The 57,671-nt window shown below is 54.0% G+C and carries 51 protein-coding genes, 1 tRNA gene, 2 rRNA genes and 1 pseudogene (1 of these 55 running past the window's edge); 26 read left to right on the top strand and 29 right to left on the bottom strand.

Annotated elements, in window-relative coordinates; translation table 11 throughout:
- From gltD to ACOTZP_RS08490, 3 genes are all read left to right on the top strand, one after another.
- On the top strand, window positions 1-901 hold the 3' portion of the coding sequence (gltD, locus tag ACOTZP_RS08500) for a glutamate synthase subunit GltD (protein ID WP_032626441.1). Its footprint begins 518 nt before the window's first position; only the last 901 of its 1,419 coding nucleotides appear in the window; the start codon falls outside the window, past its left edge; its stop codon occupies window positions 899-901.
- A 187-nt stretch (window positions 902-1,088) separates the two neighbouring features.
- The gene (gene codB, locus ACOTZP_RS08495; RefSeq protein WP_199008761.1) at window positions 1,089-2,339 is read left to right on the top strand and encodes a cytosine permease; all 1,251 of its coding nucleotides are present in this window, start codon (window positions 1,089-1,091) and stop codon (window positions 2,337-2,339) included.
- Entirely contained in the window at window positions 2,329-3,609 is a 1,281-nt protein-coding gene (locus ACOTZP_RS08490) for a cytosine deaminase (RefSeq protein ID WP_199160231.1), read from the top strand. The genes codB and ACOTZP_RS08490 overlap by 11 nt, the downstream gene beginning before the upstream one ends.
- A gap of 150 nt (window positions 3,610-3,759) precedes the next feature.
- Here the strand turns inward: ACOTZP_RS08490 and ACOTZP_RS08485 are convergent, their stop codons facing one another.
- From ACOTZP_RS08485 to zapE, 11 genes are all read right to left on the bottom strand, one after another.
- Complete coding sequence (locus tag ACOTZP_RS08485) at window positions 3,760-4,464, bottom strand: DUF1120 domain-containing protein (RefSeq protein ID WP_022649546.1); 705 nt, start codon at window positions 4,462-4,464, stop codon at window positions 3,760-3,762.
- Complete coding sequence (locus tag ACOTZP_RS08480) at window positions 4,461-4,991, bottom strand: hypothetical protein (protein ID WP_271075430.1); 531 nt, start codon at window positions 4,989-4,991, stop codon at window positions 4,461-4,463. Before ACOTZP_RS08480 ends, ACOTZP_RS08485 begins: the two co-directional genes overlap by 4 nt.
- Window positions 4,988-7,375 carry a fimbrial biogenesis usher protein gene (locus ACOTZP_RS08475; RefSeq protein ID WP_271075431.1) on the bottom strand — a complete coding sequence of 796 codons (2,388 nt, stop codon included), beginning with the start codon at window positions 7,373-7,375 and terminating at the stop codon, window positions 4,988-4,990. The genes ACOTZP_RS08480 and ACOTZP_RS08475 overlap by 4 nt, the downstream gene beginning before the upstream one ends.
- A 24-nt stretch (window positions 7,376-7,399) precedes the next feature.
- A complete protein-coding gene (locus ACOTZP_RS08470) occupies window positions 7,400-8,071 on the bottom strand; it encodes a fimbria/pilus chaperone family protein (RefSeq protein WP_022649549.1) in 672 nt (223 codons plus the stop codon).
- A gap of 147 nt (window positions 8,072-8,218) precedes the next feature.
- Window positions 8,219-8,965 carry a DUF1120 domain-containing protein gene (locus tag ACOTZP_RS08465; protein WP_022649550.1) on the bottom strand — a complete coding sequence of 249 codons (747 nt, stop codon included), beginning with the start codon at window positions 8,963-8,965 and terminating at the stop codon, window positions 8,219-8,221.
- Between the two features lie 49 nt (window positions 8,966-9,014).
- Window positions 9,015-9,755 (bottom strand): DUF1120 domain-containing protein, encoded by a 741-nt coding sequence (locus tag ACOTZP_RS08460; protein ID WP_022649551.1) that lies wholly within the window; start codon window positions 9,753-9,755, stop codon window positions 9,015-9,017.
- A gap of 269 nt (window positions 9,756-10,024) precedes the next feature.
- Window positions 10,025-10,522 carry a ClpXP protease specificity-enhancing factor gene (gene sspB / locus ACOTZP_RS08455; protein ID WP_032622090.1) on the bottom strand — a complete coding sequence of 166 codons (498 nt, stop codon included), beginning with the start codon at window positions 10,520-10,522 and terminating at the stop codon, window positions 10,025-10,027.
- Between the two features lie 5 nt (window positions 10,523-10,527).
- Window positions 10,528-11,166, bottom strand: a complete 639-nt coding sequence (sspA, locus tag ACOTZP_RS08450) for a stringent starvation protein SspA (protein ID WP_003860438.1) — start codon at window positions 11,164-11,166, stop codon at window positions 10,528-10,530.
- A gap of 307 nt (window positions 11,167-11,473) precedes the next feature.
- Window positions 11,474-11,866, bottom strand: coding sequence for a 30S ribosomal protein S9 (gene rpsI / locus ACOTZP_RS08445; RefSeq protein ID WP_003860436.1), 393 nt, complete (start codon window positions 11,864-11,866; stop codon window positions 11,474-11,476).
- A 15-nt stretch (window positions 11,867-11,881) separates the two neighbouring features.
- The gene (gene rplM, locus ACOTZP_RS08440; RefSeq protein WP_003860434.1) at window positions 11,882-12,310 is read right to left on the bottom strand and encodes a 50S ribosomal protein L13; all 429 of its coding nucleotides are present in this window, start codon (window positions 12,308-12,310) and stop codon (window positions 11,882-11,884) included.
- A gap of 346 nt (window positions 12,311-12,656) precedes the next feature.
- Entirely contained in the window at window positions 12,657-13,781 is a 1,125-nt protein-coding gene (gene zapE / locus ACOTZP_RS08435) for a cell division protein ZapE (RefSeq protein WP_271075432.1), read from the bottom strand.
- A 189-nt stretch (window positions 13,782-13,970) separates the two neighbouring features.
- Between zapE and zapG the strand changes: the two genes are divergently transcribed.
- From zapG to degS, 3 genes are all read left to right on the top strand, one after another.
- Complete coding sequence (gene zapG, locus ACOTZP_RS08430) at window positions 13,971-14,369, top strand: Z-ring associated protein ZapG (RefSeq protein WP_022649554.1); 399 nt, start codon at window positions 13,971-13,973, stop codon at window positions 14,367-14,369.
- A gap of 171 nt (window positions 14,370-14,540) precedes the next feature.
- Window positions 14,541-15,908 (top strand): serine endoprotease DegQ, encoded by a 1,368-nt coding sequence (gene degQ / locus ACOTZP_RS08425; RefSeq protein ID WP_022649555.1) that lies wholly within the window; start codon window positions 14,541-14,543, stop codon window positions 15,906-15,908.
- A 92-nt stretch (window positions 15,909-16,000) separates the two neighbouring features.
- Window positions 16,001-17,068: an outer membrane-stress sensor serine endopeptidase DegS gene (gene degS, locus ACOTZP_RS08420; RefSeq protein ID WP_003860430.1), complete on the top strand. Its 1,068-nt coding sequence runs from the start codon at window positions 16,001-16,003 to the stop codon at window positions 17,066-17,068.
- Between the two features lie 51 nt (window positions 17,069-17,119).
- Here the strand turns inward: degS and mdh are convergent, their stop codons facing one another.
- Entirely contained in the window at window positions 17,120-18,058 is a 939-nt protein-coding gene (gene mdh, locus ACOTZP_RS08415; protein ID WP_023298737.1) for a malate dehydrogenase, read from the bottom strand.
- Window positions 18,059-18,455: 397 nt separating this feature from the next.
- Between mdh and argR the strand changes: the two genes are divergently transcribed.
- Entirely contained in the window at window positions 18,456-18,926 is a 471-nt protein-coding gene (gene argR, locus ACOTZP_RS08410; protein WP_003860428.1) for a transcriptional regulator ArgR, read from the top strand.
- Between the two features lie 379 nt (window positions 18,927-19,305).
- Window positions 19,306-19,569: a peroxide/acid stress response protein YhcN gene (gene yhcN, locus ACOTZP_RS08405; protein WP_006812160.1), complete on the top strand. Its 264-nt coding sequence runs from the start codon at window positions 19,306-19,308 to the stop codon at window positions 19,567-19,569.
- Window positions 19,570-19,628: 59 nt separating this feature from the next.
- Here the strand turns inward: yhcN and ACOTZP_RS08400 are convergent, their stop codons facing one another.
- The 5 genes from ACOTZP_RS08400 to aaeX form a co-directional block, all read right to left on the bottom strand.
- Complete coding sequence (locus ACOTZP_RS08400; RefSeq protein ID WP_022649557.1) at window positions 19,629-19,901, bottom strand: barstar family protein; 273 nt, start codon at window positions 19,899-19,901, stop codon at window positions 19,629-19,631.
- 45 nt (window positions 19,902-19,946) lie between these two features.
- The gene (locus tag ACOTZP_RS08395) at window positions 19,947-21,401 is read right to left on the bottom strand and encodes an NAD-dependent succinate-semialdehyde dehydrogenase (protein WP_271075434.1); all 1,455 of its coding nucleotides are present in this window, start codon (window positions 21,399-21,401) and stop codon (window positions 19,947-19,949) included.
- An 86-nt stretch (window positions 21,402-21,487) separates the two neighbouring features.
- Complete coding sequence (gene aaeB / locus ACOTZP_RS08390) at window positions 21,488-23,455, bottom strand: p-hydroxybenzoic acid efflux pump subunit AaeB (protein ID WP_063146511.1); 1,968 nt, start codon at window positions 23,453-23,455, stop codon at window positions 21,488-21,490.
- Window positions 23,456-23,460: 5 nt separating this feature from the next.
- Complete coding sequence (aaeA, locus tag ACOTZP_RS08385) at window positions 23,461-24,393, bottom strand: p-hydroxybenzoic acid efflux pump subunit AaeA (protein WP_023298740.1); 933 nt, start codon at window positions 24,391-24,393, stop codon at window positions 23,461-23,463.
- 7 nt (window positions 24,394-24,400) lie between these two features.
- A complete protein-coding gene (gene aaeX / locus ACOTZP_RS08380; protein ID WP_003860416.1) occupies window positions 24,401-24,604 on the bottom strand; it encodes a p-hydroxybenzoic acid efflux pump operon protein AaeX in 204 nt (67 codons plus the stop codon).
- 178 nt (window positions 24,605-24,782) lie between these two features.
- On the opposite strand from aaeX, the gene aaeR reads away from it, so the two are divergent.
- Window positions 24,783-25,709 (top strand): HTH-type transcriptional activator AaeR, encoded by a 927-nt coding sequence (gene aaeR / locus ACOTZP_RS08375; RefSeq protein WP_022649561.1) that lies wholly within the window; start codon window positions 24,783-24,785, stop codon window positions 25,707-25,709.
- A 113-nt stretch (window positions 25,710-25,822) separates the two neighbouring features.
- On the opposite strand, the gene tldD is transcribed toward aaeR, so the two are convergent.
- From tldD to csrD, 8 genes are all read right to left on the bottom strand, one after another.
- Window positions 25,823-27,268 carry a metalloprotease TldD gene (gene tldD, locus ACOTZP_RS08370; RefSeq protein ID WP_063146510.1) on the bottom strand — a complete coding sequence of 482 codons (1,446 nt, stop codon included), beginning with the start codon at window positions 27,266-27,268 and terminating at the stop codon, window positions 25,823-25,825.
- 83 nt (window positions 27,269-27,351) lie between these two features.
- Window positions 27,352-31,158 (bottom strand): AsmA2 domain-containing protein YhdP, encoded by a 3,807-nt coding sequence (gene yhdP, locus ACOTZP_RS08365; RefSeq protein ID WP_271075435.1) that lies wholly within the window; start codon window positions 31,156-31,158, stop codon window positions 27,352-27,354.
- 42 nt (window positions 31,159-31,200) lie between these two features.
- Window positions 31,201-32,670: a ribonuclease G gene (rng, locus tag ACOTZP_RS08360; RefSeq protein WP_003860405.1), complete on the bottom strand. Its 1,470-nt coding sequence runs from the start codon at window positions 32,668-32,670 to the stop codon at window positions 31,201-31,203.
- On the bottom strand, window positions 32,660-33,253 hold the full coding sequence (locus tag ACOTZP_RS08355; protein WP_023307082.1) for a Maf family protein: 594 nt from the start codon (window positions 33,251-33,253) through the stop codon (window positions 32,660-32,662). The genes rng and ACOTZP_RS08355 overlap by 11 nt, the downstream gene beginning before the upstream one ends.
- A 9-nt stretch (window positions 33,254-33,262) precedes the next feature.
- A complete protein-coding gene (gene mreD, locus ACOTZP_RS08350) occupies window positions 33,263-33,751 on the bottom strand; it encodes a rod shape-determining protein MreD (protein WP_003860402.1) in 489 nt (162 codons plus the stop codon).
- Complete coding sequence (gene mreC, locus ACOTZP_RS08345) at window positions 33,751-34,767, bottom strand: rod shape-determining protein MreC (RefSeq protein ID WP_003860400.1); 1,017 nt, start codon at window positions 34,765-34,767, stop codon at window positions 33,751-33,753. Before mreC ends, mreD begins: the two co-directional genes overlap by 1 nt.
- 62 nt (window positions 34,768-34,829) lie before the next feature.
- Window positions 34,830-35,873, bottom strand: a complete 1,044-nt coding sequence (mreB, locus tag ACOTZP_RS08340; protein WP_000913396.1) for a rod shape-determining protein MreB — start codon at window positions 35,871-35,873, stop codon at window positions 34,830-34,832.
- A 282-nt stretch (window positions 35,874-36,155) separates the two neighbouring features.
- Window positions 36,156-38,096, bottom strand: a complete 1,941-nt coding sequence (gene csrD / locus ACOTZP_RS08335; RefSeq protein WP_022649564.1) for an RNase E specificity factor CsrD — start codon at window positions 38,094-38,096, stop codon at window positions 36,156-36,158.
- Window positions 38,097-38,279: 183 nt separating this feature from the next.
- Here csrD and ACOTZP_RS08330 point away from each other — a divergent pair, with 183 nt between their 5' ends.
- The 14 genes from ACOTZP_RS08330 (at window position 38,280) to ACOTZP_RS08265 (ending at window position 51,208) form a co-directional block, all read left to right on the top strand.
- The gene (locus ACOTZP_RS08330; RefSeq protein ID WP_045309167.1) at window positions 38,280-39,254 is read left to right on the top strand and encodes an MDR family oxidoreductase; all 975 of its coding nucleotides are present in this window, start codon (window positions 38,280-38,282) and stop codon (window positions 39,252-39,254) included.
- 77 nt (window positions 39,255-39,331) lie between these two features.
- Window positions 39,332-40,333 (top strand): protein-methionine-sulfoxide reductase catalytic subunit MsrP, encoded by a 1,002-nt coding sequence (gene msrP / locus ACOTZP_RS08325; protein WP_032626457.1) that lies wholly within the window; start codon window positions 39,332-39,334, stop codon window positions 40,331-40,333.
- A complete protein-coding gene (gene msrQ / locus ACOTZP_RS08320; protein ID WP_022649567.1) occupies window positions 40,334-40,933 on the top strand; it encodes a protein-methionine-sulfoxide reductase heme-binding subunit MsrQ in 600 nt (199 codons plus the stop codon). It abuts the gene before it with no gap.
- 234 nt (window positions 40,934-41,167) lie between these two features.
- Window positions 41,168-41,620 (top strand): type II 3-dehydroquinate dehydratase, encoded by a 453-nt coding sequence (gene aroQ / locus ACOTZP_RS08315; RefSeq protein ID WP_022649568.1) that lies wholly within the window; start codon window positions 41,168-41,170, stop codon window positions 41,618-41,620.
- A gap of 21 nt (window positions 41,621-41,641) precedes the next feature.
- Window positions 41,642-42,103 (top strand): acetyl-CoA carboxylase biotin carboxyl carrier protein, encoded by a 462-nt coding sequence (gene accB, locus ACOTZP_RS08310; protein ID WP_010436174.1) that lies wholly within the window; start codon window positions 41,642-41,644, stop codon window positions 42,101-42,103.
- A 10-nt stretch (window positions 42,104-42,113) separates the two neighbouring features.
- Window positions 42,114-43,463 carry an acetyl-CoA carboxylase biotin carboxylase subunit gene (accC, locus tag ACOTZP_RS08305; RefSeq protein WP_003860388.1) on the top strand — a complete coding sequence of 450 codons (1,350 nt, stop codon included), beginning with the start codon at window positions 42,114-42,116 and terminating at the stop codon, window positions 43,461-43,463.
- Window positions 43,464-43,571: 108 nt separating this feature from the next.
- The gene (locus ACOTZP_RS08300; protein WP_022649569.1) at window positions 43,572-43,814 is read left to right on the top strand and encodes a YhdT family protein; all 243 of its coding nucleotides are present in this window, start codon (window positions 43,572-43,574) and stop codon (window positions 43,812-43,814) included.
- Window positions 43,804-45,255, top strand: a complete 1,452-nt coding sequence (panF, locus tag ACOTZP_RS08295) for a sodium/pantothenate symporter (protein WP_022649570.1) — start codon at window positions 43,804-43,806, stop codon at window positions 45,253-45,255. The genes ACOTZP_RS08300 and panF overlap by 11 nt, the downstream gene beginning before the upstream one ends.
- A gap of 11 nt (window positions 45,256-45,266) precedes the next feature.
- Entirely contained in the window at window positions 45,267-46,148 is an 882-nt protein-coding gene (gene prmA / locus ACOTZP_RS08290) for a 50S ribosomal protein L11 methyltransferase (protein WP_022649571.1), read from the top strand.
- 137 nt (window positions 46,149-46,285) lie between these two features.
- Complete coding sequence (locus ACOTZP_RS08285) at window positions 46,286-47,026, top strand: carbonic anhydrase (protein ID WP_421633688.1); 741 nt, start codon at window positions 46,286-46,288, stop codon at window positions 47,024-47,026.
- 329 nt (window positions 47,027-47,355) lie between these two features.
- Window positions 47,356-48,321, top strand: coding sequence for a tRNA dihydrouridine synthase DusB (dusB, locus tag ACOTZP_RS08280; RefSeq protein WP_006812176.1), 966 nt, complete (start codon window positions 47,356-47,358; stop codon window positions 48,319-48,321).
- Between the two features lie 23 nt (window positions 48,322-48,344).
- Window positions 48,345-48,641 (top strand): DNA-binding transcriptional regulator Fis, encoded by a 297-nt coding sequence (gene fis, locus ACOTZP_RS08275; RefSeq protein ID WP_000462905.1) that lies wholly within the window; start codon window positions 48,345-48,347, stop codon window positions 48,639-48,641.
- Window positions 48,642-48,819: 178 nt separating this feature from the next.
- The gene (locus tag ACOTZP_RS08270; protein ID WP_003860373.1) at window positions 48,820-48,984 is read left to right on the top strand and encodes a DUF2556 family protein; all 165 of its coding nucleotides are present in this window, start codon (window positions 48,820-48,822) and stop codon (window positions 48,982-48,984) included.
- Window positions 48,985-49,123: 139 nt separating this feature from the next.
- On the top strand, window positions 49,124-51,208 hold the full coding sequence (locus tag ACOTZP_RS08265) for a putative bifunctional diguanylate cyclase/phosphodiesterase (RefSeq protein ID WP_271075436.1): 2,085 nt from the start codon (window positions 49,124-49,126) through the stop codon (window positions 51,206-51,208).
- Here ACOTZP_RS08265 and envR read toward each other — a convergent pair.
- The gene (gene envR, locus ACOTZP_RS08260) at window positions 51,203-51,850 is read right to left on the bottom strand and encodes an acrEF/envCD operon transcriptional regulator (protein ID WP_271075437.1); all 648 of its coding nucleotides are present in this window, start codon (window positions 51,848-51,850) and stop codon (window positions 51,203-51,205) included. The two genes, ACOTZP_RS08265 and envR, sit on opposite strands and share 6 nt — an antisense overlap.
- A gap of 398 nt (window positions 51,851-52,248) precedes the next feature.
- Here envR and ACOTZP_RS08255 point away from each other — a divergent pair, with 398 nt between their 5' ends.
- The 3 genes and pseudogenes from ACOTZP_RS08255 to ACOTZP_RS08245 all read left to right on the top strand — a co-directional run bounded on the left by ACOTZP_RS08255 (window position 52,249) and on the right by ACOTZP_RS08245 (window position 56,983).
- Window positions 52,249-53,388 carry an efflux RND transporter periplasmic adaptor subunit gene (locus ACOTZP_RS08255; RefSeq protein WP_271075438.1) on the top strand — a complete coding sequence of 380 codons (1,140 nt, stop codon included), beginning with the start codon at window positions 52,249-52,251 and terminating at the stop codon, window positions 53,386-53,388.
- Window positions 53,389-53,399: 11 nt separating this feature from the next.
- Window positions 53,400-56,513, top strand: a pseudogene (locus ACOTZP_RS08250) (efflux RND transporter permease subunit).
- A gap of 248 nt (window positions 56,514-56,761) precedes the next feature.
- Window positions 56,762-56,983 (top strand): lipoprotein, encoded by a 222-nt coding sequence (locus ACOTZP_RS08245; protein WP_003860364.1) that lies wholly within the window; start codon window positions 56,762-56,764, stop codon window positions 56,981-56,983.
- Between the two features lie 340 nt (window positions 56,984-57,323).
- On the opposite strand, the gene rrf (ACOTZP_RS08240) is transcribed toward ACOTZP_RS08245, so the two are convergent.
- The 3 genes from rrf (ACOTZP_RS08240) to rrf (ACOTZP_RS08230) form a co-directional block, all read right to left on the bottom strand.
- Window positions 57,324-57,439 (bottom strand): 5S ribosomal RNA (rrf, locus tag ACOTZP_RS08240).
- 43 nt (window positions 57,440-57,482) lie between these two features.
- Window positions 57,483-57,558 (bottom strand) — tRNA-Thr (locus tag ACOTZP_RS08235).
- 14 nt (window positions 57,559-57,572) lie between these two features.
- Window positions 57,573-57,671: ribosomal RNA gene (gene rrf, locus ACOTZP_RS08230) — 5S ribosomal RNA — on the bottom strand; the annotation flags it as partial.

Genomic DNA, 57,671 nt, shown 5'->3' with positions numbered 1-57,671 from the left:
GGTCTTTGATCGCCACCCGGAGATTGGCGGCCTGCTGACCTTCGGTATCCCGGCCTTCAAGCTGGAGAAAGAGGTGATGACCCGCCGCCGCGAAATCTTCACCGGCATGGGCATTGAGTTCAAACTGAACGTGGAAGTGGGCCGTGACGTGCAGCTCGACGACCTGCTGAAGGATTACGACGCCGTGTTCCTGGGCGTGGGTACTTATCAGTCCATGCGCGGTGGTCTGGAGAACGAAGATGCGCCGGGCGTGTACGACGCGCTGCCGTTCCTGATTGCCAACACCAGGCAGATCATGGGCTACGGTGAGACCGCCGATGAGCCGTTCGTCAGCATGGAAGGCAAACGCGTGGTGGTGCTGGGCGGCGGTGATACCGCGATGGACTGCGTGCGTACCTCCATTCGTCAGAACGCGGCGCACGTCATCTGTGCTTACCGTCGTGACGAAGAGAACATGCCGGGCTCTAAGCGCGAAGTGAAAAACGCGCGTGAAGAGGGCGTGGAGTTCCAGTTCAACATCCAGCCTCTGGGTATTGAGGTGAATGCCAACGGTAGAGTGAGCGGCGTGAAGATGGCGCGCACGGAGATGGGCGCGCCGGATGCGAAAGGCCGTCGTCGCGCGGAGATCGTGGCCGGTTCTGAACACGTGATCCCGGCTGACGCCGTGGTGATGGCGTTTGGTTTCCGTCCTCACAGCATGGAGTGGCTGGCGAAGCACAGCGTAGAGCTGGACTCTCAGGGCCGCATAATTGCGCCGGAAGGCAGCGACAACGCGTTCCAGACCAGCAACCCGAAAATCTTCGCCGGTGGCGACATCGTTCGCGGCTCTGACCTGGTGGTCACGGCGATTGCCGAAGGCCGTAAAGCGGCTGACGGGATCATGAACTTCCTGGAAGTGTAAGCCCCTCTGACTCCCCGGCAGAAGCATAAAGCGGAACGCTGGGGAGCCTGTTTTCAGTAGCCTGCCCTTAAGTTAATGATACCTTTTTAAGCAAAAAAGCAGCGTAAATCCTGACGTAAACGTTTGCTTTCATGAAAAAAATGTATATTATGCGGCGGATTTTTTGGCCAAAATTCAAGGAGGCGTTGTGTCGCAAGATAACAATTATAGCCAGGGCCCCGTCCCTCTGGCGGCGCGGAAAGGCGTGATTCCACTCACTTTTGTGATGTTAGGGTTAACCTTTTTTTCCGCCAGTATGTGGACCGGAGGTACGCTCGGTACCGGTCTTTCCTATAATGATTTCTTCCTCGCAGTTCTCTTCGGCAATCTCCTCCTCGGTATTTACACTGCTTTTCTTGGCTACATTGGCGCAAAAACCGGCCTCTCAACCCATCTTCTTGCGCGTTACTCGTTCGGTATAAAAGGTTCCTGGCTTCCCTCCATGCTTTTAGGCGGTACGCAGGTAGGATGGTTTGGCGTCGGCGTAGCGATGTTTGCCATCCCGGTGAGTAAAGCCACGGGCATCGACGTCAATATCCTGATCGCGGTATCCGGTCTGTTGATGACCATGACCATCTTCTTTGGTATCTCAGCGCTGACGATTCTGTCGATCATCGCCGTTCCCGCGATAGTTATCCTCGGCAGCTACTCCGTCTGGCTGGCGGTGGACGGCGTGGGCGGGCTGGATCATTTAAAAGCGATCGTGCCGCAGACCCCGCTCAGTTTTTCAGGCGCGCTGGCGCTGGTCGTCGGCTCCTTCATCAGCGCCGGAACGCTGACCGCCGACTTCGTCCGCTTTGGGCGTAACGCGAAAGGCGCCGTGGTGGTGGCAATGGTGGCGTTTTTCCTTGGCAACTCGCTGATGTTTATCTTCGGTGCGGCAGGCGCCGCGGCAGTTGGACAGGCGGATATCTCGGACGTGATGATCGCTCAGGGGCTACTGCTGCCCGCCATTATCGTTCTCGGCCTGAACATCTGGACAACCAACGACAACGCGCTCTATGCGTCGGGTCTGGGCTTTGCCAACGTGACCGGCCTTTCCAGCCGCACGCTGTCGGTGGTTAACGGTATTATCGGCACGCTCTGCGCGCTGTGGCTGTACAATAACTTTGTCGGCTGGCTCACCTTTCTGTCGGCGGCGATCCCTCCCGTCGGTGGGGTGATTATCGCCGACTATCTGATCAACCGCCGCCGCTACGCCAGCTTCCATAGCGCTACCTTTGTGCCGGTCAACTGGGTAGCCATTCTTTCGGTCGCGCTCGGCGTGGCTGCCGGGAATATTATTCCCGGTATAGTGCCGGTGAATGCGGTCCTCGGTGGCGTATTCAGCTACCTTCTGTTAACCCCCTTATTCAGACGTACCTTTGCTACCGCCCCGGAGGCTCCCCATGCAGAATAATACCCTCACCATTCGTCAGGCCCGTTTACAGGGGCAAGAGGGGTTATGGCAGATCGCAATTGAAAACGGGCGCTTTAACCGTATTGAACCGCAGGACGCGGCATCGTCACCTGCGGGCCAGGTGCTTGATGCTGAAGGCGGGCTGGTCATTCCCCCTTTCGTTGAGCCGCATATCCATCTGGATACCACTCAAACGGCTGGTGAACCGAGCTGGAACCAGTCTGGTACCTTATTCGAGGGGATTGAGCGCTGGGCTGAACGTAAGGCGCTGCTCACCCACGAAGATGTTAAGACCCGCGCAATGCAGACGCTGAAGTGGCAGATGGCCAACGGCATTCAGCATGTGCGTACTCACGTTGACGTCTCCGATCCCACGCTGACGGCGCTGAAAGCGATGCTGGAAGTGAAGCAGGAGGTCGCCCCGTGGGTCGATCTGCAAATCGTGGCGTTCCCCCAGGAGGGCATTCTTTCTTATCCCAACGGTGAAGCGTTGCTGGAAGAGGCGGTGCGTATGGGGGCGGACGTCATTGGCGCAATTCCGCACTTTGAATTTACCCGCGAGTATGGTGTGGAGTCGTTGCACAAAACCTTCGCACTGGCGCAGAAGTACGACAGGCTGATCGACGTACACTGCGACGAAATCGATGATGAACAGTCGCGCTTCGTGGAAACCGTCGCCGCGCTGGCGCACCGTGACGGGATGGGCGCGCGCGTTACCGCCAGCCATACCACAGCGATGCACTCCTATAATGGCGCCTACGCGTCCCGCCTGTTTCGTTTGCTGAAAATGTCGGGCATCAACTTCGTCGCCAATCCGCTGGTGAACATCCACCTTCAGGGCCGTTTCGACACCTATCCTAAGCGCCGCGGCGTAACGCGCGTGAAAGAGATGCTGGAGGCGGGGATCAACGTCTGCTTTGGGCATGATGACGTTTTCGATCCGTGGTATCCCCTGGGCACCGCCAATATGTTGCAGGTGCTGCATATGGGTTTACACGTCTGCCAGCTGATGGGGTACGGACAGATTAACGACGGGCTGAATCTGATCACCACCCACAGCGCGAAAACGCTCCACCTGCAGGACTACGGCGTGAAGGTGGGTAATTCTGCGAACCTGGTTGTTTTACCGGCCGAAAATGGCTTTGATGCGGTTCGTCGCCAGACGCCAGCGCGTTATTCGGTTCGTCACGGGCGGGTTATCGCCGAGACGGTACCCAGCCAGACAACGCTGCATCTGACGCAGCCGGAAGCGGTGACCTTTAAACGGTAATTATCGCTTCAGGAAATCTCATCCGGAGACGTATCAGCCTGTTTACGCTTTATCAGGTCTACAAATCGCAGCCTCTTTGCAGACCTGGTAAGCGCGGCGCCAGCGGTGAACTGGCGTGTCTATTTTCGATATTCTTTTACAGAAAAGAGATTATAAATAGACCAGCGTAATCACCGCCTCGCCGTCCAACTTGATCTCTTGCCCGCTGCCAAGCCCGTTGGCGACAGCGGCACTCACCTGTAGCGGAACAACCGCCGATGAGATCGGCTGCGGAATATCCGTGCCTTTTTGCACAAACGTATAGAAAAAGTCCTGCTGGGTCGGCAAGGGCAATAGCGTCGTGCGCGTCCATGGACCATTTTTGGTCGCGGCCCCGGCGATCTCCACCTGAACAGCGGCACTTTCGTCGGCTGCCGTCACGCCTGCCGCGTTAATTTGCACCCCATAACTGCCAATCGGCTTCTGCTCGCTGGTCAATCCTAAACCAAACAGGCGGGTCGTATCACGCACATAGGCACCGTTATTTATCTGGAATTTTACCCCTTCTTGCCCGGATTTATCTTTGCCAACGACCACGGAACTGGCGCGGGTATCACGCGCGGTAATCGCAACTCCCGTAGAAGATTCACACGTCACCGATAGTGTAAGATCGCGAGTACCAAGCTGTGTGAATGCGCTGGAGGAGAGCGACCCCGCATAGCGCGTGCCGAAATCTGCCACACCGCCATTGCTCAACGCCGGTGTACAGGCGGCAGCGTCAACGGTGACATCCACATCAATATTGACCGTATCAGTTGCCCATACCGCTGAAGCGGCAGACATTCCGCAGAGTAATAGCGCTATACGCTTTTTCATTGTACATCCATCCTTACGCGTAAATTTCCGCGCCACACTTCTCTGTCCGTAATATGGTTACTTTTGAAGCGCGGTTTGATGGTAAGCGTGACAGACGCCGTTTTTCCCCGCAGCTCCTGACCGTAGATAAACGCAATCCCTTCGTTAAGCGCTGGCGCGATCTCTCTCACGCCGCCATTGGTAACCCACGGGTCGCCGGCATGGATAGCCGCCAGATTGACTGTACGATCGTCCACCGTTGCCTGCGCGGCAGTAACGCGCATGACGCCGTTATCACCAAAACCAAATTCATGCCCTTTCGGTACGTTACTGCCCAGAAAGAGACGAATACGCGACGGTTCATCGCATATCACGTTCAGGACAATCTGTTTCTCCGGCATCTCAATCAACCTGTTCCCTTCCGCCTGGCGCTCTGCGGCACTCATACGGCCATAGCTGAGTTTTTGCTGGCTTGATACTAACTGGCAGTCAGCCATAGCATGCAGAGAAAACGCCATTGCGCACACGGCTAAAATAAGCGCCTTCATTTACACACCTCATTGACAGTTTCATAGAATGTATCGGTATTTGCCTCTTTCGGAAGCTTCAGACCAAATGCACAGGTGCCGTTATCCAGTTTTGCCACCACCTGTTGAGCAGGTTCAACATCGTTAAAAAAGACCACGCCGTCATCCACTGAGGTCGTAAGATAATTTCCGTGCGAATCCTCAAGGGCGATCCCTTTCGGCAGCTTTTTACCGTTTGCCAGGGTAACGTTCACCAGTGCACGTCGCTGGGTTAACGCAGTAAAATCAAGATGCCCTACCGCTCCTTTGCCAAGCGTGACGACACGGGTTCCATTCCCGATATCCATATTTTTCGGCAATGTTTCCGTATCCACTTCTACCCGCGCTGGGCGCCAGGCTCCCACTGACGGTACCACTGCCTGACCACGGAAGTCGGTCCATACCGGCCCCTGGGGCGTGTCAATCCTCACACCGGAGACGGGTTTATCCAGAGCAGCGATCGCGAACGTGTCGCGGATCGCCCATGGAGAGAACGTAACGCCTTGTCCATGAACCGCGATGCCCCCCTGTAGCGATCCTGAATAGCTGCGGCTATTCTCGTTATCCGAACTGGCGCTCAGGCCAAGCTGCGTATAGTGAAGGTTGCTGCTTATCCCACCGTTTACATTATCGCGATTCGTGGCCTGATCGTGTTCAGCTCCCAGCGACCAGGATGTGGTATCACTTACAACGCCAAGCGCAGAGGCGCCATACCGCGTTTTATGGTCATCATGACGGCTGTACAGGCTTACGCTATTGCTGGCACCAAAAGGAATACTGAGGTTGACGTAGAACAGATCGCCATCATCCTCATTCTCCTCATCTGCACTCAACTGATGTTGCCAGTTCATGGAAATAGTGGCGTACTTGAATGACTTGTTCCAACCCGCAGAGATGAAGCGGGAATCATCTGACTTATCATAACCCTGCGTTTGGTAGTAGCTGGTGCTAAGCGTGCCTAAGTAGGGCACACTCCAGGTCAGCCCGGCGGAATACTCATTTTTATTACCGCTGTCGAAATCATCATCCAGTGCTTCAAAAAGTTCGCGATAGTCTTGCGATTTATGCGTAACAGAGGCGTTAGCCCCCATGCCAAATGCGGGGTCAGAACTCCATGTTGCCGATAGCGTGTACCTCTGCCCTTTCAGTGAATCTTTCGAATCGTTGGACTGGTTCGCCTGGAGTGAAACAAGCCAGGCTGGTAGCGGCACTGTATCAAGGCTGGTGGCGACAGCCTGGTAATCTTCGCCTACGATTGAGCCTGCGTTGAAATTCACCCGTTCGCTTAGTTTCCAGCCTCCAGAAAGGCTGGCTACCCATGGCGTTTCACTATAGCTATCGCTCACTCGTCCCAGCGCGAAGTGATATCCTGAAGGCGCCCCTGCGCTCTGGTTATACAGCGCTGCGGGCACCACATAGCTGTGCTGGCTGCCATCGGTTTCCACTACCGTCACGTTCAGATCGCTAACGCCGTTACGTACCGGCACATCGGTGAGATTAAACGGCCCGACCGGCACCAGTGTGCTGTACACCAGAACATTTTGCTGACGCACTTCAATACGGGCCTGAGGCGTATTGGCGATACCGGACACGCTCACTCCGCTACCGCCCTGTTGTAAGGCGCTCTCCGGTGAAAGCTCGATACCATAGATTCCCGTTCCCTGAAGAAGGGAGTTATTGATATTGACCTCGCCCGCCCTCAGGGTACTTTTCAGGGGGACAAAAGTATGCTGCAAATAGGTCGACGAGTTATTACTCTCGAATTCTCCGTCGCTCCGACTCAGCAGTTGCTGAGTACGTAAGATCCAGTCGTCGAAATTGACCCCACCGTCCAGCATGGCCTGTGAATAGTCAGAGTGCCCGTCACCAAACTCATTGCGCGAGGAGAGAAGAGAATAATTCAACAGCGCAGCAGTGCCACCGGAAGTATAAGCTCCGATATCCGATTCGCTGTTTGCTACCCGATCCGCCGGTACAACCAGACTTAGAGATTCTTGCGCAGGCGAAGCCTCCACAATAGCGCTCGGGATATGACCGGTATAATCGTAGCAGCCGGACTCATAGTCAGAGGGAACTTTTAATCCTGCCTGCTCCATAAAAGGTTTGTCGAAACAGAGATCGCCGTTGTTGTCGAAACGAGCAATAACGTTGCCTTTATTATCACCATTCACCTTCAGAGCGACGGAAACGCTACCCGGTAAATACTTCGTCTTGCGGGAGAAATAATTTGATACGTCCGGGTTTATCCCCAGTGAACGAAGCGTTTCCTGATCAAAATTAATGGCAGCAGTCTCCATCTGCTGAGCCATCGCCTGGCCAGAACAGACCAGGCCAATGAGACAGGCGAGTAACGTTTTTTGCTGCATATCCTTTGCTGTCCTTATAGAGGCTTACTTCAAATCTGTAGTAAAGCGATCCCCTTTATAGCCGTAACGACTCGCCGGATAGAATTCAACTTTATTATCAGAGAAATTTGGTAATGTTGTTTTTATCGAGGTGTGAGGAAGGATGTAGGTCTTATCCAGCACACCCGCTTTTCCTGAGGGTAATGTTTTAAAGGATGCCGTTATACGAACAACGTAATCGCTGGGATTGTTGATAACCAGGCCATCACCCTTTTTGTTCCATGTCAAAAATTTCCATGGCTGCGTCTCCTCAGGTAGACCCGCAGGATGAATTACAACAGGAAGATCCTGGCGGATAGTCAACGCAACTTTATCTTCTCCTTTCTCCTTTGGAGGAATGCCTTCGAACGTGACGCGTTTAAGTTCTTCATACTTCATGGGTTTGCTGGTTTGCAGCAGAAAACGCATTCGCTGTGTTTCCCCGGCGTCGACACGGACTACAGGTTGAGAAACGATTAAACGAATAGATTTATCGCTATCAGGTAAATCTACAATGTTTGTATAAAGCAATGCAGGCTGCGAATCCGTATTTTTAACATTCATACTGGCTTCGCCTTTTTGTGCATCGACTAATAAAACCGATGTTTCTGGAACCATACCGGTGGCACAACACTTTGTCGCTACAGCCAACAACGCAAGATATAGAATTTTCTTCATGACTTTCCACTCACATAAATAAATAAAAATCATACCGGCATTATTTTTATTATTCTTGCGGCAGAGAAAGCTATTTTAATGCAAAAAAAGCGTGACAATGGCTTTTAAATACTCTAACCATTGCCACGTTAATTAAGCGTTAAATTATTAGAGATATACCAGACTAATGGTTGCGTTACCGTCCAGCGTAATTACGTCAGTCGTACCTAATACCGAGTTATCCTGCACTGCAGAGGTAACCAGCAACGGCACGCTAAGCTGTTTGAAGGCTTTTGGCTGCGTGGTACCGGCTGTTGCTACGGTATTCGCTTTTTGGTAGCCCGTGCAGCCATTAAGCGAGCAGAGGTAACCCAGGCCTGGCGCAACTTTCTCCCAGGAACGCTGGCCTTCAGTGATGCTCCCTGTTACCAGGGTGTCAACATTCGCGCCATCCGCTGTGACCGCTTCAGTATTGATGGCAACGGTGTAAGCACCAATGCTCACGCCAGCGGTGGTTTTACCCAGACCAAAGGCACCAGCGGTGTTGCTGAAGTCTGATTTATCCGTACCGCTACCTGCGATAAACGCGGTTGAAGACAGGTTAACGCGACTGTCCAGGCGGTTATCGGTGGAGGTAAAAGCAACGCTCATGTTGCTTTCGCAACTGATATTTAGCGTGATGCTTTTCTGCCCCAATTGTACCAGCTTGTTTGTCGCACCGGTCGGTGCAATATTTTGGTTCAGTACCGTTCCATAATCTACAACGCCGCCATCAGGCAGGGTCGGCGTACATGCAGCCGGGTTAATCGTACCGACAACTTTCAGCGTAACATCGTTAGCGGCCTGGGCAGCAAAAGCGGATAAACCGAAGGCTACGGCGACGGTTGCTGCCGAGAGTACTTTTTTAAATTCCATTATTTTCATTTCCCGATTTATTTTCTACAGCATTTAGCAATAACGAATATCAAAGATAAACAAGGCTCAGCGTGGCATTACCGTCAAGCGTGATAGTATCGCCTGTACCCAATACAGTGTTGTCCTGAAGCGCAGTTGTAATGCGTAACGGCATATTCATAACTTTAAAAGCTTTTGGTGTGGTGGTTCCCGATGCAGCAGCCGTAAAGACACGTGTCTGGCCTGTGCCACTGTTAACTGGTGCAAAAGCACCCGTACTGGATTTTACCCAGGTATAATTTGATGTATCGGTACCTGTGGCTGCAATGAGATCAGCGACAACACCATCTGTTGTTGTATTAACGGGATCTGCTGCAATGACATAGGAGCCAATATTCACACCCGCACTCGTTTTACCCAAGCCATAGGCGTTTCCTGAAGCGTTAGCATTTACATTATCGAAAAACCCATTTTCAATATAAGCGGCGCTCCCCAGGCCCACACGAGTATCATGGCGGTTATCCGTAGAAGTCACCCCAACGCTGGTATCGCTGTCACAGGTAATAGTGAGAGTAATACTTTTAGCCCCCAACTGAACCAGTGTATTCGCCGTGCCAGTTGGATTGATGGTAGAAGCTGGCATTGTGCCATAATCTACCACTCCACCGTTTGGCAGTGAGGGTACGCAGGAACCAGGAACGATATTACCAATAACTTTCAACGTCACATCATTAGCAGCGTGTGCATTTGACATGGCGAGGGCTGCACAAATAGCAGCAGATGAAAATAATTTTTTAAAAGTGATATTCATAATTTGTCCTTAAAAGAAAATCCGTTTTTGTTAACGCACATATATATTTTCACAGGGTGATATCGGATACAATCAAATTAAAATAAAACATTATTGAAGATAAATTTAACTGTCCTACAGAAAATAACCCAACAAGATTAATCCCATGCCAATTAATAGACCGATATCTTTTGCAAAGACACAAGTTTTTTAGAGAGTAATTTTATGCAGAAAATAAAAAAACCTGCACAGTTGTGCAGGTTCGGAAAAAATATTGTGCTTTATGAAGTTTATTTGACGACACGGAGTGCCGGACGACCACCGCGCGGAGGCGGATCGTCATCAGGGTCATTGTCGTCGTGATGGTCGGGTTTATCGCCATCAATCACAGACATTACCGTGTCGCTTTCACGTTCATCGGATGTCCCATCATCGTTCAGGCTGGCGACCTCTTCATCATAAGCCGCTTCCGGTTCGAACATGGTACCTGCACCGTTTTCACGGGCGTAGATAGCCAGAACCGCAGCCAGCGGAACGGAAACCTGACGCGGCACGCCGCCGAAACGCGCATTAAAGCGCACTTCGTCGTTAGCCAGTTCCAGGTTACCCACTGCACGTGGCGCAATATTCAGTACAATCTGTCCGTCGCGTGCGTATTCCATTGGAACCTGCACGCCCGGCAACGTCACATCCACAACCAGGTGCGGCGTGAGCTGGTTATCCAGCAGCCATTCATAGAAGGCGCGCAGCAGATACGGACGGCGTGGTGAAAGTTGTGACATTTCCACAGTCATTAGCCTCGGCCGAGACGCATTTCGCGCTCCGGTTCAGTTAAGGATGCCAGGAAAGAGTCGCGTTCGAAGACGCGAGTCATGTAGCCTTTCAGCTCTTTCGCGCCAGGACCGCTGAATTCTACGCCCAGGGTTGGCAGGCGCCACAGCAGCGGTGCCAGGTAGCAATCTACCAGGCTGAACTCATCGCTCAGGAAGAAAGGTTTTTGACCAAATACCGGCGCAATCGCCAGCAGCTCTTCACGCAGCTGTTTACGCGCAGCATCCGCTTCTGAAGAGGAACCGTTAACGATAACGTTCATCAGCGAGTACCAGTCTTTCTCGATACGCTGCATGTACAGGCGGCTTTCACCACGCGCAACAGGGTAAACAGGCATCAGCGGCGGATGCGGGAAACGCTCATCCAGGTATTCCATAATGATACGGGATTCCCACAGGGTCAGCTCACGATCCACCAGCGTCGGTACGCTTTGGCTCGGGTTGAGATCGATCAGATCCTGAGGCGGGTTATCCTTTTCCACATGCTCGATCTCAAAACTGACACCCTTCTCGGCCAGCACGATACGAACCTGATGGCTATAAATGTCAGTAGGACCAGAAAACAGCGTCATTACCGAACGTTTGTTGGCAGCGACAGCCATGAAAACCTCCAGGTATATTCAGAATTTTTACTGCTACCAGCCCAACGGGGCCAGCCAGATGATGTATCGCCCATCCCAGAGAAAACACATTGTTCAAGAATCGAACAAAAATCGAGTATTCACCGATATTTGGGCATAAAATTGGATGATAGTTTACCAGATTTTGATGGCTTTGTGGTGAGGGGATGCCGGAAATGTGGAAAAAGAGAAGATATATGAAATGTTACTGTGGATAACCTGCGCATTATCCATAAAAAAACCCGCCGAAGCGGGTTTTTCGCCAATCGTTCTGCGTAAGCAGAATAGATTAACGTTTGGAGAACTGTGGACGACGACGTGCTTTACGCAGACCCACTTTCTTACGTTCAACCTGACGAGCGTCACGAGTAACGAAGCCAGCTTTACGCAGTTCAGAACGCAGGGATTCGTCGTACTCCATCAGCGCGCGGGTGATACCGTGACGGATCGCACCTGCCTGACCGGAGATACCACCACCTTTAACGGTGATGTACAGATCCAGTTTTTCTACCATATCAACCAGTTCCAGCGGCTGGCGAACTACCATGCGGGCAGTTTCGCGACCGAAGTATTGTTCCAGAGAACGCTGGTTAATTACGATTTTACCACTGCCCGGTTTAATGAAAACGCGAGCTGCGGAACTTTTGCGGCGACCAGTGCCGTAGTATTGATTTTCAGCCATTGCCTATAATCCCGATTAGATGTCAAGAACTTGCGGTTGCTGTGCCGCGTGGTTGTGCTCGTTGCCTGCGTAAACTTTCAGTTTACGGAACATAGCACGACCCAGCGGGCCTTTTGGCAGCATGCCTTTAACCGCGATTTCAATCACACGCTCAGGACGGCGGGCAATCATCTCTTCAAAGGTCGCTTCTTTGATACCACCGATGTGGCCGGTGTGGTGGTAGTACATTTTGTCAGTACGCTTGTTGCCGGTAACAGCAACTTTGTCAGCGTTCAGAACGATGATGTAATCACCGGTATCAACGTGCGGAGTATATTCCGCTTTATGCTTACCGCGCAGGCGACGAGCCAGTTCAGTAGCCAGACGGCCCAGAGTTTTACCGGTCGCGTCAACAACATACCAGTCGCGCTGTACGGTTTCTGGTTTAGCTGTAAAAGTTTTCATTAAAAGCTTACCCAAATAATAAGTTACACGTTGGTGAACACCCAAACGTTTAGTCAGTTGAGGTTCACACGACAAAGTCCGGCAAACCTACCCCTTCGAATAGCACATGCCGACACATAGAAAGTTTCGGGAAAAAAACCTTCTCGTAACGTGGGGTCGCAAGATTATAGAGAAGTTGAGGTCAAAGATCGACCCTTAAATGTGATTTGGGATGGGTTTTTCGGGGTTGCGTATTGTGCGGTCTGGTGCCCTCACCCCCAGCCCCTCTCCCACAGGGAGAGGGTAGCGTTTGTTAAGGCCTGGTGCCCTCACCCACAGCCCCTCTCCCACGGGGAGAGGGTAGCATTTATGGCATATGCTCACGCTTAAGGTACTCTTCGCTCTGCATCTCTTGCAGGCGCGACAGGCAGCGCTGGAACTCAAACTTTAGGCGCTCGCCCTGATAGATCTCATATAAAGGCACCTCGGCACTGACTACCAGTTTGACGTGGCGCTCATAAAACTCGTCCACCAGCGCGATGAAGCGGCGCGCTTCGCTCTCCATGAGAGGGGTCATGACGGGCACATCCCATAACATAACGGTATGGAACAGACGCGAAAGCGCAATGTAGTCATGCTGGCTGCGGGCGTCCACGCAGAGCGTTGCAAACGAGACGGCCAGCGTCTGGTTCTCTACGCCAAGCGTCGGCAACGGACGATGATTAATCTCCAGCGCTGGTGCGTTATCCCGCGGCGCCCCTGCCAGCGCCAGCCAGAGTTTATCCATCTCGCTGGCTGAGTCGGCGTTCAGCGGTGAAAGCCACAGGTGCGCCTGCGTCAGCGTGCGCAAACGATAGTCGACGCCAGCGTCGACATTCATGATGTCGCAGTGCTGCTTAATGGCATCTATGGCTGGCAGGAAACGCGCCCGCTGGAGACCGTTGCGATAAAGCTCATCCGGCGGGATATTTGAGGTCGCCACCAGGATGATCCCACGCGCAAACAGCGCTTTCATCAGCCCCCCCAGCAGCATCGCGTCCGTAATATCGGAAACAAAGAATTCGTCGAAGCATAGAACGTCCGTTTCCGCCTTGAAGCGGTCCGCCACGATTTCCAGCGGGTCGGTTTCGCCCTGGAGCGCCGTCAGCTCTTCATGGACCCGGAGCATAAAACGGTGAAAGTGCAGACGCTGCTTACGCGTGCCGGGCAGGCTCTGGTAGAACATGTCCATCAGCCAGGTCTTACCCCGCCCAACGCCGCCCCACATATATAAGCCACGAACCGGTGCGTTTACCGTGGGCTCTTTTTTGCCCAGTAAACGGCCGAATGCCGCCTTCAGCCCACTGCTCTGCACCGCATCGGCGGGTTTCGCCAGAAGCTCCTGGTAAATCGTGTCCAGGCGGTTTACCGCTTCACGCTGGACATCATCCGGCTGGTGTGTGCCCTCACTCAGGGCGAGTTGGTAACGCGATGATGGGGACAGGTTTTGCATGATGTTATTGTTATTCCTTTAGTTAAACCTCATCAGCGGTCGTGGCTGATGAAAAAAAGGCCGTTCTACACTACGCGATGATACGTCAGGATTCCACTTCTGCGGAAATAGCGGTTATAGTGGCATAATCAGGCTCAGGCAGGAGCCGAGCCAACACCCTACGGAACAACAAGACAACGGGAGAAGTTCATGACCTGGGAATATGCGCTAATCGGTTTAGTCGTCGGCATCATCATTGGTGCTGTGGCCATGCGTTTCGGTAACCGCAAATTGCGTCAGCAGCAGTCACTGCAATACGAACTGGAAAAGAACAAAGCCGAACTGGAAGAATACCGCGAAGAGCTGGTCAGCCACTTTGCCCGTAGCGCTGAGCTGCTGGACAACATGGCGACAGATTATCGCCAGCTCTACCAGCACATGGCGAAAAGCTCCAGCAGCCTGCTGCCGGAAATGACCGCGGAGAGCAACCCCTTCCGCAATCGTCTGGCGGACTCTGAGGCCGGTAACGATCAGGCACCGGTTCAGATGCCACGCGACTATTCAGACGGCGCGTCCGGCCTGCTGCGCGGTGGCGTAAAACGCGATTAATCGCACAACCTGAATAAATTTTACGGGCGCACCTTATGCGCCCGTCCTTTCTTCCCGTCCCCAGCTATTATTTAGTCAAACACCTCCATTGTTCAGCGGTTGAAAATTCAATAACATCAAGATGTTTTTGGGGCCGTTCTTTTTCATTCCAGGATACGAGAGTCAGCATCGATGAAGAAAAAAAACCAGCTGTTGAGCGCCTTAGCGTTAAGTGTCGGGTTATCTCTCTCGGCGTCCTTCCCCGCCAGTGCGGCACTACCTTCGCAGGTGCCAGGACAAGAAGCCATTCCCAGCCTTGCGCCGATGCTTGAAAAAGTCCTGCCTGCGGTAGTCAGCGTTCAGGTGGAAGGGACGGCACGCCAAAGCCAGCGTATTCCCGAAGAGCTGAAGAAATATTTTGGCGAAGAGGCGCCGGATCAGCAGGCTCAGCCGTTTGAAGGCCTTGGTTCGGGCGTGATTATCGACGCGGCCAAAGGCTATATCCTGACCAATAACCACGTGATCAGCCAGGCTGATAAAATCAGCGTTCAGCTGAACGATGGCCGGGAGTTTGACGCCAAACTGATCGGCGGTGACGATCAGAGTGATATCGCCCTGCTACAGGTGCAAAACCCCAGCAACCTGACCCAGATCGCCATCGCCGATTCCGATAAGCTGCGCGTGGGTGATTTTGCCGTCGCGGTCGGTAATCCGTTCGGTTTAGGGCAGACCGCCACCTCCGGGATTGTCTCTGCCCTGGGGCGCAGCGGCCTGAATCTCGAAGGGCTGGAAAATTTCATCCAGACCGATGCCTCCATCAACCGGGGCAACTCCGGCGGTGCGCTGCTTAACCTGAACGGCGAACTGATCGGCATTAATACCGCTATCCTCGCACCAGGCGGCGGCAGCATCGGGATTGGTTTTGCCATTCCGAGTAACATGGCGAAAACCCTGTCTCAACAGCTGATACAGTTTGGCGAGGTTAAGCGCGGGCTGCTGGGCATTAAAGGCATGGAGATGAGCGCTGATATCGCCAAAGCCTTTAAGCTCAACGTCCAGCGCGGGGCGTTTGTCAGCGAAGTGCTGCCCAACTCAGGCTCTGCGAAAGCGGGCGTGAAATCCGGTGACGTTATTGTCAGCCTGAACGATAAACCGCTGAGCAGCTTCGCTGAATTACGTTCGCGTATTGCCACCACGGAGCCTGGCGCTAAAGTGAAGCTGGGCCTGATCCGCGAGGGCAAACCGCTGACCGTGGAAGTGACACTGGACAAGAGCACTTCCTCTTCCGCCAGTGCAGAACAGATCTCCCCGGCGCTACAGGGCGCAACGCTGAGCGACGGTCAGCTTAAAGACGGCACGAAAGGCATTTCTGTCACTGCCGTTGAGAAAAGCAGTCCAGCCGCGCAGGCAGGTTTACATCAGGACGACGTGATCGTGGGCGTGAACCGCACTCGCGTGCAGTCTATTGCCGAAATGCGTAAGGTGCTGGAGAGTAAACCGGCGGTCATTGCCCTGCAAATTATCCGTGGCAACGACACCCTCTACATTTTACTGCGTTAACCATTTGCGACTCCGGGCATCGCCGCTGCGTGTGATGTCCGGATAACTCATGTTATGCTGCAAACCGTTCCTTTTTTAACGACACACGCATCATGCTTTTAAAGCTCTTTCGTTCAATTGTCATTGGTTTGATCGTTGCCGGTCTGCTGCTGGTGGCTATGCCATCTTTACGCCAGTTCAACAAACTGTCGGCTCCTCAGTTCGACAGCACGGATGAAACGCCTGCAACGTACAATCAGGCGGTACGCCGTGCCGCCCCCGCCGTGGTTAACGTCTATAACCGCGGGCTTAACAGTTCCGCTCATAACCAGCTGGAGATCCGCACGCTCGGTTCCGGTGTGATCATGGATGACCGGGGTTACATCATCACCAATAAACACGTGATCAACGATGCCGACCAGATTATCGTCGCCTTGCAGGATGGCCGCGTGTTTGAAGCCCTGCTGGTGGGGTCGGACAGCCTGACCGATCTGGCGGTGCTGAAGATCAACGCCACGGGCGGTCTGCCGACTATCCCGATTAATCGCAAACGAACGCCGCATATCGGCGATGTGGTGCTGGCGATCGGTAACCCGTACAACCTGGGCCAGACCATCACTCAGGGGATCATCAGCGCGACAGGTCGAATTGGACTGAACCCGTCAGGGCGGCAGAACTTCCTGCAAACCGATGCCTCGATCAACCACGGTAACTCCGGCGGTGCGCTGGTGAACTCTCTGGGCGAACTGATGGGCATTAATACCCTCTCCTTCGACAAGAGCAACGATGGCGAAACACCGGAAGGGATTGGCTTTGCCATTCCGTTCCAGCTGGCGACCAAGATCATGGACAAGCTGATCCGCGATGGCCGCGTGATCCGTGGCTACATCGGTATTGGCGGGCGTGAAATCGCGCCGATGCATACGCAGGGCGGTGGTATCGATCAGATCCAGGGGATTGTGGTCAACGAAGTGGCACCTGGCGGCCCGGCGGCCAATGCAGGTATCCAGGTGAACGACGTTATTCTTTCCGTCAACGGCACGCCGGCGGTCTCTGCGCTTGAAACGATGGACCAGGTGGCGGAAATTCGACCCGGCTCTATCATCCCCGTAGAAGTCATGCGTAATGACAAGAAGCTCACGATTCAGGTCACCATCCAGGAATACCCGGCCACTAACTGACGGGCATAAAAAAACGGAGCTTAGCGCTCCGTTTTTTTTACCGGGACAAGATCACTTGTTAACGAACTCTTCGCCCAGCGTGATGTCTTTCTTCAGCGTATCCAGCATGCCTTCCATCGCGTTTTGCTCAAACGCGCTCAGCGTGCCGATAGACTTACGCTCTTCAACGCCGTTTTTACCCAGCAGCAGCGGCTGAGAGAAGAAGCGCGCGTGTTCACCGTCGCCTTCTACGTAAGCGCATTCAACCACGTTTTTCTCGCCCTGCAGCGCGCGAACCAGAGACAGGCCGAAACGCGCCGCCGCCTGGCCCATAGACAGGGTTGCAGAACCGCCACCCGCCTTCGCTTCCACCACTTCGGTGCCTGCATTCTGAATACGTTTGGTCAGGTCAGCCACTTCCTGCTCGGTGAAGCTCACTCCCGGGATCTGCGACAGCAGAGGCAGGATGGTCACGCCAGAGTGTCCGCCGATAACCGGCACTTCCACTTCCGTTGGCTGCTTGCCTTTCAGCTCAGCCACGAAGGTATTGGAACGGATGATATCCAGCGTAGTTACGCCGAACAGTTTGTTCTTGTCGTAAACGCCCGCTTTCTTCAGCACTTCTGCTGCGATGGCAACGGTGGTGTTCACCGGGTTGGTGATGATACCGATGCACGCTTTCGGGCAGGTTTCAGCGATCTGCTGAACCAGGTTTTTCACGATGCCCGCGTTGACGTTGAACAGGTCTGAACGATCCATACCCGGTTTACGTGCAACACCCGCGGAGATCAGCACCACATCGGCACCCTGCAACGCAGGACGCGCATCTTCACCGGAGAAGCCTTTGATTTTCACAGCTGTCGGGATGTGGCTCAGGTCAACCGCCACACCTGGGGTTACCGGAGCAATATCGTACAGGGAGAGTTCTGAGCCTGAAGGCAGTTGGGTTTTCAGTAGTAGGGCAAGCGCCTGGCCGATACCACCAGCAGCGCCGAGGACTGCGACTTTCATCCTAAACTCCTTATTATGGTTAACTTAAGTATCTGTAACTCCGTTGCGGCGACCATAATTCAGCACGTCATTAATTACAATTTTCATCGCTAAAGAATTTGAGGTCGCACGTCTTTGACCTTCACCCGAATGCTATCAGGCTGTGGGCAACAACGAATTAAGAGGGGGTTACAATACACCCTGCCACGCCACCAAAACAACATCATTTTGATAACATTTAATTTACTTTTAAGCTTATTTGCGCGGCGTGACCCAGGCATGTTTTCTGATAACGAAATCTGATAAAATCTCTCCCTTTCATAACATTATTTCAGCCTGGTGCCAGGTAGATAATTTGCATAAAAATTCATCCACATGCATAATAATGTTGTTTCTATCGTCATATTCCGGGTGACTTATGCGAAGCTCGTCTAAGCAAGAAGAATTAGTGAAAGCGTTTAAAGCGCTACTCAAAGAAGAGAAATTCAGTTCTCAGGGAGAAATTGTTCAGGCGTTGCAGGAGCAAGGCTTCGACAACATCAATCAGTCGAAGGTCTCCCGCATGTTAACAAAGTTTGGTGCAGTGCGTACGCGCAACGCCAAAATGGAGATGGTTTATTGCCTGCCTGCTGAACTTGGCGTGCCAACGACCTCCAGCCCGCTGAAAAACCTGGTTCTGGACATTGACTATAACGATGCCGTGGTCGTGATCCACACCAGCCCGGGTGCAGCCCAGCTGATTGCCCGCCTGCTGGACTCGCTGGGTAAAGCAGAGGGGATCCTCGGGACCATCGCTGGCGATGACACCATTTTTACGACCCCGGCAAATGGTTTCTCGGTGAAAGACCTCTACGAAGCGATTCTGGTCCTGTTCGAACAGGAGCTGTAATCTTCTGCCCCGTAGCGCCTGGCTACGGGGATCATTCTGCGGCCGCCTCGTTTTACCCTGCTTTTCTCTGCCTGCTGCTTTTGCAAATAGTGCTTTTTACCGCCTGTTAACATTCATTCAGTGAATGATCTGCCGTAAAATCGCACTAAAAATCAAAGCCGCCTATCCAATTGATTTACATAATAAAAAATCATAACACCTGCAGAGTAACGCCCTTTTTTATTCATTCCCGTTATAAAAAATGATGTTTTTAACGCGTAATAACAGGCGGAAACCATTAGCCTGGTATTAATTTTTTCCGTGATTAGTGTATACTTGATTTTGTGATGAGGGTCACAGAACAAAGACCCCAGTAAAATAATTGACGAGGTAAATAATCATGAAAATTAAAACCACTGTAGCTGCCCTGAGCGTACTGTCAGTCCTGTCATTCGGTGCGTTTGCAGCCGACACTATTAACGCCGAACAGGCACAATCCCGTCAGGCTATCGGGACCGTTTCTGTTGGTGCCATCGGTACTTCTCCGATGGACATGCACGAAATGCTGAACAAAAAAGCGGAAGAACAGGGTGCGTCATCTTATCGCATCATCGAAGCGCGCAGTGGCGACCACTGGCACGCTACCGCAGAACTGTACAAATAAACCCTCGTCGTATCTCATCATACGACTTGCCCCTGACCTCCCGGTCAGGGGCTTTTTTATCACTGGCGCACGTTGAAACGCAGTTGCCCTTCCAGCTCCTCCTCCGCTTCATCAAACAATAAAATCAATGCGCCAAAGCGTCTGCGCAGTTTTTCAGGCAGATGGGTAAATTCGATCTCCAGCGGTAACGGCAGCCTGTCGCCGGTAACCACATCCCACAGCATATCAAGATTGTTTACGCTGCCCCGCTCCAGGTCGAACGCCCGGATAAACTCGCGGTAGAAGTCTTCCTGACTATCAATTTCGTCAAAATCAAAGGTATAAATTTTCATTGCCAGCCACCCGGTACAGGCGGGCGGCAGATGCCGCCCTGTCTATTATAAGCCCCCGATATGCAGGGTTTTAACTTCCAGAAACTCCTCCAGCCCCAGCACGGACCCCTCGCGTCCCAGCCCGGACTCTTTTACGCCCCCAAACGGACCCAGCTCGGTCGAGACCGCACATTCATTAATTCCGATCATGCCGCTCTCAATGGCCTGTGAGACGCGGAACACACGCGAGAGATTCTGGGTATAAAAGTAGGCCGCCAGCCCGTAAGGCGTATTGTTAGCGCGCATAACCACTTCGTCTTCCGACGTGAAGCGGAAGCAGGCGGCAACGGGACCAAAGGTCTCCTCTTCTGCCAGCTTCATGCCTTCATGGCAGTCACCGAGCACGGTTGGCATCCAGAAGTTGCCGCCAAGTTCGTGCGGTTTACCCCCAGCCAGCACCGTGGCCCCCTTCGCTACCGCATCTTCGACGTGCTCACGGACTTTCTCGACAGCCGAAGGCTCAATCAGCGGGCCGATAACGACGCCCTCGTCCAGACCGTTACCCACCTTCAGCGCCTTCACCGCATCGGCAAGCTGATTGACAAACTTGTCATAGACCGTCTCCTGAATATAGAAACGGTTTACGCTGACGCAGACCTGCCCGGCGTTACGGAATTTATTGGCGATGGCGCCTTTGACGGCGGCCTCAATATCCGCGTCCTCGAAAACGATATACGGCGCATTGCCGCCCAGCTCCATCGATACCTTTTTCATGGTCTCAGCGGAATTGCGAACCAGCGTTTTCCCGACGGCGGTTGACCCCGTAAACGAGATTTTGCGCACGTGATGGCTGGCCATAATGGCGTCGCTAATTTCTGAGGTGCTCCCCGCGACCACATTCAGCACACCATCCGGCACACCGGCCTGCTTCGCCAGCGTCAGCAGCGCAAAGGCGCTCAGCGGCGTGTTGTTTGCAGGCTTGATGATGCCGGTACATCCTGCTGCCAGCGCCGGGCCGAGCTTACGGGTGAGCATAGCCATCGGGAAATTCCATGGCGTGATAGCAGCAACCACCCCAACAGGTTCACGAGTGGCCAGAATACGGGAGCCGGGTTTAACCGGAGGAATGATTTCACCGTTAGCGCGCTTGGCCTGCTCCGCAAACCACTGAATAAAGCTGGCAGCGTAGTCCACCTCGCCCTCAGCCTCTTTCAGCGGCTTGCCCTGCTCGGTGGTCATCAGCCGCCCGAGCCAGCTTTTGTTCTCGATAATCAGTTCATACCAGCGATAGAGGATCGCGGAACGCTCTTTTGCCGTTTTTGCGCGCCATGCGGGAAAGGCTTTCGTCGCGGCCGCAATGGCCTCTTCGGTTTCGGCTTTCCCTGCTTTCGCCACTTTCGCAACCACCTCGCCCGTGGCCGGGTTTAGCACATCAAACGTGGTGTCGAGTGTTTTCCAGATACCGTTAACCAGATACCCGGTCTGAAAAAGAATACTGTCCTGAAGAGCCTGGGTTGTCATGTGTCCTCCCTTCCTGAATGTTTGAACCTGCAAGAATAAGTATAGCCACAAAAAAACCGACGCTTTTGGCGTCGGTTTTCTCTTCGTTAGCTGTCTGTCAGCGCATTCTGGTAGCGGTGCAGCATAAACACCAGCCGCTCTACCGGCTCGGTAACCTGCGGCGGCGCTTCCCAGACTCGCAGTTTCTCCTGGTAGATATCCAGCTCCTCCAGCAGTTGCTTAAAGTAGCGGCGACGTTTGTCATCACTGGATGCCGATATCACATGGTCCGCCGTTCGCCGTAGCTGGCGGTGGAAAGCGGACAAATCGTCGTTGATCGGCACTGGCGCGTTCCGCAGACGCTGGTGCGCGATAATCATGGTTAACGCCAGACGGAAGCGAGCGACATCGCCCGGGAATTTATTCAACAGCAGGAACAGTTGCTGGTAAAGGGCCGGAAGGTGGTTCTGCTTGCGCCGCGCGGTGTTGGTGGTCAAGGACGATACGGCGGCCGACACAAACTGATTGAGCAGCACGCGCCCTGTCCGCGCCTGAGAGTTATCCCGCACCAGCAGGATCACCATCATCGCCAGGAAACAGCCCACCAGCTGGCCTAATGCGCTATCCAGGAACTGGCTGAAATGGAAGGTCATCGGGTTATCCAGCACGAGGATGTTAATCGTACTCGCCAGCGCACCTAACGATCCCAGACGGCGTTTTTGTACCTCAATCCCGATAAAGAACGCCATCACCGCCAGGCTGATACAGAGCAAAAGCATGCTTTGCTGCGTCGAGGGGATGATTACCAGGAAGTAGAACGCGCCAATGGGTAACGCCGCAATGGTGCCGTACAGAAAATCAATAGCGACCATGCGCGGGTTGGGCAGACGCATCGCCAGCGCGGTAACGACGGCAATCATCACCATCGCGCCGCTGCCGGACGTCCAGCCGGTCCACAGCCAGAACAGCGTGCCGAGTATACAGGCCAGGGTGGTACGCCAGAAGTTAACCATCGCATGATGACGCTCGGCGGATTCCGGTTTGATCACCACTTCGCCTTGTAACACCTCTTCTTCCGCCGCACTGATTTTGGTGTTGCTAATCACGCCGCGTTTCAGAAGCAGGTAGCGCGTTGCGGCGCCAACCCAGGTATAAATGGTGACTGGCGTATCCCGTTCCCCCGTCCAGGCAATCACACGACGCATGCGTTTAAGCTGTCGATGCACGTCCTGCACCGTCTCCACAGGCTCATCAAACAGTTCGCGGAAGGTATCCGTTACCACTTCGGGGCGAGTGTTCTGAATCAGGTAGGTTTCACACGCCTGGGTGATCAGCGTTAACGAGACGGTATTGATCGCTTTCAGACGACGATTGGCACGCTCCCAGCGGGAAGACTCCATATTGAGATTACTGCGCATCCCTTCCAGCGCCTGCGTGCGGCGCACCAGCGCGCTCCAGGCCTTGTCGACCTCTTCGCTGTCGCCGTGCTTAATGCACAGCTGCATGAGCTGGTACTGGGCAACAATCAGCGCGTCCAGCTCACGATCGACTTCCTGCTTGATGGATCGCGGAGAGAAAAGCAGATCGGCGACAATCGCGCAGACGATACCAATGACAATCTCGCTACAACGTTCCACGGCGAACTGCGGAGCAAGCAGCGGTTCACTCTGAATGGTGATGATAATAATCAGCGCGGTATATCCCGCCAGGCCCCAGGCGTACGAGTTCTCCACCTTCACCAGCGAAGAGACCCAGGTGCAAAAACCCGCCCAGATACAGCATACAATCAGCATCAGCAGCGGCGTGCGGATCATCAGGATGATAATGGTCAGGGCGGCGATACAGCCGATAAAGGTGCCGATAATACGCAGCATCCCGCGATAGCGAATTGCCCCGGAGTAAGGCTCGCCACCCGCCGCGAAGGCAGGACCGGCGGCGACGATCGCGGCGGTCAGAACAGCCCAGCGCGGCGTTTCAAGCTGGAAATGGAAGCCAACAAACAGCGCCAGCACAATGGCGCATGCCAGCTTCACGGCGAAGCGGATGTGCTGGCTAGCGATGGAAAAAATGCCCATAGCGATCAACCAAACTCGCGCAGGCGATGGGCGATTTGACGGAAGATAGAATCCTGGCTGGCATCACGGTCTTTTTCACCGGTGATCACTACCGTCGCCGTGGTGCCTGCGGGCCAGAGGTTGCTCTGCTGCTCATCCAGACGAATGCGTACCGGTACGCGCTGCGCCAGACGAACCCACTCGAGGTTAGAATCGACGGTCGCCATCCCTTTTGAATCATTGGTACTGCTGGCGTTGGTCACCCCCGCGGCCACGCTGTCCACGGTTCCTTTCAGGACCCGGTTGCTGCCGAGCGGCGTGATTTCGGCGCGATAGCCCGGACGCACGCCTTCCAGCTTGGTCTCTTCCATATAGGCGAGGACGTAGAAGGAGTTCTGTTTCACCAGCGCCACGGCGGTGGAGCCGCGCGTGATAAACTCACCCGCATAGACGTTGAGGTTGGTTACCCAGCCATCGGACGGGGCGCGGATAACGGTACGTTCCAGATCGAGCTTCGCCAGATCGCGCGTCGCCTGCGCTTTTGCCAGCTGATGCAGCACGGTTTGCAGCACGTTATTGGACTGATCAATCTCTTCCCGGGACATGGCCTGGATGCCCAGCTTGTTACGACGTCCTGCTTCACGGCGTTTTTCAGCGGCCAGCGCGTTGTAATACGCTACATCGGCTTCCGCTTCTTCCAGCGCTTTTTGATAGCGCGGCTGGTCAATAGTGAACAGTACCTGATCTTTTTTCACCAGCTGGTTATCGTGGACATTGACCGCCGTAATGAGACCGGCGACATCGGGCGCTATCGCGACCACCTCCGCGCTGAAACGCGCATCGCGCGTCCACGGGGATTCGGTGTAATAAACCCAGGCGCGAAAAATAGCGATGAACGCCAGGATGACCAGCGCCATAGTGATGGCAGTGCGGGAGATTTTTCTTGTTAGCGTTTTCACATCAACCTCAGACAAACATGCGCGATATTAAATAGAACAGGCAGCAATACAGCGCGGTATTAAACAATGCAGGATGCCAGACGAAATCATAAATCCCGGTAGGGACCAGCACCTTGCGCACCAGCCAGAAGATCGCCAGTGATAAAAGAAGCTCGAAAAATATCGGTGGGAACGACAGACCGAACACCACGATAACGGGAAACAGACTCATGTTGACCTTGATTAAAGAGATGCAGGTTACTGGATTATTAAGCTCACGCCGCCGCAGGAGAGCATGAATTGCCGGGCGAGAGTGGCGCAGCCGTTATGTAATTAATAATATATTAACGTAACTGTTATGCTGTTATCTATCATATGTGATCTAAATCACTTTTAAGCCAGAGTGAATAATGGAACGTCTAAAACGCATGTCCGTCTTTGCGAAAGTGGTTGAGCAAGGCTCTTTTACCGCCGCAGCACGTCAGCTACAAATGAGCGTCTCATCCATTAGCCAGACAGTGTCAAAACTGGAAGATGAGCTCCAGGTGAAGCTGCTCAACCGCAGCACCCGCAGCATTGGGCTGACGGAAGCGGGTAAAATTTACTATCAGGGCTGCCGTCGAATGCTGCATGAAGTGCAGGATGTTCACGAGCAGCTCTACGCCTTTAACAACACGCCTATCGGCACGCTGCGTATCGGGTGTTCTTCAACTATGGCACAAAATGTTCTCGCTGCCATGACGGCGGAAATGCTGAAAGAGTATCCCGGTTTAACCGTTAATCTGGTAACGGGTATTCCGGCACCGGATCTGATTGCCGATGGGTTAGACGTGGTGATCCGCGTTGGCGCATTGCAGGACTCGAGCCTGTTCTCGCGTCGACTGGGCAGCATGCCGATGGTGGTCTGCGCTTCGAAAAGCTATCTGGCACAGTATGGCGTACCGGAAAAACCTGCCGACCTGAGCAACCACTCGTGGCTGGAATACAGCGTTCGCCCAGATAACGAATTTGAACTGATCGCGCCAGAAGGGCTTTCCACCAAACTGCTGCCTGAAGGCCGCTTCGTGACCAACGATCCGATGACCATCTCACGCTGGCTGGTGGCCGGGGCCGGGATCGCCTACGTGCCGCTGATGTGGGTGATCAACGAGATCAACAGCGGCGAACTGGAGATCCTCTTCCCGCGCTACCAGTCGGATCCGCGCCCGGTGTACGCGCTCTATACCGAAAAGGACAAGCTGCCGCTGAAGGTGCAGGTCTGTATTAACTATCTGACGGACTATTTTGTGGAAGTGGCAGAGCTGTTTCAGGGGATGCGGGGAAGAAGGAAAGAGTAGGCCTCCCCCCTCACCCCGGCCCTCTCCCCAAAGGGGCGAGGGAGAAAAGACGGCACGGAGCAGTCCCCTCTCCCCGTTGGGGAGAGGGTTAGGGTGAGGGGAAAATGAAAAAATTACGCCGTGCCGCCCACCGTCAGGTTATCGACCTTCAGGGTTGGCTGGCCCACGCCTACCGGCAGGCTCTGACCCTCTTTGCCGCAGACGCCCACGCCGTTATCCAGCTTCAGATCGTTACCGACCATGGAGATCTGCTGCATTGCTTCAATCCCGGATCCGATCAGCGTCGCCCCTTTTACCGCTTTGGTCACTTTGCCCTTCTCAATCAGATACGCCTCTGAGGTAGAGAAGACAAATTTACCGGAGGTGATATCCACCTGGCCGCCGCCAAAGTTTGGCGCGAAGATGCCGTAATCAACGGATTCGATAATCTCCTGCGGCGTGGATTTGCCCGGCAGCATGTAGGTGTTGGTCATGCGCGGCATCGGCAGGTGTGCGTAGGATTCGCGACGACCGTTACCCGTTGGCGCAACGCCCATCAGACGCGCGTTAAGCTTGTCCTGCATGTAACCTTTCAGTACGCCATTTTCGATCAGCACGTTGTACTGGCCCGGCGTGCCTTCATCGTCGATAGAAATCGAGCCGCGACGGTCGAGCATGGTGCCATCATCCACCACGGTACACAGTTCGGAGGAGACAAGCTGCCCCAGCTGACCGCTGAATACTGACGTCCCGCGACGGTTGAAATCCCCCTCCAGGCCGTGACCGACCGCTTCGTGCAGCAGCACGCCAGGCCAGCCTGCGCCCAGAACCACCGGCAGCGTACCGGCAGGTGCCGCCACGGCAGACAGGTTGACCAGCGCCATGCGCACGGCTTCTTTTGCCCACGCATCCGCGCGCGCTTCGCCGTCAACGTCGCCGAGGAACCAGTCGTAGCCAAAACGACCGCCGCCACCGCTTGAGCCGCGCTCGCGCTTGCCGTCGTCTTCCACCTGCACGCTGATAGAGAGGCGCACAAGCGGACGCACGTCGGCGGCCAGCGTACCGTCCGTCGCCGCCACCAGAATCAGCTCATAGACCCCGCTCAGACTGGCAGAGACTTCCTGCACGCGTTTGTCCGCCGCGCGAGCCACTTTGTCCACGCGACGCAGGATGTCCAGCTTCTCTTCGCGGCTCATGCTTTGCAGTGGGTCGATGCTGGTATAAAGCGCAGCGTGCTGCACTTCACCCAAGGTTTTCACGCGACCGTCGCCGGTATCACGCACAATGGTTCGCGCCGCCTGCGCGCTCTGCTCCAGCGCAGCCAGGCTTATCTGGTCTGCATAAGCAAAACCGGTTTTTTCGCCGCTGACGGCGCGCACGCCGACGCCCTGGTCAATGTTATAAGAACCATCTTTAATGATGCTGTCTTCTAAAACCCAGGATTCGTGATAGCTCGACTGGAAATAGAGATCGCCGTAGTCGAGGCGGCGTTCGGTCAGTTGACCAAGAATGGAGAACAGGTCCTGATGGCTCAGGCCGTTCGCTGCGAGCAAATGTTCACTTACCAGGTTCAGACTCATCGTATTGCTACTCGTTCGTTGCCGCCAGTGGCGGTATAAAATCAATATTATTGAGAGTGAGGCAATTACCTGCCCACGTCAAATCATTGCTGTGCTTCTTTGCGCGGCTGGCGCAGCACTTCATTAATCTGCGGTTTATCGATTGGGCCCGTAATGCGGTAGCGCAGAATCGAGACTTTGCTCCAGAGCGGCCCCAGCACTTTGCTGGCGGCAAATACCGCCGCGCCGATTATCGGATTGACCACAAAAGCGGTAGCGACACCCACTGTAGCGGAGATTTCCGGGGCAACAACCGCTTCCATATCCAGCTCCCGGCGCACGAGGTTCACTGATCCTTTCATGGCGATGTCCGCTTCCAGGCCGTCCAGCAGCGTATCATCGGTATGCATCACGCCGTCCTTGATCCAGGCCGTTCCGCGAATGGAGTCATAATAGAAACCGTCGTTGAAGGTATCGCTGAAATCGAAGCGCAGCTTGCGCAGCAGCGCGTCAAAGCTCAGCAGGCGCAGTATTTGCCCTGCATGACCGGTGCTAACATCGGCAATTTGTCCCTTACCAAAACGGGTTCTGAGGATACCGTTCAGCGAGGCAACGTCCGGCTGCCACGGTGCCGCGCGCCAGTGCAGATCGTAATTCACATCGAAGGACGATCCGCGAAGCGGCGTGCTGATCCCAAAGAAGTTAGCCGCTGCGTCCAGCTTGTTGCCTTTAATATCGCCCTTCAGCGAGGTGCGCTGTTCACCCGGTTTGTTCACCCACTCGCCAGCGGCGGTCATGCGGCCAAAGCCGGTATCCACCAGCCCACCAGAGAGGCTCAGCGTATTGCCCTGAATAGCAAAATCACCGTCGATACGGCCATATTTCTGTCCCCACAGCCAGCACTCCGCACAGCGCAGCTGGAGATCGGGCCAGTTGCTGAAATCCACGCGCGACGTTCCACTGCTGCTGAAAGGAGACGTACTTGTCGACTGTGTTTTAGACGCCGTAAAGGTCGGGTTGTAATAGAGATAACGGATAGCCGCCTGCCATGGCGCGTTATCGCGCATCGTCAACGAACCGTTAATTTCACGCCCCTGCGCCTCGACCTTTGAGCCGTTCACCGTCGGCTGGGAGACAATACTCAGGTTGTTCCACTGCTGCCCACCCAGCGTCAGCGCAGGCGTGCGCAAGGTAATGGACTGCGGGAACTGCGCCGTTTGGTCGACGTTTTGCCCGACACCTTTCTGAAACAGTGCCAGCCACTCTGCGCCATCCATCGGCGGGAGATTCAGTTCAATGCCCGCCTGCTCCGGCAGCGGCGGCGTGGTACGGCTGTCCGTCGTCCAGATCGCCCTGTCCAGCGTCAGCTTGCGGTTAAGCAGCCAGCGGCTGTTGAAGTGGTTTGTTCCGCCAGCGTTTCCGGTTAAATCAAAGCTGTTGAGGTTGCCCGCAACCTTTACGTTGACGGGCAGTGCTTCACCGCTTTTCTTGTTCAGCGGTGCGGGAAGCTGGCTACTGAGGTTTTTTAGATCGCCCGTAATGTCGACGTTATAGCGCGCACCAGCATGATAAGGCAGATCGATGGCGACCTTGCCATTCCATGACACCGCGCCGTCCACCGCATTCTCAATCGGCTTCGGCAGAACATCCATGCGTGACGGCTGCCAGTTCGCGTCCATATTGACCGCCACCTGGTAGGCTTTATCGCCCTCGGTGGTGGAGAAATCGATATTGACGGGTTGATTGAACCAGGTCGCTTTCAGCGGCTTACTTTTCAGATTGCCGTTAACAAAGCTGAACTGACCGCTAAGGTTTTTCAGCGTGCTGTCCAGCGGCTTGATATAGAGGCTGTTATTGTTCAGACGAACGTCGCCTTTGGCGGTGGTCATTTCACCGTCGAGCGGGATATCCAGATGTAAGCGAGCATTCACATCACCATCTAACTGCAACTGCTGGAGAGTGGCCGCCAGGGAGTCATCCAGCGGCGTATCTTCAAAATACGGGCCAACCGCTTTACCCGGCCCCTTAATATCCGCATCAATCAGCAGTTTCTCTTTGGAGTAATCCGGGATGTTTGCCGTCAGGTTGCTTGCCGTTACGCCGCCCAGCGCAACGCTGTCCGTCTTCATCCACAAGCCGTCATTCAGGAAGTTGAGTTCGATATTCAGATTCTTCAGCGCGGGCCAGTCCGGCTGGAAGGCATAGGTGGCGTTGCGTAGCGGCACCAGAACCTGGAACTGGCCTTCGTTATGCTTATACGGGAACAGGTGCGGATTGCCGCCGTAGACCAGCGTGGCGTTGTCCGCCTGACCGCCCTGAATGGCGCCGCTGAGATAGTCTACCAGCGCTTTCCCCATCAGGTTTTCCGGGAAGTAGCGCCACGCCTGCGAACCGTCATCCGTGCTGATGCCCGCCAGAATGCCCAGCCACGGCTCATCGCCTTCAGGCTGTAGATAACGGAAATTACCGCGGGCATGTACCGCTTTGGCTTTTACATCAATATCGCGACCATCGAGCTGAAAACCTTTGTCATTCTTCAGCCAGTTGAGGGTGGCGTTTCCCTTTTCGATCTCCAGTGGCGCACGGAAGACCGTTTCGTACGGCATTTTTGCTTCCTGCATTTCTGCCGTCAGCCTGCCGTTTTCCACGCTTCCTTCCAGTTTACCGCTGAAGTGCTCGGCACCCGGCAGCAGCTTCCACTGTTTCCATACGAGATTTTTCCATGCCGCCTGAAAACGCGTCTTTTCCGTGGCCTGGAGCGGAATATCCAGCGCCAGCCGGTTTATCTGCCCGCTCGGCTGCGTCGCCAGCCAGATTTCGCCCAGCTCCGGGGAGAGTTTTGCGGCCATTGAACGCAACCCTTCGATCGCCGTCAGATCCAGGTTACTGGCGCGGATACGCAGCTCATCGCTGCGTTTACCGTTTATCCCGCCGACGTCCTGCTCCGGCATCCACGCCAGCGTCAGCGCGCCGCGCGGCCAGGGTTTGTTATCCATGGAGATGCGCGTATCCGGAATAGCGAACTGCCAGCCGCCTTTATCCTGCGTCACGTGTGCGGTGAGGTTATCGACGGAAAGCTGATGCTGATGGTTTTCCCCCTTCCAGCTCGCGCCCCCCTGCTTAAGCCAGATATCGCCGCTGGCGAATGCCCCGTTCGTCAGGGTCATCCAGCCTTCCAGGCTGAAGCGCGCGGTTTCCAGCTGCATGTTCTGCTGTAGCCACTCACCCAGCCACGGCTTCACGTCCACGTCGTCCGCCTGTAGCCACACCCTGCCGTTGTTCAGCAGGCCATTGTCGTCGCGCAGATCCATCCGCACCTGCATAACGCCGTGCTGCCCGTTCAGGCTGGAGAGATTCACCTGCCCCTCGGCGCGGTGGCGATCTTTCCCGTTTAGCCAGGTCAGCTGTGGGATCGCCAGCTCAGCGCGCTGTCCGGAAAGGGTTATAAAGCTCACTTCGCTGTCGCGGAGATCGAAATGATCGAACTGACGCAGGAAGAGATCGCTGATACGGCTGGTTTCCAGCCCACGATCGCTGTCGCCGCTTTGCAGCGGCGTGTTGGTCATCAGCTGAAGTTGCCAGAAGGTGAGATCGCGAAACTGCCAGCGCAGATGCAGCAGGCTTTGCCAGACATCCAGCGCCAGGGTGACGCGTTTGATTTTAAGATGGCCGCCATCTTTCAGGCTGGCGCTGATATCCCGCGCATCAAGCGTCGGGCCAAAGTTCTGCCAGCTTGCCTCGATATGGCTCACGTCCACCGGCAGACCGGTGGCAGATTCGATTTTTGCCAGGATCTGCGGCCGCCAGCTGTCCAGATGCGGCAAGGCGAGACGCAGCCCGCTCACGAGCAACGCGACAATCACGACCAGCGTTGCCCCTGTAAGCAGTAAAATCCCCGGCAATCGCCTCACGCGTCTCTCCTTGTCAGCCTTAAATCTCGCAGCGAACTGCGTTTACATCATGACGACGTCAAACTGCTCCTGGTTATAGAGCGGCTCAATTTGCACTTTTACCTGTTTGCCGACAAAGATTTCCACTTCCGCCAGCGCGTGCGACTCTTCCCCTTTCAGGGCCTCTGCCACCGCAGGGGAAGCATAGACCAGAAAACGGTCTGAGTCGTAGGCATGATGGACACGGACAATCTCACGCATGATCTCGTAGCAGACCGTCTCCACCGTCTTTACCGTTCCGCGTCCATGGCAGGTTGGACACTCATTACACAGGACATGTTCCACGCTTTCGCGGGTCCGTTTCCGGGTCATTTCCACCAGACCGAGCTGCGAGAAGCCATTGATGCTGGTTTTCACGCGATCTTTACTCAGCGCCTGCTCCAGGGAGTGCAGCACGCGACGGCGGTGGTCTTCATTATTCATATCGATAAAGTCGATGATGATAATACCGCCCAGATTACGCAGGCGAAGCTGGCGTGCGATGGCCTGCGTCGCTTCTATATTGGTATTAAAGATGGTGTCATCGAGGTTGCGATGGCCGACAAACGCGCCGGTGTTGATGTCGACGGTGGTCATCGCTTCGGTTTGATCGATGATCAGATAGCCACCCGATTTCAGCTCAACCTTACGCTCCAGCGCACGCTGGATTTCGTTTTCAACGTCATAGAGATCAAATATTGGCTGGCGTCCGGTGTAATGCTCCAGCAGCCCCGGCATTTCCGGGATGTACTCGGCGGTGAACTCCAGTAAGGCTTCGTACGTCAGACGGGAGTCCACGCGGATTCGGTCGAGCTGCGCATCGGCGAAATCACGTAATACGCGCTGAGCGAGCGCCAGCTCACCGTACAGCCGGTAGCGGGTCTGGTTGCGTTTTTTACGCTCCATCACTTTGGTCCAGACGCGCTTCAGATAGGCCGCATCCGAGGCCAGGTCTTCTTCGCTGATCCCTTCCGCTGCGGTACGGATAATAAACCCACCCTGCTCGTCGCAGTAGGCGCTGACCACCTTTTTCAGGCGTTCACGCTCGCTTTCGCTCTCAATACGCTGTGACACGCCGACGTGCGACGCCCCCGGCATAAAGACCAGATAACGTGAAGGAAGGGTGATGTCGGTGGTCAGACGCGCGCCTTTGGTGCCCAGCGGATCTTTTACCACCTGCACCATCAGATCCTGGCCCTGACGCACCAGCTCAGAGATGTCGCGCACGGCAAACTGCTTTTGCTCTTCGCCTGCCACGCATTCGGTATGCGGCATGATGTCGGAGGCGTGTAAAAACGCCGCTTTATCGAGCCCAATATCTACAAAAGCCGCCTGCATACCCGGCAGTACACGACTGACACGACCTTTGTAGATATTGCCTACGATTCCGCGCCGCGCTTCACGCTCAATATGAATTTCCTGAAGAATGCCACCATCAATGTAGGCCACACGGGTTTCCGATGGCGTTACGTTTACCAACAATTCAGCCGTCATAATTATCCCTTCCCTCACGCAGTGAATTAAAATTGCTCAGCAACTCATACGTTTCCACCAGCGGTAAGCCGACTACGGCGTGATAGCTGCCATTTATCTTCCTGACAAAACAGCCACCCAACCCTTGAATACCGTATGCACCTGCTTTATCCATAGGTTCACCGCTGGCGACATAGCCAGCGATCTCCTCGTCGGTGAGGACTCTGAACGTCACTTCCGTTACCACAAGGCAATCCAGAACGTACTGGCTGTCTGCCAGCGCTACCGCCGTCATCACCTGATGGGTTTGTCCGGACATGTTACGCAGCATCCGCGCAGCATGGTCTGCGTCGCGGGGTTTCTCAAGCACCTCACCATTGAGGATGACGATGGTATCGGCCCCCAGCACCGGTAAGTCACGCGGCACGCATGCAACGCCCGCCTGCGCTTTTTCACGCGCCAGACGGGAGACATACTGCTGAGCGCTTTCGCCCTCAGCACGTTTTTCTTCGATACCGGTAACGATGCGTTCGAAGGATACACCCAACTGCGCGAGCAGTTCCTGGCGACGCGGAGAACCGGAGGCAAGATACAAAGACGTCATAGAAACCTTTTATTGCACGGCAAACTGCTGGCGAATTTTACGCATCAGCAGGAACAGCCACGGCCAGAGCACACCGTTTACTACACTACTCCAGAACACTTCCGGTCGGAAAGAGACGTTGATCACTAAAAACTCTGCCCAGAAAACAACGATATCCGCAGCGAGCGACAACAACATCACCACCAGCGCCTGTTGCCAGAGCGCAAGGTTACGAAAGAGCTGGAATTTGAGTGCAACGAGATACGCAATAATGCTCATGGATAAGGCGCGGACGCCAAGCGTAGAGCCACTGATAAGATCCAGTATGGCACCCATCACAAAACCTGTGCCGACATTTACGCGGTGCGGCAGGGCAAGGATCCAGTAGAGCAAAATGAGTAATACCCAGTTTGGCCGGAAAACAAGAATGTCGTCCGGCCAGGGCATAATTTGCAGCAACAATGCAACGAGGAATGAGAGCCAGATTACCCAGCGCCCCTGGCTACGATAACTGGCCACTACTGCCCTCCACCCGAGACTTGCGGCGGTGGCGGCGCATCCGGTAGCGGCTGCGTTAACCCCGTCGCCGGAGCCGGTACGGGCGCAGGTGGCCCCATTGCATCCGGCGCAGGCAGCACCTGCGGCATCATCTGCATCAGGCGCTCATTGGCCACGCGATGCACATCTTCCGGCGTCATCGGGTTAGCGCCGTTGCGATCGGCGCCCCATAGCAGCAGCAGGTAGCGTAAACGCTGCAAGCCAGCCGTTGGACGCGCCTGGATCACGGTGTAGGCACGTTGAGTGTCGAGCTTCACGGAAGAGACAACCGCAACCGGGTAGCCTTCAGGGAAACGACCGCCCAGACCAGACGTCACCAGCACGTCACCCACGCGGATATCCGTGTTGGCGGGCAGGTGTTCCAGTTGCAGATCGTCCGTACAACCATTACCGGCGGCAATTACGCGAATATCGTTACGCAGCACCTGAATCGGCAGTGCATGGGTGGCATCGCAAATCAGCAGCACACGGCTGGTCAGTTTGGCAACCGCCACGACCTGGCCCACAACGCCTTTATCGCTGATGACAGGCTGACCTTCGTATACGCCGTTCACGCTGCCTTTATCAATCACCACCTGATCGCTGTATGGATCGTTTACGGTGGAGATCACCTGGGTGACCATTTTCTGTTCATCCTGGCGCAGCGGCGAGCCAAGCAGTTCCCGCAGACGCGCGTTTTCCTGCTTATATTGCCCCAGCATCAGTAGCTCGCTGTTTTTCAGCAGCAGTTCCTGGCGTAATGCACGGTTTTCGAGTTCGAGCTGGTCACGCGATGAAAGCGTTTGCGACACGGAGTCGAGCAGTTCACGGGGACCATTTGAAATAAAGTAGAAAGGACTGACGGCGGTATCCATGTACGTTCGGATCTGGCTGAACGTACCGAGGCGGCTATCGGCAATAATGACCCCGAGCGCCACCAGAACCGCCAGGATCAGGCGAAACTGTAGCGACGGGCCACGGCTAAAAATTGGCTTCATAGGCTATGCGTATTCTCGCGTCAGAGAGAAAGGGTAGCCATTTGCTACCCTCTCACACCCGACTACTCTTCGCTAAACAAGTCGCCGCCGTGCATGTCGATCATTTCCAGCGCCTTGCCACCACCACGGGCGACGCAAGTCAGTGGATCTTCTGCAACTACGACAGGAATACCTGTCTCTTCCATTAACAGGCGGTCGAGGTTACGCAGCAGCGCACCACCACCGGTCAGAACCATACCGCGCTCGGAGATATCGGAGGCCAGCTCTGGCGGGCACTGTTCCAGCGCAACCATCACCGCGCTCACGATGCCGGTCAGCGGCTCCTGCAACGCTTCCAGGATTTCGTTGGAGTTCAGGGTGAATCCGCGTGGCACGCCTTCTGCCAGGTTACGACCGCGAACTTCGATCTCGCGAACTTCATCACCCGGATAGGCAGAACCGATTTCATGCTTGATGCGCTCTGCGGTCGCTTCACCGATCAGAGAGCCGTAGTTACGGCGAACGTAATTGATGATGGCTTCGTCGAAACGGTCGCCGCCGATACGCACGGAAGAGGAGTACACCACGCCGTTCAGGGAGATAACGGCCACTTCAGTGGTACCGCCACCGATATCCACCACCATAGAACCGGTTGCTTCAGAAACCGGCAGACCCGCACCAATTGCCGCAGCCATCGGTTCTTCAATCAGGAACACTTCACGCGCACCGGCACCCTGAGCGGATTCACGGATTGCACGGCGTTCAACCTGGGTTGCGCCAACCGGCACACACACCAGTACGCGCGGGCTTGGGCGCATAAAGCTGTTGCTATGAACCTGCTTGATGAAGTGCTGAAGCATTTTTTCGGTCACGAAGAAGTCAGCAATAACGCCATCTTTCATTGGGCGGATCGCGGCAATGTTACCCGGCGTACGGCCCAGCATCTGCTTCGCATCATGGCCTACTGCGGCCACGCTTTTTGGCGAGCCAGCACGATCCTGACGAATGGCCACAACGGAAGGCTCATTCAATACGATGCCTTGTCCTTTTACATAGATAAGGGTATTCGCGGTACCCAGGTCAATGGACAGGTCATTGGAAAACATGCCACGAAATTTTTTCAACATACTAAGGGATAATCCTGAAAGCTGGGGCGGAAAACAAAATCCGCTTACTTTACCAACCACACGCAGCAGCGACAAGGCGCAAAAATCGTCTGCTACGGTGAAAATTAGTGCAGCACGTTTCCTTTGTTACAAATTCATCCCCTGAATCCCTCAGGGCTGAGTAAACAGCAGCGTCCCTCACTTTCACTTGTAACCTATAAAAGGTCGTTCACTGGCTTTTATGCTCGTCTAACTCAAAGCTACAGGCGCGATATTCTACGTGAAAACAAAGTAAACGGCAGGTCAAACAGAGTATCTTTGCAAATATTTTTTCACATTGGTGTCAAGCGGCTGAGAGGCGGCAAAAAAATCCCCCTGACCGCCCGTCACGCCGCGCTCTGTCAACATCTGCCATTCACTGCGTGAACGTACGCCTGCGGCAAATACTTGCGTTTGCGTTCCTTTGCACGCCTCCACCAGGCTTTGTACCAGCAGCTGGTTTTCCGTGCGCTTTTCGATATTCCTTACCAGACCCGGATGCAGCTTCAATAATTCGACATCCAGCTCTTTGATCCAGCTGGTGCTGACCAGGGTAAGACCCGCCTGTGTTACCGCCACGCGAGCCCCAAGCGCATTGATTAAACGCACAACCGAGCGCAACCGGCTGATGTGTTGACCTACATCTGCCTCTGCAAGTTCAAAAATAATGCGTTTGCGTTGCGATTTTTCGCATTGCATTAACGTGTCACGTAACCAACGCTGAAAACGCGGACGGATCAGCGATTCGACGGTCACCTGTAAAGCCAGATTTTCTTCAGGCCAGTACGATAAAAACGGAATGAGGCGGGTGATTTGCTGGCGGTCATACTCTTCGGACAATCCGAATTGCAGCACCATCGGCAAATACTCTGCGGAGATAACCTCCTCGGTCCCATCAAAAATACGGCACATCAGCTCACGATGATGGACATGACCATTTTTTATGACCGCCGGTTTTTGATAGATGCGCGGTCCACCCCGGCTCAGCATCTGTTCAATCAGGGTTCGCCAGCGTACGTTGCCGCGCCCTTTTTCCGGTAGCGTATCATCATAGACCGCCCAGCCGTTCGCCCCCTGCAATACGGCGTTGCGTGTGGCCGCTTCTGCATGTTCCATCACCTGCTCCGTCGACTGACCGCCGCGCCAGGCACAGATGCCCATATGCACCATATCGTCGCGGTCGAGCATTTTGCTCTGGGGTAGCGCATCGACGGCTTTCAACAGCTGGCTGGCGATACTCTCGGACTCCTTTAAGGTGCGATGCGGCAGCAAGACAGCAAAGTCGCTGCGGTGGTAGCGTGCCAGTAACGCGCCGGGGTAGCGCATAATAAAGGTGGACAGCAGGTTAATCAGCGTGAAGAGGTTCTCTTCCGCCACGCGCTGGCCCCAGGTATCACGGAGCAGATCGAAGTCGGGCAGGCGAATCATCATTACCACGCCATGCGTCCCCACCTTTTCGGGATCATCAAGAAGCGTAGCCAGCTGATTATCAAAGAAGAGACGGTTGTTAAGGCCCGTTTTGTTATCCTGCGCGGCGTAGGAGCGAATCAACGTGTCCATACGGCTACGCTGATCGCTGGCAAACTGGATTTCGGAGAGCAGCACGTCCAGGGCGCTACTGGTACGTGATGGCCATTCATAAACCGATCCCCGTACCTGCGGACCCCGCTCGCCATTCAGTATTCGCACCGAGCGTGTTTCCAGCAGTTCCTGGCCGGAAAGTTGACGACGCTGCCAGCGAACGGCGAGGAAAATCAGCAGGACGATCAAGGCAACGGCGATGGTTAAGGGCGCGGTGGTCATGAGCGAGCGTAAATAGTTGCTCATCGGATCCTGGTACATCAGATGGATTGTCATACCCGGATGTTTAAGTGAGCGTACCGTTATGTCCCGATACTGATCTACCGTGCCGGCAGGACGGTAGCTGCCCTGACGGGTATGGCTGAAAACGGTCTGCTTCCCCTGTTTAATGTCGATCTGCACGATATCCACAGGCACCATTAACTCATCCAGTTCACGCGAAAGTGCCGGGAAGGAGGTTGTAATCAGGCGAGTGTCGATAACCGATGCAACCGATTCTACCCGGTTAACCAGCTTATCCTGGATGGCATTATAAAAGCTCAGCGAGCAGCCGATTAGCGTGACAAATATGGTCAGTCCCGTCAGCAAGGTGATAAAAGCTGAGAACTTCGTCGTTAATCGCATCCTTGAGATTACTCCGTGGGTTGAAGGGGTCGCAAGTGAGCGCTAACTTGCATTTCAAATGCGGCATACTACCAAACCTGGTGTATCTGGCAATTTATTGCGTTAAATCGGCACTGCGTTTCATTGAGCGAGTATAGTCTTCAGTACATATTTTCCCATCATCAATCCTAGTGAGGACCCTGTATGCAGGCTTTGATCTTAGAACAGCTGGACGGCAAAACCGTTGCCTCGGTGCAAGCCATTGACGAGAGCCGCCTGCCGGAGGGCGACGTGACCGTAGATATCGACTGGTCAAGCCTGAACTATAAAGATGCACTGGCCATTACGGGAAAAGGTAAAATCATCCGAAATTTCCCAATGGTGCCAGGCATCGACTTGGCTGGCCGCGTGCATACCAGTGAAGATCCGCGTTTTCACGCCGGACAGCAGGTGCTGCTCACCGGCTGGGGCGTAGGTGAAAACCACTGGGGAGGACTGGCAGCGCAGGCGCGCGTAAAAGGTGACTGGCTGGTCCCGATGCCGAAAGGCCTGGACGGCCGTAAGGCGATGATCGTCGGCACGGCAGGTTTCACCGCCATGCTCTGCGTGATGGCGCTGGAAGAGGCCGGGATCCGTCCTGACTCTGGCGAAATTGTCGTGACCGGCGCCAGCGGTGGCGTGGGCAGCACGGCCGTCACGCTGCTGCACAAGCTGGGGTACCAGGTCGCCGCCGTCTCTGGCCGCGAAAGTACGCATGATTATCTACGTCAGTTGGGCGCAAGCCGTATTCTGAGCCGCGACGAATTCGCCGAGACCCGTCCGCTGGAAAAACAGGTCTGGGCTGGCGCTGTAGATACCGTCGGCGACAAAGTGCTGGCGAAGGTGCTGGCGCAAATGAATTACGGTGGCTGCGTGGCGGCCTGTGGTCTGGCGGGTGGTTTTGCCCTGCCGACGACGGTGATGCCATTTATTCTGCGTAACGTGCGTCTTCAGGGTGTCGATTCGGTCATGACCCCAGCCGAGCGGCGGGCTGAGGCCTGGGAACGTCTGGCGCGGGATCTGCCAGCCTCATTCTATGAGCAGAGCGCCACTGAGATCACCCTGAGCCAGGCGCCAGAGTACGCCAATAAAATCATGGACAACCAGTTCCACGGTCGTGCGCTGGTTAAAATCGCCTAATCTTCAAATTTTCGTGACATATTCGCGCTAACCCTCCTCCTCCGTCATGCTTAGAAAAACGCCTGACGGAGGATGCCATGAAAACCCGAAAACTGACGGAAGCCGACGTAACGTCCGAGTCTGTCTTTATGCTACAGCGTCGCCAGATCCTGAAAATGCTTGGCATCAGCGCCACTGCCCTGACGCTCACCCCTGCGGCCCACGCCGATCTGCTCGACTGGTTTAAGGGCAACGACCGCCCGAAAGCCCCCTCTGGCGCACCGCTTAACTTCACGAAACCGGCGCAGTGGCAGAATAAACTGACGTTGACGCCGGAAGATAAAGTCACCGGCTATAACAACTTCTATGAGTTTGGGCTCGATAAGGCCGATCCTGCCGCCAACGCCGGGAGCATGAAAACCGATCCCTGGACGCTGAAGATTGATGGCGAAGTGGCAAAGCCGCTGACGCTGGATCATCATGACCTCACCACCCGCTTCCCACTTGAAGAACGCATTTACCGTATGCGCTGTGTGGAAGCCTGGTCGATGGTGGTGCCGTGGGTAGGTTTCCCTTTGCATAAACTGCTGGCGCTGGTTGAGCCCACCAGCAACGCGAAGTATGTTTCTTTCCAGACGCGCTATGCCCCGGACGAGATGCCAGGCCAGAAGGATCGGTTTATCGGCGGCGGGCTGGAGTATCCCTACGTTGAAGGTTTACGTCTCGACGAAGCCATGCATCCGCTTACGCTGCTCACCGTCGGGGTTTACGGCAAAGCGCTGCCGCCGCAAAACGGGGCGCCCATTCGCCTGACCGTACCGTGGAAATACGGTTTCAAGGGCATCAAATCGATCGTCAGCATTAAGCTCACCCGTGAACGCCCACCCACCACCTGGAACCTCGCAGCGCCAGATGAGTATGGTTTTTTTGCCAACGTTAACCCGCACGTTGATCATCCACGCTGGTCGCAAGCGACGGAACGTTTTATCGGTTCCGGCGGCGCGCTGGATGTTAAACGCCAGCCAACGCTGCTGTTTAACGGCTATGCAGATGAGGTGGCATCCCTCTATCGTGGGCTGAATTTACGGGAGAACTTCTAAGTGCGTTTAACGGCAAAGCAGATAACCTGGCTGAAGGTACTCCTGCATTTAGCCGGATTGCTCCCCTTTATCTGGCTCTTTTGGGCAGCCAGCCAGGGACAGTTCAGTGCCGATCCGGCTAAAGATATTCAGCATTTTACGGGTCGGATGGCTCTGAAATTTTTGCTTGCGACCTTGCTCGTCTCACCGCTTGCGCGCTACGCTAAACAGCCATTGCTAATACGTACCCGTCGGCTTTTGGGGCTATGGTGTTTTGCCTGGGCGACGCTGCATCTCACCAGTTACGCCCTGCTGGAACTGGGCATTAACAACCTGGCACTCCTTGGCAGCGAACTGGTTACGCGTCCTTATCTGACGCTGGGTATCGTAAGCTGGCTGGTTTTGCTGGCGCTGACGCTGACATCCACGCAGTACGCGCAGCGAAAAATGGGACGGCGCTGGCAACTGCTGCACAACTTCGTCTATCTTGTCGCGATCCTCGCGCCCATCCATTACCTGTGGTCGGTGAAGATTTTATCTCCTCAGCCGGTCATCTACGCCCTGCTGGCATTGGCCCTTTTAGCATGGCGTTACAAGAAGTTCCGCCAGTGGGTACGATAGTCCACGAAACTGTGCGTTTTCCCGCAGATTATTTATCAGCCGCGAATCTTTTTCGGATAGCGGTTGATAATCTTCCCTGATAAGACCAGTATTTAGCTGCCAAATGCTACGAAATCGTTATAATGTGCGACTTCGGTTTTCCGGACAGGGGTTTTTGGCCTCTGAAAGGGTGACAATTGCGTGTTGAGGGTATATGTTGTTTTTTACCCGAAAATCGCAGGAGATAGCGGCACAATGGCTGACAAATTCCAAATTTTAGTATTGAACGGACCGAACCTGAACATGCTCGGCACCCGTGAGCCAGAGAAGTACGGCACGCTGACATTGAGCGAAATTGTTAACCGTCTGGGTACGGAAGCAGCCTCGCTGAATGTGGATTTGGACCATTTTCAGTCAAACGCGGAGTACGCAATCATCGACCGTATTCATCAGGCTAAAGACACTGTGGACTATATCCTGATCAATCCGGCCGCGTTTACGCACACCAGTGTTGCTATACGCGACGCACTGCTCGCGGTGAGTATCCCGTTTATCGAGATCCATCTGAGTAACGTGCACGCCCGAGAGCCGTTCCGCCACCATTCCTACTTGTCAGATATCGCCGCTGGCGTGATATGTGGGCTGGGTGCAGACGGCTATTCATACGCTTTACAGACAGCGGTAAAACGCTTGTCACAATCACACTAAACAAGAGTACGGAACCCACTCATGGATATTCGTAAGATTAAAAAACTGATCGAGCTGGTTGAAGAATCAGGCATCTCCGAACTGGAAATTTCTGAAGGCGAAGAGTCTGTACGCATCAGCCGTGCAGCCCCAGCCGCTAGCTTCCCGGTAATGCAGCAAGCTTATGCTGCGCCAGTGCAGCAGCCTGCGCTCTCCGCAGCCGTTGCACCAGCAGCAGAAGCCGCACCTGCAGCAGCTGCAGAAATCAGTGGTCACATCGTACGTTCCCCAATGGTTGGTACTTTCTACCGCACCCCGAGCCCGGACGCGAAAGCGTTCATCGAAGTGGGTCAGAAAGTCAACGTAGGCGATACCCTGTGCATCGTTGAAGCCATGAAAATGATGAACCAGATCGAAGCAGACAAATCAGGTACTGTGAAAGCGATTCTGGTCGAAAGTGGTCAGCCGGTAGAATTTGACGAGCCACTGGTCGTCATCGAGTAACGAGGCGAACATGCTGGATAAAATTGTTATCGCCAACCGTGGCGAGATTGCACTGCGTATTCTTCGTGCCTGTAAAGAACTGGGCATCAAGACCGTGGCCGTGCACTCAAGCGCGGATCGCGATTTAAAACACGTATTGCTGGCGGATGAGACGGTCTGTATCGGTCCGGCTCCGTCCGTAAAAAGCTATCTGAACATCCCGGCGATCATCAGCGCCGCCGAAATCACTGGCGCGGTCGCGATTCACCCGGGTTATGGTTTCCTCTCTGAGAACGCCAACTTTGCTGAGCAGGTTGAACGCTCTGGCTTTATCTTCATTGGCCCGAAAGCCGACACCATTCGCCTGATGGGTGACAAAGTGTCTGCCATCACCGCGATGAAAAAAGCTGGCGTGCCAACCGTACCGGGCTCTGACGGCCCGCTGACCGACGATATGGATGCTAACCGCGCCCATGCTAAACGCATTGGCTACCCGGTGATCATCAAAGCGTCCGGCGGCGGCGGCGGTCGCGGTATGCGCGTTGTACGCAGCGATGCTGAACTGGCGCAGTCCATCTCCATGACCAAAGCGGAAGCGAAAGCGGCTTTCAGCAATGACATGGTGTACATGGAAAAATACCTGGAAAACCCACGCCACATCGAAATTCAGGTGCTGGCTGACGGTCAGGGCAACGCGATCTATCTGGCTGAACGTGACTGCTCCATGCAGCGTCGTCACCAGAAAGTCGTCGAAGAAGCGCCAGCGCCGGGCATTACGCCGGAACTGCGTCGCTACATCGGTGAGCGTTGCGCCAAAGCGTGTGTCGATATCGGCTATCGCGGGGCGGGTACCTTTGAGTTCCTGTTCGAAAACGGCGAGTTCTACTTCATTGAAATGAACACCCGTATTCAGGTTGAACACCCGGTTACCGAAATGATCACCGGCGTTGACCTGATCAAAGAACAGCTGCGTATCGCAGCCGGTCAGCCGCTGTCCATCAAACAGGAAGAAGTTGTGGTTAAAGGCCATGCGGTAGAGTGCCGTATCAACGCCGAAGACCCGAACACCTTCCTGCCAAGCCCGGGTAAAATCACGCGTTTCCACGCGCCGGGTGGCTTTGGTGTGCGCTGGGAGTCCCATATTTACGCCGGTTACACCGTACCGCCGTACTATGACTCAATGATCGGTAAGCTGATCTGCTACGGCGAAAACCGTGACGTGGCCATTGCCCGCATGAAGAACGCCCTTCAGGAGCTGATCATCGACGGGATCAAAACCAACGTAGATCTCCAGATGCGCATCATGAGCGACGAGCACTTCCAGAATGGTGGTACTAACATCCACTACCTGGAGAAAAAACTCGGTCTGAACGAGAAGTAAGAGACCAGTGTTGCTAAAAGGCCGGATTATCCGGCCTTTTTTATTTCTGGGGATCGCAAAGCCCCATCATGTACAATCCCCGCTTTCTTCATCCACAAGGGACAAAAAATGGACAAACGTTTTGTTCAGGCCCATAAAGAAGCGCGCTGGGCGCTGTGGCTGACCCTTCTCTATCTCGCTGCATGGTTAGTAACTGCTTACTTACCTGATTCAGCGATTGGCATTACCGGCCTCCCGCACTGGTTTGAAATGGCCTGCCTGCTGCTGCCGCTGGTGTTTATTGTGCTGTGCTGGGCGATGGTGAAATTCATCTATCGCGATATCTCCCTGGAGGACGATGATGCAGCTTGAAGTCATTCTGCCGCTTGTCGCTTACCTGTTCCTGGTGTTTGGCCTGTCGGTTTATGCGATGCGTAAACGTTCGACCGGCACCTTTCTGAACGAGTATTTCCTCGGGAGCCGCTCAATGGGTGGCGTCGTGCTGGCCATGACGCTGACCGCTACTTACATCAGCGCCAGCTCGTTTATCGGTGGCCCGGGCGCCGCTTATAAGTACGGACTGGGCTGGGTACTGCTGGCCATGATCCAGCTGCCTGCCATCTGGCTCTCTCTGGGCATACTGGGTAAAAAGTTTGCCATTCTGGCCCGTCGCTACAATGCCGTGACGCTGAACGATATGCTGTTTGCCCGCTATCAGAGTCGCTTGCTGGTATGGCTGGCAAGCCTGAGTCTGCTGGTGGCGTTTATTGGTGCGATGACGGTGCAGTTTATCGGCGGCGCACGTCTGCTGGAAACGGCAGCCGGGATCCCCTACGAGACGGGTCTGGTCATTTTCGGTGTGAGTATCGCGCTGTACACCGCGTTTGGCGGGTTCCGTGCCAGCGTTCTGAACGACACGATGCAGGGAATGGTGATGCTCATTGGCACTCTCGTTCTGCTGGTGGGTATCGTGCATGCCGCAGGGGGCCTGAGCCATGCGGTTGAAACCCTGGAAGCGATCGATCCGAAACTGGTCTCGCCGCAGGGGGCGGATGACATCCTCTCTCCAACCTTTATGACCTCGTTCTGGGTGCTGGTGTGCTTTGGCGTGATTGGCCTGCCGCATACCGCCGTGCGCTGCATCTCATATAAAGACAGCAAAGCGGTACACCGCGGGATTATTATCGGGACAATTGTGGTGGCAATCCTGATGTTTGGTATGCACCTGGCGGGCGCGCTGGGACGCGCGGTGATCCCTGACCTTACCGTACCGGATCTGGTCATTCCAACCCTGATGGTGAAAGTACTTCCGCCGTTTGCCGCCGGAATTTTCCTCGCCGCACCCATGGCGGCCATTATGTCGACCATCAACGCTCAGTTGCTGCAAAGTTCCGCTACGATCATTAAAGATCTCTATCTGAATTTGCGCCCTGAACAGGTCGAAAATGAGCGACGCCTCAAGCGCATGTCGGCGGTGATTACCCTGGTGCTGGGGGCGTTGCTGCTGCTGGCCGCGTGGCGTCCACCAGAGATGATCATCTGGTTGAACCTGCTCGCCTTTGGCGGGCTGGAAGCCGTTTTCCTGTGGCCGCTGGTGCTGGGGCTGTACTGGGAACGCGCGAATGCCGCGGGTGCATTAAGCGGCATGATTGTCGGGGGCGTCCTGTATGCCGTTCTCGCCACGTTGAAAATTCAGTATCTTGGCTTTCACCCGATCGTGCCTTCGTTACTGTTAAGTTTACTGGCGTTTGTGGTGGGTAACCGTTTTGGCCGTCCCGTTCCACCCGCCACCCTGATTTCTACTGATAAATAAAGAGTTTTGCCATGCCGTGGATCCAATTGAAACTGAACACAACCGGCGCGAACGCCGAAGAACTGAGTGATGCGCTGATGGAGGCCGGTTCGGTCTCTATCACGTTCCAGGACACGCATGACACGCCGGTCTTTGAGCCGCTACCAGGCGAAACGCGCCTGTGGGGTGATACGGACGTTATCGGCCTGTTCGATGCAGAAACCGACATGAAAGAGGTCGTGGCGATTCTGGAAAACCATCCGCTGCTGGGCGCGGGTTTCGCGCATAAAATCGAACAGCTGGAAGACAAAGACTGGGAACGCGAGTGGATGGACAACTTCCATCCAATGCAGTTTGGTCAGCGTCTGTGGATCTGCCCAAGCTGGCGCGACGTTCCCGATGAAAATGCGGTCAACGTAATGCTGGATCCGGGTCTGGCGTTCGGCACCGGTACCCACCCGACAACCTCCCTGTGCCTGCAATGGCTGGATGGCCTGGATCTGGAAGGCAAAACCGTGATCGACTTCGGTTGCGGATCCGGGATCCTCGCTATCGCGGCGCTGAAACTGGGCGCGGCAAAAGCCATCGGGATCGACATCGATCCGCAGGCGATTCAGGCCAGCCGTGATAACGCCGAGCGTAATGGCGTTTCCGATCGCCTTGAACTGTATCTGCCCGATGCACAGCCAGAGGCCATGAAAGCCGATGTGGTGGTCGCGAATATCCTGGCTGGCCCGTTACGCGAGCTGGCGCCGTTAATCAGCGTGCTGCCGGTTGAAGGCGGTCTGCTGGGCCTGTCCGGTATCCTTGCCAGCCAGGCAGACAGCGTCTGTGAAGCCTACGCCGATCTCTTTGCGCTCGACCCGGTTGTCGAGAAAGAAGAGTGGTGTCGCATCACCGGTCGTAAAAAATAAGCCTTTGGCGTGGTCGTCTGACCACGCCTTTTCCCTTCGGTTTTTTCTCCCCCCTTCATCCTTTCTTCGATAAAATAACCGCACAAATCATAATGTTAATAATTGATTTGGATAATAAAATTCACAGGAAGAATACGATGAAACACATTTCAGGCAAGGCAGCGCTGCTGGCGCTGAGCGTGATTTCGGCTTCAACTTACGCCTCACACTGGAGCTATCAAGGAGAAGGCGCACCGGAACACTGGGGCGAACTGGACGAGGCGTACATGACGTGTAAAAGCGGGGTGTATCAGTCGCCGGTTAACATTGATAATACGGTCAAAGCTCACATCTCTCCGCTGGAAACGCACTATATCGACGGCCCGATCACCCTGACAAACAACGGCCATACTATCCAGGCGAGTGAAAATGCCGATACACGCGACAGCATCACGCTTGATAAACAGACCTGGACATTACAGCAGTTCCATTTCCATGCGCCATCCGAAAACACGGTGCACGGTAAAAAATACGCAATGGAAATGCATCTGGTCCATAAAAACGCTGACGGCGAACTGACGGTCGTTGCCGTTATGTTCGATCAGGGCGCGGCAAACGCTGCACTGGATAAACTCTGGGGCGTGATGCCAGGGCAGGTTGACCAGAACGTTACAATTAAGCCAACCCTCGATATGAATAAATTACTGCCTGCGGATAAAACCTACTGGCGTTTTAGCGGCTCCCTGACCACACCACCGTGCTCAGAAGGGGTGACATGGTTGGTGCTCAAGCATCCGCTGACCGTCTCTGCTGAACAGCTGCAAAAATTCACTCACACTATGCACCACGAAAACAGCCGCCCGGTTCAGCCGCTTCATGGCCGTCTGGTTGTTGAATAAGCCGATTTTTTGCGCTGATATCCTGTGCTGAAATGCGACGCAGATCGCAAAGAAGCGCCATAATCTGCTGCATATCGCAGCAGATTATCCCGGCCAATTGATTCATTTATTCAGAAATGATGAGAAGTTACGGGAAATTGTAAGCGCCCACAAAATGTTCATTTCTTCATAACACAATGATTTAAATAGCGAATAATCTTATCCGAAAAGAATGACTGGCGATTCCTTGATCTACAACAGAGGATTGTTCAAAGTTTGGCCTTTCATCTCGTGCAAAAAATGCGTAATATACGCCGCCTTGCAGTCACAGTATGGTCATTTCTTAACTCATGCGCATCGGACACCACCAGCTTAGAAATCGCCTGATCGCAGCCCCAATGGCAGGTATTACCGACCGGCCGTTCAGGACGCTGTGCTACGAGATGGGAGCAGGATTAACCGTTTCCGAGATGATGTCGTCTAACCCGCAGGTTTGGGAAAGCGACAAGTCCCGCCTTCGGATGGTGCACGTGGATGAGCCAGGTATCCGCACCGTGCAAATTGCCGGAAGCGTGCCTGAAGAGATGGCAGATGCCGCGCGTATTAACGTGGAAAGTGGCGCCCAGATTATTGATATCAATATGGGTTGCCCGGCCAAAAAGGTGAATCGCAAGCTTGCAGGTTCAGCCCTTCTGCAATACCCCGACCAGGTGAAGTCAATCCTGACGGCGGTTGTCAGCGCAGTGGACGTTCCTGTTACGTTGAAGATTCGCACGGGTTGGTCGCCGGAACACCGTAACTGTGTAGAGATTGCCCAACTGGCCGAAGACTGTGGCATTCAGGCCCTGACCATTCATGGACGCACTCGCGCCTGTTTGTTCAACGGTGAAGCTGAATACGACAGCATTCGGGCAGTTAAGCAGAAAGTTTCCATTCCGATTATCGCGAATGGCGACATAACTGACCCGCTTAAAGCCAGAGCTGTGCTCGACTATACGGGAGCTGATGCTCTGATGATAGGACGTGCCGCTCAGGGAAGACCCTGGATCTTTCGGGAAATCCAGCATTATCTGGACACTGGGGAGCTGCTTGCCCCGCTGCCTCTGGCAGAGGTTAAGCGCTTGCTTTGTTCGCATGTTCGGGAACTGCATGACCACTACGGCCAGGCAAAAGGGTACCGAATTGCGCGTAAACACGTATCCTGGTATCTCCAGGAGCACGCTCCAAATGACCAGTTTCGGCGCACATTCAACGCCATTGAGGATGCCAGCGAACAGCTGGAGGCGTTGGAGGCATACTTCGAAAATCTTGCGTAATGAAATAAAGAGCTGACAGAACTATGTTCGAACAACGCGTAAATTCTGACGTACTGACCGTTTCTACCGTTAACTCTCAGGATCAGGTGACTCAAAAGCCCCTGCGTGACTCGGTTAAACAGGCACTGAAGAACTATTTTGCTCAACTGAACGGTCAGGATGTTAATGACCTGTATGAGCTGGTACTGGCTGAAGTTGAACAGCCACTGTTGGACATGGTGATGCAATACACCCGTGGTAATCAAACCCGCGCTGCCCTGATGATGGGCATCAACCGTGGTACCCTGCGTAAGAAATTGAAAAAATACGGCATGAACTGATACTAATCAGTTAAATGCTTGTTTAAAAAGGCGCTCTTCGGCATGGGGAAGCGCCTTTTTTATTGCCCGGATGGGTGACCGTCAACGCTTTGTAAACCTTCTCCTTCCCCACTTTTCAACGCCCGCTTTTCGTGTATATTTCCACCACCTTACAGGCTCTCTTTTCGCGGAATGACACATGATTCGTAAATACTGGTGGCTGGTCGTTTTTGCTGTCTCTGTTTTCATTTTCGATGCGCTGCTGATGCAGTGGATTGAACTGATGAGCACCGAAACCGATAAATGTCGCAATATGAATTCCGTGAACCCGCTAAAACTGGTCAACTGCTCAGAGCTGGACTAGCCTCTTCCATCCTGTACCCCTCTGTTATCACCCAATAAAAACAGGGGCTTAAATCACTTTTCGTCATTTCCTGACGATGATAATGTCTGTGCCCTTTCCAACCGCTCTTGCTTAACGTCTCACAACGAGTGAACAGACCATGCTGGTTAGCCAATACAACCAAATCCTCGTCGTCATCTCCTTTATTGTCGCCATTCTTGCCGCCTATACCGCGCTGAATATGGCTGCGCGCGTTGCCGGAAGCCAGGGCGTCGCTGCACGCGTCTGGCTGGCAGGTGGCGGTGTTTCGATGGGGATTGGCGTGTGGGCGATGCATTTCATCGGTATGCTGGCGATGGATCTTTCCATGAGCATGAGTTACAACGCGACCCTGACCGTGCTTTCGATGATTATCGCCATCAGCTCGTCAATGTTCGCCCTGTGGCTCGTTAGCGGCGAGCAGCTACATTTGCGCCGACTGCTGCCTGGCGCCGTCGTGATGGGTGCAGGCATAGTTACCATGCACTACACCGGTATGGCTGCCCTGGAGGTCACTCCGGGTATTGTCTGGGATAAAACGTGGATCGCTATCTCTGTGGGCATAGCCCTTGCCGCTTCACTGGCCGCTCTTTGGCTGACGTTCCGTTTACGTCAGGAAGCTGCACGAATGGCGTTGATGCGTCTTGGGGCGGCGATCACCATGGGCATCGCTATCGCTGGCATGCATTACGCCGGCATGGAAGCAGCACAATTTCCAATGTCGACGATGGTCCACCATCATGGCATTAACGGGAGCTGGCTGGCGATACTGGTTAGCGTGGTCGCGCTCGCTATTCTGGGGATTACGCTGCTGGTATCGATGTTCGATGCCCGCCTTCAGGCTCGTACCTCGCTGCTGGCCTCATCCCTGGCAGAAGCTAACCGTGAACTCGCACAGCTGGCGTTGCATGATACGCTGACGCGCTTACCCAATCGTATTCTGCTTGAGGATCGCCTCGATCAGGCCATCAGCAAGGCCGATCGCGAAGGAAGCCCTTTCGCGCTGATGTTTATGGATCTTGATGGCTTTAAAACCGTCAACGATGCCTATGGTCATGATGTCGGTGACAATCTTCTGGTTGCGGTGACTCAGCGTTTGCTGTTGCAGTTGAAAGGTCAGTACACGCTGGCGCGTATCGGTGGGGATGAATTCGTCCTGCTGGCCGAAACCACTACCCCGGATGATGCTGCCTCACTGGCAAATTCACTGGTACGCGTCATTGATAGCCCGTTCCATCTCGATCCTTACGAACTGATGGTCACCCTGAGCATTGGCATTGCGCTCTATCCACACGATGGCAAAACCGATCGTGAACTGATGTTTAACGCTGATGCTGCGATGTACCACACGAAACATATGGGTCGTAACGGTTATCACTTCTTTCAGCCGTCAATGAATACGCTGGCGCAGACGCATCTTCAGCTGATGAATGATCTGTGGCAGGCCATCGACCGTAATGAGTTACGTCTGCTTTATCAACCTAAATTCCACGCCCCTGCCGGGCCGGTCATCGGATTCGAAGCGCTGTTACGCTGGCAGCATCCCAAACAGGGATTACTGCCCCCCGACCTGTTTCTACCGCTTGCAGAGAAAACCGGGCTGATTATTCCAATTGGAAACTGGGTAATCGACGAGGCCTGCCGCCAGCTTCGAGAATGGCACCTTCAGGGCCACACGGACTGGTCAATGGCGGTGAATCTTTCTACGTTGCAGTTCGAACAGCCGTCGCTGGTTAAAACGGTTCTCGATTGTCTGACGCGCCATAGCGTACCGCCCGGCATGTTGATCCTGGAGGTGACCGAAACCACGGCGATGAGCAATCCGGACGAAAGCGTTCGTGTCCTGACAGCGCTGACGGATGCGGGCGTAAAAGCCTCGATAGACGATTTTGGTACAGGTTATTCAAGCCTTCTTTATCTTAAGCGACTCCCTGCCTGCGAGTTGAAAATCGATCGTGCTTTTGTAAAAGAGTTAAGTGGAGAGAGTGAAGATGCGACGATCGTCTCGGCGATTATCGCCCTGGCAAAAACGCTGAATCTGAAGGTCGTGGCAGAAGGGGTCGAAACCGCAGCGCAGCAGACCTTTCTGACAGAACTGGGATGCAATACGCTACAGGGTTATCTGCTGGGCAAACCGATTACCGCGCAGGCTATTATGGAACAGTGCCAGCACGGGGAGATGTCACCATCCCGTATGCAATCATGAGGCTGTATCGTAGAACACTGGCGCCACTCGAGTGATATTTAGTGTCGCAAGAATATTATCCACCAGCGCCGGCGCCTGTTTGTACAGATTAAAACTGTTGCTATCCATTAACCAGTTTTTAATGACTCCGCTAAAAAATGCGTGGAAAACAATCAGCGCCAGTTCAATATTAGTTTGGGAAGAAATAATGCTACGCGCAACGCATTGTCTCAACGTCCCGCGAAGATAAGTATCGTTTAAACCGATCCGCTTGCGTATTTCACATTCTGAAATCACATCGTCATGAAATTCACACTTATGATACAGAATTTGTAAAAGAGCATACTGACGTGGCTCGCTCGCAATATATTGCAGCGCGACAATAAACTGTTCACGAAGCATTAACAAAGGGTCATCTTTTTCAGAAAGTATTAACCTGTCACGAATCATTTCACGCAGCGGCAATTGCTGTTCCCAGATGGCGTTAAATATTTCCGCTTTACTCGAAAAATGCCAGTAAACCGCCCCGCGAGTAAGTTGAGCAGCATCGGCGATGTCGGTAAGCGTGGTATTAGCCACGCCACGTGTCGCGAATAGCCCGATAGCGGCTTCAATCAGCTGCTGCCGGGTCTTTTGAGCCTCTTCTTTCTTTTTGCGCGCCATTACCTGCTACCCGTTACTTACAAGATTGATACGTTATCAAAGGATATTGCCGTGGTCGTGTCAGACAAAGTATTAACCAAAATCCGTGTTAGTTTTGCACAAAAAAAGTCAATTCGTTTAATTTATAAACCTCGTGAATAAATTGAATATATTAAATACATAAAACATATGTATAGCTTTCACCAAAAAGCATTTCGTTGATTATCCTGACAGAAATAGAGTGTCGAATGCACTGGGTCAGATTCCGATTTTTACTTTTTAAAAGCTCCATCAGCACTTATAAATTAAAAAACATTAAATACCCTCATTATTATACGCAGCTACATTTCTTTTTTTGCCTCACACCCTTTCACCGATTCATGACAAATATCGGTTCAGGGGTTGTTTAAGGAACAGTAATGACGAATCACTTCAGATGCTTACCCTTATCCGGTTTCATTGTCTGTGCCGCGCTGCTTACCGGGTGCGATGGGCAAGAAAACCCACAGCAGCATGCGCAAGCTCCTCAGGTCAGTGTTCATATTGTTAAAAGCGCGCCACTGGCCGTAACGACAGAATTGCCTGGCAGAACTGACGCGTATCGTGTTGCGGAGGTTCGTCCCCAGGTAAGTGGTATCATTCTGCACCGTAATTTTACCGAAGGCAGCGACGTCAAAGCGGGTGAATCCCTTTATCAGATCGATCCGGCCACGTATCAGGCAGCCTACGACAATGCGAAAGGTGAACTGGTAAAAGCACAGGCGGCGGCCAATATCGCTCATCTGACGGTGAAACGTTACGTTCCGCTGGTCGGTACGCAATATGTGAGCAAGCAGGAGTACGATCAGGCGGTGGCAACCGCCCAGCAGGCGGATGCGAGCGTCGTTGCCGCGAAGGCTGGCGTTGAAAGCGCGCGGATCAACCTGGCTTATACCAAAGTCACATCCCCAATCAACGGGCGTATAGGTAAATCCAGCGTCACCGAAGGGGCGTTGGTTACTAATGGTCAGTCGACTGCACTGGCGACGGTTCAGCAGCTCGATCCCATTTATGTCGATGTGACGCAATCCAGCAGCGATTTTATGCGTCTGAAGCAGCAGACGAGCCTGCAAAAGGGAGACACCAGCAGCGTCGAGTTGCTGATGGAAAATGGCCAGCCTTATCCGCTGAAAGGAACGCTCCAGTTCTCTGATGTCACGGTAGATGAAAGTACCGGCTCAATCACCCTTCGCGCCCTCTTCCCTAACCCACAGCATATGCTGTTACCGGGTATGTTTGTCCGTGCACGCATTGACGAAGGTACACAACCTGATGCCATTCTTGTTCCCCAGCAGGGGGTAACCCGTACACCGCGCGGGGATGCCACCGTGCTTGTGGTAAACGATAAAAACCAGGTGGAATCGCGCACTGTCGTTGCACCGCAGGCGATTGGCGATCGCTGGCTGATCACGGAAGGCCTGAAAACCGGCGACCGCGTCATTATTAGCGGCCTGCAAAAAGTTCGCCCTGGCGTTACCGTCGTGGCTATTCCTGATACCGCCGCGACCCCAGCCAGTTAAGGAATAACGACATGGCTAATTTCTTTATTCAACGGCCTGTTTTCGCCTGGGTACTCGCCATCATTCTGATGATTGCGGGCGGGCTGGCCATTTTAAAACTGCCGGTGGCGCAATATCCGACCATTGCGCCGCCAGCGGTGGCGGTGACAGCAACCTACCCTGGCGCTGATGCCCAGACGGTACAGGACACCGTAACTCAGGTTATCGAACAGAACATGAACGGTATCGATAATTTGATGTACATGTCGTCCACCAGTGATTCTGCCGGTAACGTCACCATTACGCTGACGTTCGAGTCGGGTACGGATCCTGATATCGCGCAGGTGCAGGTTCAGAACAAACTCCAGCTCGCCATGCCGCTGCTGCCGCAAGAAGTGCAGCAGCAGGGTATTGGCGTGGAGAAATCCAGCAGCAGCTTCCTGCTGGTTGCAGGCTTTGTGTCGGACAATAAAAATCTCACGCAGGATGATATCTCCGACTATGTCGCTTCTAACGTAAAAGATGCGATCAGCCGTACTTCCGGCGTCGGTGACGTGCAACTGTTCGGTGCCCAGTATGCAATGCGCATCTGGCTGGACAGCAACGCGATGAACAAATATCAGCTCACGCCGCTGGATATCATTAACCAGCTGAAAACACAGAACGACCAGATTGCTGCGGGCCAGTTGGGAGGAACGCCGTCCGTACCAGGGCAGCAACTGAACGCCTCAATTATTGCTCAAACACGCCTGAAATCGCCGGAGGAGTTTGGCCGTGTGACGCTGAAGGTGAACCAGGACGGTTCAATGGTCTACCTGAAAGATGTGGCACGCATTGAGCTGGGTGGCGAAAACTACAACATGGTCACCAAAATCAATGGCCAGGCAGCAACGGGGCTGGGGATCAAGCTGGCGACTGGCGCAAACGCGCTGGATACCGCTGCCGCCATCAAGAGTAAACTGGCGCAGTTGCAGCCCTTCTTCCCTCAGGGTCTGAAAGTCGTGTATCCGTACGACACCACACCTTTCGTGAAGATCTCCATCCATGAAGTGGTGAAGACGCTGTTTGAAGCGATTGTTCTCGTGTTCCTGGTGATGTACCTGTTCCTGCAAAACCTGCGGGCAACGCTTATTCCCACTATCGCCGTGCCCGTGGTGTTACTGGGCACCTTTGCGGTACTGGCTGCGTTCGGGTTCTCCATTAACACCCTGACGATGTTCGGGATGGTATTGGCGATAGGTCTTCTCGTCGATGACGCCATCGTGGTAGTCGAGAACGTAGAACGCGTCATGGTTGAGGACAAGCTGCCGCCAAAAGAGGCGACGCAGAAGTCAATGGAGCAAATCCAGGGCGCTCTGGTGGGCATTGCCATGGTGCTTTCGGCGGTATTTATTCCGATGGCATTCTTTGGTGGTTCAACCGGGGCTATCTATCGCTAGTTCTCGCTGACCATTGTCTCCGCGATGGCCTTGTCGGTACTGGTGGCGTTGATATTAACGCCTGCTCTTTGTGCCACGCTGCTCAAACCGGTTTCCAGCGAACATCATGAAAAGAAAGGCGGTTTCTTCGGCTGGTTTAACGCGCTCTTTGATAAGAGTGTGGAGCACTACAGCAACAGCGTAAGCGGCATTTTACGTAAGACCGGCCGCTATCTGCTGGTTTACGTCATCATCGTCGGCGGCATGGCAGTTCTGTTCCTGCGCCTGCCTTCCTCCTTCCTGCCGGAAGAGGATCAGGGGGTGTTTATGACGATGGTTCAGTTGCCGGCAGGGGCGACGCAGATGCGTACCCAGCAGGTACTCGATCAGGTTCAGGATTATTACCTGACAAAAGAGAAAGCGAACGTTGAATCGGTCTTTACCGTAAACGGGTTTAGTTTTAGCGGACAGGGTCAGAACTCCGGTATCGCTTTCGTCAGCCTGAAGCCATGGGAAGAGCGTCCGGGCAAGGAAAACGGCGTTGAGGCGATTGTCAGCCGCGCGACGAAAGCGTTCAGCCAGATCAAAGACGGCCTTGTATTTCCGTTTAACCTGCCTGCCATTATTGAACTGGGTACCGCAACAGGCTTTGACTTTGAACTGATTGACCAGGCAAACCTGGGGCATACGCAGTTAACGCAGGCGCGTAACCAGCTACTGGGCATGGTGAGAGAACATCCTGACTTACTGGTCCGCGTGCGTCCTAACGGACTGGAAGATACGCCACAGTTCAAGCTGGACGTCGATCAGGAGAAGGCACAGGCGCTGGGTGTGAGCGTGTCTGACGTTAATCAGACTATTTCAACAGCCCTGGGTGGCACCTATGTGAACGACTTTATCGATCACGGACGGGTGAAAAAAGTTTATGTCCAGGCTGATGCTCGCTTCCGTATGCTACCCGGAGACATTAACGGCCTGTATGTGCGTAGCGCTAACGGCGAAATGGTGCCTTTCTCTGCCTTTAGCAGCTCTCACTGGGTGTACGGTTCACCGCGTCTGGAACGTTACAATGGGATGCCATCAATGGAGATCCTCGGTGAGTCTGCACCAGGCAAAAGTACCGGTGAGGCAATGGCGCTGATGGAAAACCTTGCGTCAAAACTGCCGTCCGGCATCGGCTACGACTGGACGGGGATGTCTTATCAGGAACGACTTTCCGGGAATCAGGCTCCGGCGCTGTACGCCATTTCACTTATTGTGGTGTTCCTGTGTCTGGCGGCTCTCTATGAAAGCTGGTCAATTCCATTCTCGGTCATGCTGGTTGTGCCTCTGGGGGTGATCGGTGCGCTTCTGGCTGCATCAATGCGAGGGCTGAACAATGACGTTTACTTCCAGGTTGGTCTGCTTACAACAATTGGTCTATCAGCCAAGAACGCCATACTGATCGTTGAATTCGCCAAAGATCTCATGGATAAAGAAGGCAAAGGGATTATCGAAGCCACGCTTGAAGCCTCGCGTATGCGTCTGCGTCCTATCCTGATGACTTCCCTAGCATTCATCCTTGGTGTTATGCCTCTGGTCATCAGCAGCGGTGCAGGTAGTGGTGCACAAAATGCGGTCGGGACGGGCGTGATGGGCGGGATGCTCTCAGCCACCCTGTTGGCCATATTCTTTGTTCCTGTTTTCTTTGTGGTTGTCCGGAGACGATTTACAAAGCACAAGGATTAATGAAAATCATAAAGGCACCTCTGGTGCCTTTTTTATTTCCTGAAAACAATGTAAAAACACATCCCCTCTTCACATTTCCTCCATTAATAATTACTGCCCGCGCTTTTTTCTTCATAATTTTTACAATCCACACAAATTGAGATTATTCCACGTGCTGCATGGTATTAGTGCGGTGGTAAAATAATCATCGATTCGTTAATTGCCGCATCGGCTCTTTAGCGAATAGGCGATCATATTGAGGTAACATCATGAAAAGATTCCTTTCCGTTGCACTTCTCGCTGCGCTGCTTGCTGGTTGCGCGCACGATTCTCCATGTGTACCGGTATACGACGATCAGGGGCGACTGGTTCACACCAATACCTGTATGAAGGGCACTACCCAGGATAACTGGGAAACAGCAGGTGCGATTGCTGGTGGCGCCGCGGCAATCGCTGGCCTGACACTCGGTATTGTCGCCCTCACTAAATAAGGCTTCTAAAAGTGCGGCGATGGCCGCGCTTTTATTTTTGCCTGATATAAGAAACGTATATTCCCCATCGCAAATAACATCAGATATTAATTAAATTCAATACGCTACCTTACTCCTCGCTATATCCCTTACCTGTACAGCATTTGGCATAACATTTAATTCATTTAACACTACTGCGAGCCAGCAGAATGCATTTCACAACTACAGTTTCAGTACGGTAAAGCGCTACGTCCGTAGGGTATTAATGGCACCAGTGAGAACATCGAATGAGGGAATTGGTTTAGCTGGAGATATAACGCAAAAAGGCCATCCTTTCGGATGGCCTTTCTACTTGTTTGATGTCTGGCAGTTCCCTACTCTCACATGGGGAGACCCCACACTACCATCGGCGCTACGGCGTTTCACTTCTGAGTTCGGCATGGGGTCAGGTGGGACCACCGCGCTAAAGCCGCCAGACAAATTCTTTTACTTCTTGCCGAACTTTAACCTAAGTATAAAGTGGTGCTGATACCCAGAGTCGAACTGGGGACCTCACCCTTACCAAGGGTGCGCTCTACCAACTGAGCCATATCAGCACGCTAAATTTGATGCCTGGCAGTTCCCTACTCTCACATGGGGAGACCCCACACTACCATCGGCGCTACGGCGTTTCACTTCTGAGTTCGGCATGGGGTCAGGTGGGACCACC

The sequence above is a fragment of the Enterobacter cloacae complex sp. SYL001 genome (assembly GCF_049237025.1).
GTDB classification, from domain to species: domain Bacteria; phylum Pseudomonadota; class Gammaproteobacteria; order Enterobacterales; family Enterobacteriaceae; genus Enterobacter; species Enterobacter intestinihominis.
The sequence above is the reverse complement of the archived record's forward strand: the minus strand, read 5'-3'. Positions and strand labels throughout refer to the sequence as shown.

Bases quoted from the DNA above. Each gene is read 5' to 3' on its own strand.
- ACOTZP_RS08355 (WP_023307082.1), bottom strand. From the start codon at position 33,253: ATGACGTCTTTGTATCTTGCCTCCGGTTCTCCGCGTCGCCAGGAACTG.
- aaeB (WP_063146511.1), bottom strand. From the start codon at position 23,455: ATGGGCATTTTTTCCATCGCTAGCCAGCACATCCGCTTCGCCGTGAAG.
- sspA (WP_003860438.1), bottom strand. From the start codon at position 11,166: ATGGCTGTCGCTGCCAACAAACGTTCGGTAATGACGCTGTTTTCTGGT.
- panF (WP_022649570.1), top strand. From the start codon at position 43,804: ATGCAGCTTGAAGTCATTCTGCCGCTTGTCGCTTACCTGTTCCTGGTG.
- ACOTZP_RS08245 (WP_003860364.1), top strand. From the start codon at position 56,762: ATGAAAAGATTCCTTTCCGTTGCACTTCTCGCTGCGCTGCTTGCTGGT.
- ACOTZP_RS08285 (WP_421633688.1), top strand. From the start codon at position 46,286: ATGAAACACATTTCAGGCAAGGCAGCGCTGCTGGCGCTGAGCGTGATT.
- tldD (WP_063146510.1), bottom strand. From the start codon at position 27,268: ATGAGTCTGAACCTGGTAAGTGAACATTTGCTCGCAGCGAACGGCCTG.
- msrP (WP_032626457.1), top strand. From the start codon at position 39,332: ATGAAAACCCGAAAACTGACGGAAGCCGACGTAACGTCCGAGTCTGTC.
- zapE (WP_271075432.1), bottom strand. From the start codon at position 13,781: ATGCAAAACCTGTCCCCATCATCGCGTTACCAACTCGCCCTGAGTGAG.
- ACOTZP_RS08300 (WP_022649569.1), top strand. From the start codon at position 43,572: ATGGACAAACGTTTTGTTCAGGCCCATAAAGAAGCGCGCTGGGCGCTG.
- yhcN (WP_006812160.1), top strand. From the start codon at position 19,306: ATGAAAATTAAAACCACTGTAGCTGCCCTGAGCGTACTGTCAGTCCTG.
- ACOTZP_RS08330 (WP_045309167.1), top strand. From the start codon at position 38,280: ATGCAGGCTTTGATCTTAGAACAGCTGGACGGCAAAACCGTTGCCTCG.
- ACOTZP_RS08460 (WP_022649551.1), bottom strand. From the start codon at position 9,755: ATGAATATCACTTTTAAAAAATTATTTTCATCTGCTGCTATTTGTGCA.
- ACOTZP_RS08265 (WP_271075436.1), top strand. From the start codon at position 49,124: ATGCTGGTTAGCCAATACAACCAAATCCTCGTCGTCATCTCCTTTATT.
- degQ (WP_022649555.1), top strand. From the start codon at position 14,541: ATGAAGAAAAAAAACCAGCTGTTGAGCGCCTTAGCGTTAAGTGTCGGG.
- ACOTZP_RS08255 (WP_271075438.1), top strand. From the start codon at position 52,249: ATGACGAATCACTTCAGATGCTTACCCTTATCCGGTTTCATTGTCTGT.
- aroQ (WP_022649568.1), top strand. From the start codon at position 41,168: ATGGCTGACAAATTCCAAATTTTAGTATTGAACGGACCGAACCTGAAC.
- rpsI (WP_003860436.1), bottom strand. From the start codon at position 11,866: ATGGCTGAAAATCAATACTACGGCACTGGTCGCCGCAAAAGTTCCGCA.
- degS (WP_003860430.1), top strand. From the start codon at position 16,001: ATGCTTTTAAAGCTCTTTCGTTCAATTGTCATTGGTTTGATCGTTGCC.
- ACOTZP_RS08480 (WP_271075430.1), bottom strand. From the start codon at position 4,991: ATGAAGGCGCTTATTTTAGCCGTGTGCGCAATGGCGTTTTCTCTGCAT.
- argR (WP_003860428.1), top strand. From the start codon at position 18,456: ATGCGAAGCTCGTCTAAGCAAGAAGAATTAGTGAAAGCGTTTAAAGCG.
- mreB (WP_000913396.1), bottom strand. From the start codon at position 35,873: ATGTTGAAAAAATTTCGTGGCATGTTTTCCAATGACCTGTCCATTGAC.
- ACOTZP_RS08470 (WP_022649549.1), bottom strand. From the start codon at position 8,071: ATGAAGAAAATTCTATATCTTGCGTTGTTGGCTGTAGCGACAAAGTGT.
- zapG (WP_022649554.1), top strand. From the start codon at position 13,971: ATGACCTGGGAATATGCGCTAATCGGTTTAGTCGTCGGCATCATCATT.
- mreC (WP_003860400.1), bottom strand. From the start codon at position 34,767: ATGAAGCCAATTTTTAGCCGTGGCCCGTCGCTACAGTTTCGCCTGATC.
- accC (WP_003860388.1), top strand. From the start codon at position 42,114: ATGCTGGATAAAATTGTTATCGCCAACCGTGGCGAGATTGCACTGCGT.
- dusB (WP_006812176.1), top strand. From the start codon at position 47,356: ATGCGCATCGGACACCACCAGCTTAGAAATCGCCTGATCGCAGCCCCA.
- ACOTZP_RS08485 (WP_022649546.1), bottom strand. From the start codon at position 4,464: ATGAAAAAGCGTATAGCGCTATTACTCTGCGGAATGTCTGCCGCTTCA.
- ACOTZP_RS08270 (WP_003860373.1), top strand. From the start codon at position 48,820: ATGATTCGTAAATACTGGTGGCTGGTCGTTTTTGCTGTCTCTGTTTTC.
- rng (WP_003860405.1), bottom strand. From the start codon at position 32,670: ATGACGGCTGAATTGTTGGTAAACGTAACGCCATCGGAAACCCGTGTG.
- ACOTZP_RS08395 (WP_271075434.1), bottom strand. From the start codon at position 21,401: ATGACAACCCAGGCTCTTCAGGACAGTATTCTTTTTCAGACCGGGTAT.
- ACOTZP_RS08475 (WP_271075431.1), bottom strand. From the start codon at position 7,375: ATGCAGCAAAAAACGTTACTCGCCTGTCTCATTGGCCTGGTCTGTTCT.
- mdh (WP_023298737.1), bottom strand. From the start codon at position 18,058: ATGAAAGTCGCAGTCCTCGGCGCTGCTGGTGGTATCGGCCAGGCGCTT.
- aaeR (WP_022649561.1), top strand. From the start codon at position 24,783: ATGGAACGTCTAAAACGCATGTCCGTCTTTGCGAAAGTGGTTGAGCAA.
- csrD (WP_022649564.1), bottom strand. From the start codon at position 38,096: ATGCGATTAACGACGAAGTTCTCAGCTTTTATCACCTTGCTGACGGGA.
- accB (WP_010436174.1), top strand. From the start codon at position 41,642: ATGGATATTCGTAAGATTAAAAAACTGATCGAGCTGGTTGAAGAATCA.
- rplM (WP_003860434.1), bottom strand. From the start codon at position 12,310: ATGAAAACTTTTACAGCTAAACCAGAAACCGTACAGCGCGACTGGTAT.
- aaeX (WP_003860416.1), bottom strand. From the start codon at position 24,604: ATGAGTCTGTTTCCCGTTATCGTGGTGTTCGGTCTGTCGTTCCCACCG.
- fis (WP_000462905.1), top strand. From the start codon at position 48,345: ATGTTCGAACAACGCGTAAATTCTGACGTACTGACCGTTTCTACCGTT.
- envR (WP_271075437.1), bottom strand. From the start codon at position 51,850: ATGGCGCGCAAAAAGAAAGAAGAGGCTCAAAAGACCCGGCAGCAGCTG.
- ACOTZP_RS08490 (WP_199160231.1), top strand. From the start codon at position 2,329: ATGCAGAATAATACCCTCACCATTCGTCAGGCCCGTTTACAGGGGCAA.
- ACOTZP_RS08465 (WP_022649550.1), bottom strand. From the start codon at position 8,965: ATGGAATTTAAAAAAGTACTCTCGGCAGCAACCGTCGCCGTAGCCTTC.
- ACOTZP_RS08400 (WP_022649557.1), bottom strand. From the start codon at position 19,901: ATGAAAATTTATACCTTTGATTTTGACGAAATTGATAGTCAGGAAGAC.
- prmA (WP_022649571.1), top strand. From the start codon at position 45,267: ATGCCGTGGATCCAATTGAAACTGAACACAACCGGCGCGAACGCCGAA.